The sequence below is a fragment of the Lacinutrix himadriensis genome, from assembly GCF_001418105.1.
In the GTDB taxonomy this organism is placed as follows: Bacteria; Bacteroidota; Bacteroidia; order Flavobacteriales; family Flavobacteriaceae; genus Oceanihabitans; species Oceanihabitans himadriense.
In genome coordinates, this window is record NZ_LIQI01000027.1 from 461372 (window position 1) to 519042 (window position 57671).

General features: G+C 32.8%; 41 protein-coding genes, 3 tRNA genes and 2 pseudogenes (2 of these 46 running past the window's edge). 22 read left to right on the plus strand and 24 right to left on the minus strand.

The genetic code is table 11. The features are described 5' to 3' along the window. The 3 genes from AMD28_RS15215 to AMD28_RS15225 form a co-directional block, all read right to left on the minus strand. On the minus strand, positions 1-807 hold the 5' portion of the coding sequence (locus AMD28_RS15215) for a PorP/SprF family type IX secretion system membrane protein (RefSeq protein WP_055444979.1). Its footprint begins 99 nt before the window's first position; 807 of the gene's 906 nt are visible here — the first part of the coding sequence; it begins with the start codon at positions 805-807; its stop codon lies off the left edge, out of view. Positions 808-824: 17 nt separating this feature from the next. After that, entirely contained in the window at positions 825-4841 is a 4017-nt protein-coding gene (locus AMD28_RS15220) for a choice-of-anchor L domain-containing protein (protein ID WP_055444980.1), read from the minus strand. 115 nt (positions 4842-4956) lie between these two features. Further along, positions 4957-8016 carry a T9SS-dependent choice-of-anchor J family protein gene (locus AMD28_RS15225; RefSeq protein WP_055444981.1) on the minus strand — a complete coding sequence of 1020 codons (3060 nt, stop codon included), beginning with the start codon at positions 8014-8016 and terminating at the stop codon, positions 4957-4959. A 602-nt stretch (positions 8017-8618) separates the two neighbouring features. On the opposite strand from AMD28_RS15225, the gene AMD28_RS15230 reads away from it, so the two are divergent. Further along, complete coding sequence (locus tag AMD28_RS15230) at positions 8619-10256, plus strand: hypothetical protein (protein ID WP_161804644.1); 1638 nt, start codon at positions 8619-8621, stop codon at positions 10254-10256. Between the two features lie 228 nt (positions 10257-10484). On the opposite strand, the gene AMD28_RS15235 is transcribed toward AMD28_RS15230, so the two are convergent. From AMD28_RS15235 to AMD28_RS15250, 4 genes are all read right to left on the minus strand, one after another. Beyond that, a tRNA-Arg gene (locus AMD28_RS15235) sits at positions 10485-10558 on the minus strand. A gap of 29 nt (positions 10559-10587) precedes the next feature. After that, positions 10588-10662, minus strand: a tRNA-Pro gene (locus AMD28_RS15240). Between the two features lie 31 nt (positions 10663-10693). Beyond that, positions 10694-10782: transfer RNA gene (locus AMD28_RS15245), tRNA-Ser, on the minus strand. Positions 10783-10885: 103 nt separating this feature from the next. After that, on the minus strand, positions 10886-12934 hold the full coding sequence (locus tag AMD28_RS15250; RefSeq protein WP_055444983.1) for an HD family phosphohydrolase: 2049 nt from the start codon (positions 12932-12934) through the stop codon (positions 10886-10888). 124 nt (positions 12935-13058) lie between these two features. On the opposite strand from AMD28_RS15250, the gene AMD28_RS15255 reads away from it, so the two are divergent. Beyond that, the gene (locus AMD28_RS15255) at positions 13059-14237 is read left to right on the plus strand and encodes an acetyl-CoA C-acyltransferase (RefSeq protein ID WP_055444984.1); all 1179 of its coding nucleotides are present in this window, start codon (positions 13059-13061) and stop codon (positions 14235-14237) included. Positions 14238-14299: 62 nt separating this feature from the next. Next, positions 14300-15049 carry a C40 family peptidase gene (locus AMD28_RS15260; RefSeq protein ID WP_055444985.1) on the plus strand — a complete coding sequence of 250 codons (750 nt, stop codon included), beginning with the start codon at positions 14300-14302 and terminating at the stop codon, positions 15047-15049. An 82-nt stretch (positions 15050-15131) separates the two neighbouring features. Here AMD28_RS15260 and AMD28_RS15265 read toward each other — a convergent pair whose 3' ends face one another. Further along, positions 15132-16376, minus strand: a complete 1245-nt coding sequence (locus AMD28_RS15265; protein WP_055444986.1) for a tetratricopeptide repeat protein — start codon at positions 16374-16376, stop codon at positions 15132-15134. A gap of 29 nt (positions 16377-16405) precedes the next feature. Next, entirely contained in the window at positions 16406-18958 is a 2553-nt protein-coding gene (gyrA, locus tag AMD28_RS15270; RefSeq protein ID WP_055444987.1) for a DNA gyrase subunit A, read from the minus strand. A 262-nt stretch (positions 18959-19220) separates the two neighbouring features. Between gyrA and AMD28_RS15275 the strand changes: the two genes are divergently transcribed. Both AMD28_RS15275 and AMD28_RS15280 read left to right on the plus strand, forming a co-directional pair. Further along, a complete protein-coding gene (locus AMD28_RS15275; RefSeq protein ID WP_055444988.1) occupies positions 19221-21767 on the plus strand; it encodes an ATP-dependent Clp protease ATP-binding subunit in 2547 nt (848 codons plus the stop codon). An 85-nt stretch (positions 21768-21852) separates the two neighbouring features. Beyond that, positions 21853-22239: a hypothetical protein gene (locus AMD28_RS15280; protein WP_055444989.1), complete on the plus strand. Its 387-nt coding sequence runs from the start codon at positions 21853-21855 to the stop codon at positions 22237-22239. Here AMD28_RS15280 and hutH read toward each other — a convergent pair. Then, the gene (gene hutH / locus AMD28_RS15285) at positions 22227-23753 is read right to left on the minus strand and encodes a histidine ammonia-lyase (RefSeq protein WP_055444990.1); all 1527 of its coding nucleotides are present in this window, start codon (positions 23751-23753) and stop codon (positions 22227-22229) included. The genes AMD28_RS15280 and hutH overlap by 13 nt on opposite strands. A gap of 118 nt (positions 23754-23871) precedes the next feature. Here hutH and AMD28_RS15290 point away from each other — a divergent pair, with 118 nt between their 5' ends. After that, positions 23872-24921 carry a redoxin family protein gene (locus AMD28_RS15290; RefSeq protein WP_055444991.1) on the plus strand — a complete coding sequence of 350 codons (1050 nt, stop codon included), beginning with the start codon at positions 23872-23874 and terminating at the stop codon, positions 24919-24921. Positions 24922-25007: 86 nt separating this feature from the next. Here AMD28_RS15290 and AMD28_RS15295 read toward each other — a convergent pair whose 3' ends face one another. After that, positions 25008-26567 carry a bifunctional ADP-dependent NAD(P)H-hydrate dehydratase/NAD(P)H-hydrate epimerase gene (locus AMD28_RS15295; protein ID WP_055444992.1) on the minus strand — a complete coding sequence of 520 codons (1560 nt, stop codon included), beginning with the start codon at positions 26565-26567 and terminating at the stop codon, positions 25008-25010. Positions 26568-26689: 122 nt separating this feature from the next. Between AMD28_RS15295 and thrA the strand changes: the two genes are divergently transcribed. The 3 genes from thrA to thrC all read left to right on the plus strand — a co-directional run bounded on the left by thrA (position 26690) and on the right by thrC (position 31597). After that, positions 26690-29134, plus strand: coding sequence for a bifunctional aspartate kinase/homoserine dehydrogenase I (thrA, locus tag AMD28_RS15300; RefSeq protein ID WP_055444993.1), 2445 nt, complete (start codon positions 26690-26692; stop codon positions 29132-29134). A 137-nt stretch (positions 29135-29271) separates the two neighbouring features. Continuing rightward, positions 29272-30192, plus strand: a complete 921-nt coding sequence (locus tag AMD28_RS15305) for a homoserine kinase (RefSeq protein WP_055444994.1) — start codon at positions 29272-29274, stop codon at positions 30190-30192. Between the two features lie 109 nt (positions 30193-30301). Continuing rightward, positions 30302-31597 (plus strand): threonine synthase, encoded by a 1296-nt coding sequence (gene thrC, locus AMD28_RS15310; protein WP_055444995.1) that lies wholly within the window; start codon positions 30302-30304, stop codon positions 31595-31597. On the opposite strand, the gene AMD28_RS15315 is transcribed toward thrC, so the two are convergent. Then, positions 31598-32248, minus strand: a complete 651-nt coding sequence (locus AMD28_RS15315) for an SDR family oxidoreductase (RefSeq protein WP_055444996.1) — start codon at positions 32246-32248, stop codon at positions 31598-31600. It lies immediately after the preceding gene. Positions 32249-32485: 237 nt separating this feature from the next. Between AMD28_RS15315 and AMD28_RS15320 the strand changes: the two genes are divergently transcribed. The 11 genes and pseudogenes from AMD28_RS15320 to AMD28_RS15370 all read left to right on the plus strand — a co-directional run bounded on the left by AMD28_RS15320 (position 32486) and on the right by AMD28_RS15370 (position 43899). After that, entirely contained in the window at positions 32486-33286 is an 801-nt protein-coding gene (locus AMD28_RS15320) for a DUF1853 family protein (protein WP_055444997.1), read from the plus strand. Positions 33287-33420: 134 nt separating this feature from the next. Continuing rightward, a complete protein-coding gene (locus AMD28_RS15325) occupies positions 33421-34881 on the plus strand; it encodes a potassium/proton antiporter (RefSeq protein WP_055444998.1) in 1461 nt (486 codons plus the stop codon). Positions 34882-35205: 324 nt separating this feature from the next. Then, positions 35206-36396 (plus strand): dipeptidase, encoded by a 1191-nt coding sequence (locus tag AMD28_RS15330; protein ID WP_055444999.1) that lies wholly within the window; start codon positions 35206-35208, stop codon positions 36394-36396. A gap of 74 nt (positions 36397-36470) precedes the next feature. Continuing rightward, complete coding sequence (locus AMD28_RS15335; RefSeq protein WP_055445000.1) at positions 36471-37124, plus strand: YdcF family protein; 654 nt, start codon at positions 36471-36473, stop codon at positions 37122-37124. A gap of 197 nt (positions 37125-37321) precedes the next feature. Further along, positions 37322-37573: a hypothetical protein gene (locus AMD28_RS15340; protein ID WP_055445001.1), complete on the plus strand. Its 252-nt coding sequence runs from the start codon at positions 37322-37324 to the stop codon at positions 37571-37573. A gap of 505 nt (positions 37574-38078) precedes the next feature. Further along, a pseudogene (gene gcvT, locus AMD28_RS15345) lies at positions 38079-39148 on the plus strand (glycine cleavage system aminomethyltransferase GcvT). A gap of 1 nt (position 39149) precedes the next feature. Further along, positions 39150-40064, plus strand: a complete 915-nt coding sequence (locus AMD28_RS15350) for a glutaminase (RefSeq protein ID WP_055445002.1) — start codon at positions 39150-39152, stop codon at positions 40062-40064. A gap of 17 nt (positions 40065-40081) precedes the next feature. Further along, the gene (locus AMD28_RS15355) at positions 40082-40909 is read left to right on the plus strand and encodes a sugar nucleotide-binding protein (RefSeq protein WP_055445003.1); all 828 of its coding nucleotides are present in this window, start codon (positions 40082-40084) and stop codon (positions 40907-40909) included. A gap of 23 nt (positions 40910-40932) precedes the next feature. Then, on the plus strand, positions 40933-41229 hold the full coding sequence (locus AMD28_RS15360; RefSeq protein ID WP_055445004.1) for a 4a-hydroxytetrahydrobiopterin dehydratase: 297 nt from the start codon (positions 40933-40935) through the stop codon (positions 41227-41229). Positions 41230-41499: 270 nt separating this feature from the next. Next, positions 41500-42222: a YebC/PmpR family DNA-binding transcriptional regulator gene (locus AMD28_RS15365; RefSeq protein ID WP_055445005.1), complete on the plus strand. Its 723-nt coding sequence runs from the start codon at positions 41500-41502 to the stop codon at positions 42220-42222. Positions 42223-42408: 186 nt separating this feature from the next. Further along, positions 42409-43899 (plus strand): carboxypeptidase-like regulatory domain-containing protein, encoded by a 1491-nt coding sequence (locus AMD28_RS15370; protein WP_055445006.1) that lies wholly within the window; start codon positions 42409-42411, stop codon positions 43897-43899. A 123-nt stretch (positions 43900-44022) separates the two neighbouring features. On the opposite strand, the gene AMD28_RS15375 is transcribed toward AMD28_RS15370, so the two are convergent. The 12 genes and pseudogenes from AMD28_RS15375 to AMD28_RS15430 form a co-directional block, all read right to left on the minus strand. After that, positions 44023-44472: a hypothetical protein gene (locus AMD28_RS15375; protein WP_055445007.1), complete on the minus strand. Its 450-nt coding sequence runs from the start codon at positions 44470-44472 to the stop codon at positions 44023-44025. 49 nt (positions 44473-44521) lie between these two features. Continuing rightward, the gene (locus tag AMD28_RS15380) at positions 44522-45610 is read right to left on the minus strand and encodes a beta-ketoacyl-[acyl-carrier-protein] synthase family protein (protein ID WP_055445008.1); all 1089 of its coding nucleotides are present in this window, start codon (positions 45608-45610) and stop codon (positions 44522-44524) included. Further along, complete coding sequence (locus AMD28_RS15385; RefSeq protein ID WP_055445009.1) at positions 45597-45833, minus strand: acyl carrier protein; 237 nt, start codon at positions 45831-45833, stop codon at positions 45597-45599. Before AMD28_RS15385 ends, AMD28_RS15380 begins: the two co-directional genes overlap by 14 nt. After that, complete coding sequence (locus AMD28_RS15390; protein ID WP_055445010.1) at positions 45830-46774, minus strand: C25 family cysteine peptidase; 945 nt, start codon at positions 46772-46774, stop codon at positions 45830-45832. Before AMD28_RS15390 ends, AMD28_RS15385 begins: the two co-directional genes overlap by 4 nt. Further along, positions 46755-49808 carry a phage tail family protein gene (locus AMD28_RS15395; protein ID WP_055445011.1) on the minus strand — a complete coding sequence of 1018 codons (3054 nt, stop codon included), beginning with the start codon at positions 49806-49808 and terminating at the stop codon, positions 46755-46757. Before AMD28_RS15395 ends, AMD28_RS15390 begins: the two co-directional genes overlap by 20 nt. Before the next feature lie 497 nt (positions 49809-50305). Beyond that, positions 50306-50812 (minus strand): 1-acyl-sn-glycerol-3-phosphate acyltransferase, encoded by a 507-nt coding sequence (locus AMD28_RS15400; RefSeq protein ID WP_241492531.1) that lies wholly within the window; start codon positions 50810-50812, stop codon positions 50306-50308. A 45-nt stretch (positions 50813-50857) separates the two neighbouring features. Further along, positions 50858-51940 (minus strand): iron-containing alcohol dehydrogenase family protein, encoded by a 1083-nt coding sequence (locus tag AMD28_RS15405; RefSeq protein WP_055445013.1) that lies wholly within the window; start codon positions 51938-51940, stop codon positions 50858-50860. Between the two features lie 46 nt (positions 51941-51986). Further along, on the minus strand, positions 51987-52604 hold the full coding sequence (locus tag AMD28_RS15410; protein WP_055445014.1) for a CatA-like O-acetyltransferase: 618 nt from the start codon (positions 52602-52604) through the stop codon (positions 51987-51989). Between the two features lie 4 nt (positions 52605-52608). Beyond that, the gene (locus tag AMD28_RS15415; RefSeq protein ID WP_055445015.1) at positions 52609-53310 is read right to left on the minus strand and encodes an HAD family hydrolase; all 702 of its coding nucleotides are present in this window, start codon (positions 53308-53310) and stop codon (positions 52609-52611) included. A gap of 60 nt (positions 53311-53370) precedes the next feature. Beyond that, positions 53371-54098, minus strand: a pseudogene (kdsB, locus tag AMD28_RS15420) (3-deoxy-manno-octulosonate cytidylyltransferase). Positions 54099-54310: 212 nt separating this feature from the next. Next, entirely contained in the window at positions 54311-54877 is a 567-nt protein-coding gene (locus AMD28_RS15425) for a DUF4126 domain-containing protein (RefSeq protein ID WP_055445067.1), read from the minus strand. 65 nt (positions 54878-54942) lie between these two features. Further along, the gene (locus AMD28_RS15430) at positions 54943-56373 is read right to left on the minus strand and encodes an ATP-dependent DNA helicase (RefSeq protein ID WP_055445016.1); all 1431 of its coding nucleotides are present in this window, start codon (positions 56371-56373) and stop codon (positions 54943-54945) included. Between the two features lie 125 nt (positions 56374-56498). Here AMD28_RS15430 and AMD28_RS15435 point away from each other — a divergent pair, with 125 nt between their 5' ends. Beyond that, positions 56499-57236 (plus strand): hypothetical protein, encoded by a 738-nt coding sequence (locus AMD28_RS15435; protein WP_193787286.1) that lies wholly within the window; start codon positions 56499-56501, stop codon positions 57234-57236. Next, positions 57220-57671 carry the 5' portion of a DUF3822 family protein gene (locus AMD28_RS15440; RefSeq protein WP_055445017.1) on the plus strand. The gene runs 370 nt beyond the window's last position, so the window shows 452 of its 822 coding nt (coding positions 1-452); it begins with the start codon at positions 57220-57222; its stop codon lies beyond the right edge, outside the window. Before AMD28_RS15435 ends, AMD28_RS15440 begins: the two co-directional genes overlap by 17 nt.

Here is a 57671-nt window from a genome sequence, read left to right on the forward strand (position 1 = left end):
TTGAATAGCATCATAAGCATACCCAATTCTTAAACGCGGTGTTATCATAAAGTTGATCATACCACTAAAAGAATCTTCTAAACGATATCCTACTCCTACCTCAACAATATCATACATAAATACATTGGCATTGACATCGAAACTAGAAGGCGCATCAAATGCTGTTTTTAGTAAAGCATGTGGCTTTAGTTTAAAGTTTTCCGATAAATTAAACACATAACCAGCAGCTGCAAATAAATGCTGTGTTTCTGATCCTATATTTAAACCGTTAGCATCTAAATGTGTTGCATTTAAAATATTTGGCATAGATGCAGAGATATAATACTTGTTTGGTTTATAATAATATAGTCCAACTCCGATATTAGGTGTTACTTCATTAATATCTTGAAAAAGGTCATCATCTGCATCGGTTAATTCTAAATCATTTAAGCCTATATCATGAAATGTGGCTCCTGCTTTTATACCAAAGGCTAATTTATTTTCTGCTCCCATTGGTAACGTATAGGAGAAATCTGCATAGGCATTTGTTTCTCTTACTGGCCCAACCTCATCACTAATTAGAGACAAACCTAAACCAACATTTTTACCAACTGGAGAATGAATTGCAAAGGTTCCTGTTTTAGGAGCTCCGTCTAATCCAACCCATTGGCTTCGATAAAGCATACCAATGGCAACTCCTTCATAAGAACCTGCATATGCTGGATTAACAACATTCATGTTATACATATACTGCGTGTACTGCGGATCTTGTTGTGCTTGCATTTGAAGCACAAACAAGAATGCGAGAATTATATATAATTTTTTCATTTTAATTAATTAGTTAATTAGTTTTCTCTATTTAAATATATCCAAGATGTTCTGGTTTTATTTCCTTGGTATTCCATTACGTAGAAATACGTTCCTACTGGAAGTTCATCGCCATTATTGGATTGACCAAACCATTCCTTCGTATAACTTGTTTTTGAATATACTTTTGCTCCGTTTCTATTATAAATTTCTAAACGACTTACATCATATGCTGTTAAATCGAAATAATCATTTTTACCATCATTATTAGGTGAGATACCTTGTGAAATTGCACAGTTGGTTAATTCTATAATCGTTTGTTCACTAATACCAATACATCCAGTATCGTTAAACATAACTTCAATTTCATATAATCCTGCCTCTAATACAGATACACTTAAATCATTTTCTCCTTCTATAACACCGCCATCTCGATACCAAAGAATAGATACTTCCGATAGCGAAAAGTTTTCAGGAATTGCTTCCAAAATTATAGGACTAGATGTATTAGAACAAATTTGATAATCTATAGCTGTAGAAAAATGAGTAACAGGATCATTTCCTATTATTAAATCAAAACTATTAATAACATAACAATCGGATAAGCCAACAGATTCTACACGTACAAATATGGTTTCTCCAGAACTATCATAAATATTTGGAAGTGCTCCTGTTCCAGCTATAGCTTCTGATTCAGAAGTATAATACGAAACATTAAACTCGGAAGCATCTTGACCATTAAGCACATTCTCATTATGGGCTTCTAAATCGAAACTAACCACAGTACTATTATTAAAGTTACATTCTATAATATCTATACTTTCTGCCGTATGCGAAGGTGTGGAAGTTGCAATAGTAAATGAACCAACACTATAGCATCCGGTACTATTATCTTCTATTCTAGCATGCATAGTTTGAGGGTTTGATGTATTAATATAGGAAGTTGCTAATGCATTAAAACCATCTATAGCATCCAGTTCAGATATATAATATGTAATGCTATAATCGGATGCATTTTGAGATCCTAAAATAGTAGCATCATTATCTGAAAGATTAAATACTGCTGTATTGCTAGTTGCGCATGTTGTTAAATTTTCGGCAGGATTAAACGTTGGTTTGGATAAAAACTCAATGGTTATTTCATCACTAATTATACACTGATTTGTTATTATTACTTGCGCCGTGTACACTGCAGCTTCTGTTACAGTTAAGATCGAAGTTATTTCTCCAGTAATAGGAATTCCATCTTTGTACCATACATGTTCAAGACCTGGTGCTTGTGTATTTAAAATTACAGGTTCATTTGAACAGCTTGCTGTACCAGCAGTAATAGTAATATCATCTCCTAGACTTAGCTCACCAATATCAAAACTTCCAGCTTTAAGAAAAATACCAGTATCATATTGTGAATCCCTATCATCTGCAACTACTAATTTTATATGGTAAGATGCTCCTATAATAACTTCTGATTGTGCAGTAAAAACGGTAGTTCTTCCGTTATAATTCATTGGAGGCAAATTCTCTGTTATGTACTCTCCAAAATATTCCTCATTAATTGCGGAACAGGCTAAATTTTGAGGATGAATATTTGTTGTTAAAATTGGTGTTGTTGTACCAGGAAGAACAGCAAGATTCGTTGTGTTATCTTCTGAATCTGTCAAGAAAAAAGCAAAAGCATCCGAATAGTTACATTCATCATTAGCACCAGTATTTCCCGTATATTCCTCTGATGCCATTAAAAAATCGAAACTCATATTAGAAGCTAATGGCACAAAATCAAACTCGATTATCGTAGCATTTCTTGAAGACACTCCTAAATTATCATTTAAATCGGTATCTCCAGGCCATGAAGATCCTCCTGAACTGATGAACAAACTATTTGGGCCAGTAGCCTCGATTGCATGTCCTGTACTCAATAAAAGACCTTCGGCAAAAGGAAAACCTTCACCTTCCATGGTAAAGTAACCAATACCGTTTGGTTGCGTATCATTAAAACTAATACCTGTTGAAAAAGTAATGTTAGATACTTGCGCACATTCACTACCAAATAAAACATTCTGTACTAATTCTTCTACGGTATGTGAATCATCACTTACTTGTATATTATTAAAACCAGGTTTAATACATAAATCGAAAGTTACATCTTCATCATTTAAACCTTCTGAAAATATTCTAATAAAGTACGTATCTCCAATAACTAATTGTGGTGTTATACTAGCTGCAGAATCAGAACAATATAACTCATTAAGACTACCACAATCTCCTTCATAAACCGAATGATTAAGACCAGATGAAATATCATTTTCAACAATATTCACCAACTCTATTATTTGGGTGTCCTGTATCGCTATAAACTGAAACCAAACATCATCATCGGAATCCCCATCACAAGAAGCAGCAGGAACATTAGAAGGTGTTGCAGATAAAATGGTACCATAAGCCAACTCGGTACACGTTTGGTCTGTATTTACAGTTACTATTGTCGCATTGTCGCATTCATCATTCTCTGGAAGGCAATCTCTAATAAATAGTGGTAAACTATTAAAAACACAATTAGCATCTTGGTTGTTATTTAATGTATATACCACATCTGTAAAGAAAGGAAATGGACCAATTTGATAGGTACCAATAGTGTTAATTGTCGTTGTATTTGAATCTATATTATTAGATAATGTTAGCGATGTAGCACTACCTAAGGATGTTACATGCACATCTACTAAAAACTGGCTACCATTATCACAATCATCAATAATGGTATGTGTCGCTTCTGAATTGGTACACGTTGCACAAGCAACCGTATAAGTAATACCACCAGACATAGGCGCATCTCCATTAGCGCAACTACTAGGTGTAAAATCATCTGAAGCAACATAAAAAGATATGGTGTCTCCTGTAGATGTATAAGAAAACCCGGAAAGATCACCTTCATTCCCGAAAAAATAATCTTCATAAGCTACAATATAAGTTCCATCTGTATCTATAACAACTAGTGGATCCCAACCATAATCTATATTTCCAGAATAAAAATTCAATGTTAATGGCGTACCATCTGTACTAGTAAATGTAAATATTTCTGGATCTACAACTCCATCATCACCATAACACATGGTTTCGCTTAATGGACCTGCACTACAATCAATTATATAATCGGTTTTTGCTGGTGTTGTAAAAAACAAAGGGCCTCCCCAAATACTATTCCCATTGGTACAATTTGCTCTTACATATACTTCATAGTTTTCACCAAATAGCAATCCGCTTTCTGTAATGTTTTGTACCAAAGATGTTGTACCAGATATTGGAATACCGGTTCCTTCTGGTTGCACTACATACTCCCAAGAACTTTCGGTATCATTTGCAATCCAAGAAAAATCTACAGATGCACTAGCGTCATCAGCATCTACTCCATCCACAGATATTGTAGGAGAAATACAAAATGTACCACAAGTCTCCACACGTACTAAGTCAATAGACATGTCGCCTCTATAATTATCTGTTCTTGTATGTTTAAATTCCAAATAAATGGATTGACCTAAATAAGCATTTAAATTAACACCTACAGGCACCCAATCTTCAGCACCAGAAGTTTGTAATTGACCTGTCCATCTAAACAAATTTGTAAATGGACCAGAAACGGTATTAGAAATTCCAACCTCAAAAGTCCCCATACCTTCTCCATAGGCATGCATATAAAAAGAAAGCTCTGCTTCATCTGTTGCAGTAGTAAGATCAATAACTGGAGTTACTGCTGAAGCAAATAAAAGATGTGCATTACCAGAAGCTTCATAATTCATATAATTACCACCACTATATGCCGCATCTGGTCCTGTACCCGAACTATTTGCATTACCTGGCACTTCCCAATGCCCACCATCATTTGTATTTGTTAAATCTCCTGTCCAACCATTAAAATCATCAAACTCTGCTGTAAAAACAAAAGAGCTGTTATTAGAAGGACAAGTGACACCTACTGGAGGGTTTATTGTTTGACTTAAAGCTGTTGTGTTATATAGTAAGCACACAAGTATTAAGTTACATGTTAGGATTAAATTTTTCATTTCATTTTTTTATTAATTGAACAGAAATAACATCATTTATCATATTTTAAAGGTTGATTAAAAGATAAGCCACCAATAAAATCAGTGACTTTCTTTTATCCATTTTCAATGACATTTAATGTTTAATTACTCTTATAGTTTTAATACTATTTCCAATAGTCACTTTTACAAAATAAGGCCCCGTTTGTAAAGTAGATAAATCTAATTCACTAGTAACGGTGTTTGGTTTCGCATGCATTACCTGTTGTCCTAGCATGTTAAATACATCGACGTTTTCAATCGTTTGCTTCGCGTTTAAGGTTAGTTTATTTTTAACAGGGTTAGGATAGTAAGTGAATGGAATTTCATTTACCACGTCATCAATACTTAAAGCAGAACACGTTATGGAAGCTTCCCATCCGCCATATTCAACGCCTCCATCAGAACTAAACTCAATAGTTAGTGCACCTGAAGCATCTGTAGAAGTATAAGCGTCACCTACATGAAGTTCGCTTGTAGAAACAGAAGGCATTGTTCCCTCACCACTTTCTTGACCACATAATGTTTGCGCCAATACTGGGTATGTATTATCTGGACCATTATAAATAGTTAAGTAATCATAACAACCACCTTGTTCACCAGAATCTAAATCATCTGCTTCTAAATCAACGAAAGAAAACGTAATAGTAACTGCATCACCAGCAGCATCTGGAAGTATGGTTGTTGTTGTGAACTCTGAGCTTGAATAGAAACCTGTACTTCCTCCTGTATCTAAAAAGTTACCACCGCAAGATGGCGGTATAATTGTTGTAGCAAACGGATATGGACCAACCCACATAGAAGCGCCATCTACACCACAATCTGTTTGTAGATAAAACTCATAATTATTATCATCTGTTAAACCTGTAAGGTTATAAGGAGTTGAAGCTCCTGTTATTGTAGCCACTCCAGTAGCCGTTTCTCCTGCAGTAATATCTATAACTTCCAAGTTCCAAGACGCAGCATTACTAACCCAACTTAAATCGGCAGTTGTAGTAGTAATATTTGTTGCAGCAAGTGTTGTTGGTGGTATACATGCAGGAGCCTCTTCAAAAGTAACATCATCAATTGCTAAATCATCATCATAATCACCTGGAGCAATAACTTCAGAAAACGTAAATCGAGCTTGAGCAGCTCCTGTAAAAGTTAAGCCACTAATGTCTATTATCTTTAATTGCCAACCAGTTGTATCCGTATTATACATAGCCATAAGATTCCAAGTTGCTCCATCCCAAACTTCTACATCTAATTGTGCGTTTTCAGAATCTTCAGAATTACTTAATTCATAAAAACTTAATACTGGTGTTGCAAGTGTACTTACATCTACCAATGGACTTACTAAATATCTAGGTCCATGATCTCCTGATGCATCACAAGCGGCATAATAGCCATTTGAGGAAGTACTTCCCGTTATTGTACCACCATCACCAACATGTCCTAATCCTGACGTTTCAAAGAACCATTCTTCCTCTCCAGAATCACTTGACATACTCCAACAATCTGGTATAGCTCCACCATTATCAAAACCTTCTGTATAAGGAGCAGTAAAAGCATCACAATTTGTAGTAAATAGCATTGGCCCTAACCAAAAAGAAGTTCCATCAGTAACACCACAATCTGCCTGTACGTAAAATCCGTATTCATTATTAGGTAATAGCCCGGTTAACATATAGGGGTTTGAAACACCTGTAGTTGTTGCAGTACCTGTTACAGATCCTCCTGCTGTTACATCTACAATTTCAATATTCCAAGAGGTAGCTGCCCCATTCTCCGTCCATGTTAAATCTGCTGTTGTATTAGAAATGTTTATTATATTTAATGCAGTAGGTGTTGGACATGCTATAGTGTTATCAAAAGTTACATCATCAATAGCGATATCATCATCTCCACCTCCTAAAGGTTCCGAAAATGTAAATCTAGCTTGTGCTGCTCCTGTAAATGTTAAACCACTTATATCAATTATTTTTAACTCCCAACCTATTGTATTGGTATTATACGTTGCCATTAGATTCCATGTAGTACCATCCCAAACTTCCACATCTAATTGTGCGTTATCTGAATCTTCTGCATCACTTATCTCGTAAAATCGTAATTCTGGAGCGGTAAGTATACTTACATCAACAAAAGGACTTAGTAAATATCTAGGACCATGGTCACTTGTAGCATCACAAGCAGCATAGTAACCATTTGATAATGTACTTCCTGATATTGTTCCATCAGTTCCAACATGACTTGGTCCAGAGTCACTAAAAAACCAATCTTCTTCTCCTGAATCACTAGAGACCAACCAACAGTTTGGTATTGTACCAGCATTATCGAAATTTTCTAAATAAGGTGCTATAAAAGCATCACATGCAGTAGTAACAGAAGCTGGTCCTACCCAAACAGATGGTCCGTCAACGCCACAGTCTGCTTGTACATAAAATTCATAATCGTTATTAGGAGTTAAACCAGTTACTGTATATGGATTAGTAACCGCACTAAGAGTAGCAACACCTGTTACGGCTTCGCCAGCAGTTACATCCACTATTTCTATACTCCAAGAAGTAGCTGTACCATCTTCCGTCCATTCTAAACCTGCTGTTGTATTAGAAATATTTGTTACTGCAAAATCTAAAGGCTCTCTACATGCAGGAAATGTATCGTTTACAAAATTATCCACATACAATTCCCATTCGCTATATGATTTAGCTCTTACCGCTACATAAACAGACTGACCAATATATGCTGTTAAATTGAAAGTAAGTTTAGTCCATTCTCCAGGAGCTTCGCTTTCTACCTGTAACACCGTAGAGAAATCTACCGCTGTTGCTGTTGTTGTTGACAACAATACTTCATAAGATTCTAAAAAACCACCACTTCTTGAACGTACATAAAAGGATAGTCTATCATTTAATTCCGCACTTACTATAATTGGAGGTGTAATTAAATAATCATCGTTAGCACTATCACTATTAGATCCAATACTTGCAATAGCAGCACCATCTTGTGCACCATCACCAGATGGAGAATCATCCCACACCCAAGCAGAACTACTTGCCTCATCTAATATAGTCCAAGTCGCAGGTATTCCTGCTTCAAAGCTTTCTGTAAACTGCGCATTAGATTGCCAACAATAAGCAATTAGCAGTACTAATAATAAAGTATTTTTTTTCATAAAGTTTGGAATTAAAAAAGTTAGTATTTAAATAGTTTCAAAAAAATCCGCTTTTTAATTAAAGTGGATTAATTATTAAACTTATTGTGCTTATAAAATTGAACATTATCTTTAATTCCACCTATATTTAGGGGTTATCAAAAGGTAATCAAGCACATAAAAAACAAGTAAGTTGCTGATTAATAGACTTAATAACATTTAGCATTAAAAATAAATAAGAGTAGAAAAGACAAAAAAAAAAAAAAAAAGAGGCTTTAAATGCTAACATCTATCTAAATAATGGTCGCTATTTTTAGTAAATTCTAAAAAATATAACAAGGTTTGGTGAAAATACAGACTGCAATTAATCCTCAAAAGAATCGTTTATAAGCACAAATATTCTTAGGTAAAATCACAAATAAATTAAGAATACTTATATATATTGTAGGTTTTCTTCTTTAAGCAGAAGGGAATTTATATCCGATAATTAATAAAGTTTTGAATACATCATGTTTTTAAATATCATAAAAAGTCTAAGTACGTTTTTTCTAATTATATTTTTTTGCAATACATGTTATGGGCAAAACAAAGAAGGCCTAATCTCTATAAAAGAATTAGATAGTTTGCAAAAAGCATATTATGGAAAAAGCTCGCGAGAATCGTATATAATATATCACAAAACACTTAGGCAATCTCTTAATACTAATTATGATAAAGGAATAGCCTTTGCCTATAAGTCATTAATGTGGTATCACGGTACAAGCACAAAATCGGAATTAGATAGTGTTTTATATTACGCCGATCTTTTTGAGACAAAAATAGAAAGGATTAACCAACAAAATGATACCTTAGTAATTAAAGCTTTACAACTTCCTCAATATTACTTAAACAAAGGTCAACTCTTGGCTAATGCTTTTGGTTTACCAGAACAAGGCTTAGAAAGTTATTTTAAAGTTTTTCCTTTAATTCCTAAAGGAGATATTAAATTATCTATGGGGTACTACATCTCCATTTCTGAAATTTATTATCAAAAACTCCAATATGATAAAGCGTTAGAAGTACTAACTCCGCTTTTAAAGGATACAACAAATATTGGGTATTTCACAAAAGATAGGCTCCTTAGTAATATATCTTCAAATTATGTGCATAAAAAAATGCCTGAGAAAAGTTTTCCCATACATCAAGAAATTTTAAAATTAACGATAAAGAATAAAGACACTGCTAATTTTTGGTGGACTAAAAACAAACTAGCTAATGACTATTTTCGACTAGGTGATAAACAAAAGGCTATTGACTCTGCTTTAGTGGTTAGAGAATATTGTATTAAAAACAAGCCTCATCAATTAATTTTTAATAATACGGCAAATTTAAGTACTTACTATCATGCAATTGGTGACATCCAAAAAGCTATAGCTTATAGAAAAGAAGCTTTGCCATATTCTAAAGGCTTAGAAACTAGAAAGGATACGTATGAAAGACTCGCATTGTATTATACAGAAAACAAACAATACCTAGATGCAATTGAGATGCATGAGAAAAAAAACGAGTTACTAGATAGCATACGTGCAAATGAAAAAAAAGCAGTAACCAACTATGTAGATTCTAATGTAAAATTGTTAAATGAAAAACAAAAGAGTCAAGAAATACTTTTTAATGTAAAGTTATTAGAAGAAAAAAATAAAAAACAAAAACTTTATCTTTATAGTATTAGTGCAACTTTAATTAGTATTATTTTATTACTTGGTAGTGTACTTATTTTTAGAAAATATAAAAAAGGAGAAAAAGTAATAGAAGTTTTAAAAAGTAACGAAAAAAAATTACTTGAAGAAAGAATTACACTTCGTGAAAATGAACTGGAAGCTTCTGCCATTGCATTATCACAGCGACTAGAAACCCTAACTTCTATAAAGAATGAACTAGACGAAATTAAGAAACCCAATATTCCTAAACTGGAAAAAGCAAAACATAAAATAAATGATCTCATTAGGTCTGCTTCGGATATGTCTATTATTACAAAAAGAATTGAATCTGAATATCCTACCATGACACAGACATTAATTAGTAAATATCCTAATCTCTCCGATACGCAAATAAGGTATTGCCTACTAACCAAATTAAATTTATCCATAAAAGAAACCGCTATTATCTTAAATGTAACCCCTGATACTGTAAAAGTTGCTAGAAGTAGATTAAAAAAGAAACTAGGAATACCTGCAGAAGTTTCTATTAAAATCTTCTTAGATGAACTATCCGAAGAGTAATTTTAATTCGTTTAACTAATCTATATATGATACGGTATTCCTCATTTTTATTAATAAATGCAGAAATAAAGTTTTTGTTTCATGATTTTATGAATAGTGTATCTATAATGGCATACATTATAGTATACAATGAATCCTTTTGAAGCATTGGTTTCCCTTTAAAACCTCTGTGAGATATTACAAACGGTATAAAAACAAAAAAGCCTCACATTTCTGTGAAGCTTTAAGTGAGCCCTTCAGGATTCGAACCTGAGACCGCCTCCTTAGAAGGGAGGTGCTCTATCCAGCTGAGCTAAGAGCCCGTAGATTTTATGTTTCTACGAAAACAGTGTCGGGGTGGCAGGATTCGAACCTGCGGCCTCCACGTCCCAAACGTGGCGCGATAACCGGGCTACGCTACACCCCGAGTGATTATCAATTTACAATAAAAAAAATTGCGGAGAGACAGGGATTCGAACCCTGGGTAAGTGTTGCCACCTACGACGATTTAGCAAACCGTTCCTTTCGGCCACTCAGGCACCTCTCCGTTAATTTTGTTTAAGAACTATTGCGTTTGTATTTCAACGCGGATGCAAATGTAAGACATCATCTTAAACAACACAAGCATTTTTTTTACTTTTTTTAAAAAATTATTCGGGATATTCTATCCGTAGATGATAAATGTTTGCAAGCTTGTGTTTTAGCACTTTTTTTATCGATTGAATTTCTTTAAAAGTAATATTCGCATTTAGGAATTGCCCCCCTTCCATTTGCTTATTTATAATGTTTTCTACAAATTTATCAATCTTTGTAGAAGTAGGTTCCTTTAAACTTTTAGAAGCCGCCTCTACACTATCACACATCATTAATATTGCCGTTTCTTTACTAAATGGCTTAGGACCAGGGTACATAAAGTCTTCTATGTTTAAATCTTCGTTAATCGCTTTTTCTTTTTTATAGAAGTAATATACTAAACTGGTTCCATGATGCGTCCTAATAAAGTCTATTACACGATCTGGAAGGTTATTTTTCCTTGCAATCTCAATTCCATCTAAAACATGATCTATAATAATATTCGCACTTTCATTTGAAGATAATTCATCATGTGGATTAATTCCTGTAGATTGGTTTTCTGTAAAGAAGGTTGGATTCTTCATTTTACCAATATCATGATACAATGCTCCTACTCTAATTAACATCGCATTTGCTCCTATTTCATTCGCTGCAGCTTCCGCTAAATTTGCTACGTTTAAAGAATGATGAAATGTTCCTGGTGCCTTGTTAGATAATTCTTTTAAAAGCTTCGAATTGGTGTCTGATAATTCCAATAGCGATACATCAGAAACTAATCCGAATAATTTTTCATACGCATAGATAAGTGGTTGCACAAATAGCGTTGCTAATCCACATAAAACGAATAAACCAAAAGTTTCCCAATGGATTGCATCTACACTTCCTTCATGGATTACAAAAAAAGCAAAATAGGCAATGATATAAATAAGTGTTATTTGTCCGACTGAAATAAATAAGTTCGCACGTTTATATAATTCGGAAACCGTAAGAATGGTTACAATTCCGGCTATAATTTGCAGGAACATATACTCGTAACTATTCGGAACAATCAAACCTAATAACACAACCGTTATTACGTGTGTAAACAAACCTAGTCTTGCATCAAAAAAAGCTTTTAAAACTAAAGGAAGAATACAAATGGGCACTACATATAAATACTTCGAATTATAACTAATCACCAAAGTAGTTAGCAATACCATTAAAATAACATTAAAGAATATAAAAGTTACTTTGGTATTATTATTAAAAACGTCTAATCTATATTTTCTTAAAAAAAGCAGTAGCATCAATAATGCTAATGACACTAATAAGGTATAGGCAAAAATAACCCAGTTATAATTGGACGCGGTCCATACTTGCGACTTGTATTCGTTTTTTAAAGATTCTAAAGTTTGGTATTTCTCTCCTTCCACCACTTCTCCTTTAGAAATAATTAAGGTCTCTTTTTTTATACTTCCTCTGGTGTAGGCTATTCTATTTAAATCTTCCAATAAAGCGCCATCGGTTAACGATTTATTATAGGTGAGATTTGGTTCTACAATATCAAAAAACAAGGCAAGAAATTGCGTTTGAAAAACCTCTTGCGCATTAGAAACCAATACATTATTCACTATAGAAGTTAAGTCTTTTTGCTGTACTAGATTAGAAAATTGCGTTTGTTTAATAGTTGTTTGCCCATTAAGAATGACACTTTTTTTATCTTCGGAAAACGTATAATTTTCATTTAAAACACCATTATCATATAGCTTATCAAGCACAAACGCTCCTGTTTCAAACAAGGTATTTCGTTTTACATCGGAAAGAGAATCTGGAAAAATTTCATGAAATTCTTCTTTATAATGTATTCTTACCTTGTCTTCTACCGCATCATCAATGTTAAAATACAAGCTAGCCTGCTTTTCTAAGAGCCGTTTTTCTTGATTTATTTCTTCGGAAGTCTTCTTAATTGCAAAATCAAAAGGAGCATACAAGTTTTCAGATTGCCAAGGTTTACCTTGTTCAAAATTGTATTTAAACTTTCCTTGTTTCGGAAACAAATACACGATCAATACTGTGGCACTTATAAAAAGTAGCACCTTGTAAATTAATGCATGATTTTTATATAAATTGTTTATAACGTCTTTCATAGGGATAATACTATTTTCAAATGTAATAAAATATACTTTTTAAATACTTATAAAATGTTAATCGTATTAATTTATGCCAAAAAATGATTAATTTCGCAACAATTAAAATTAAAAGCACATTATTATGAGTAAAGAAGTAGTTATAGTATCTGCAGCAAGAACACCAATTGGTAGTTTTTTAGGCGCATTATCTACAATTCCTGCACCTAGATTAGGAGCAATTGCAATTAAAGGAGCTTTAGATAAAATAAATTTGAAACCAGAAATGGTGGATGAAGTTTTAATGGGAAATGTTGTTCAAGCTGGAACAGGTCAAGCACCAGCAAGACAAGCGGCTATTTATGCTGGTATTCCTAATACTGTACCTTGTACTACGATTAATAAAGTTTGTGCTTCTGGTATGAAAACGGTTATGCAAGCTGCGCAAGCTATTGCTTTAGGAGATGCAGAAATTGTAGTTGCTGGAGGAATGGAAAACATGAGTTTAATACCGCATTATTTTCATGCAAGAACGGCTACAAAGTTTGGTCCTGCAAAAATGGAAGATGGTATGCAACGTGACGGATTAGTAGATGCTTACGACCAAAATGCAATGGGAGTTTGTGCAGATGCTTGTGCAACAGAATATGGTTTTTCTAGAGAAGATCAAGATGCGTACGCTATACAATCTTATACACGTTCTGCTGCTGCTTGGGAAGCTGGAAAATTTGATAATGAAGTTGTTCCTGTAGAAGTACCTCAAAGACGTGGTGAACCAGTAATTGTAAATAAAGACGAAGAATTTACCAATGTAAAAATGGATAAAATTCCTGCTTTACGTCCTGCCTTTACTAAAGACGGAACCGTAACTGCTGCAAATGCTTCTACCATAAATGATGGAGCTGGCGCAATGGTTTTAATGAGTAGAGAAAAAGCAGACGCTTTAGGTTTAAAACCTTTAGCAATTATAAAAAGTTATGCAGATGCTGCACAAGAACCTAATAAATTTACAACTACTCCTTCTAAAGCATTACCTAAAGCTTTAGATAAAGCTGGAATAGCTTTAAGTGATGTAGATTATTTTGAGTTTAACGAAGCATTTTCTATTGTTGGTTTAGCCAATATGAAAATTTTAGGATTAAACGATAGTAATGTAAACGTAAATGGTGGAGCGGTTTCTTTAGGACACCCTTTAGGATGTTCTGGAGTTAGAATTATTATAACACTATTAAATGTTTTAGAACAAAACAATGCTAAAATTGGTGCTGCAACTATTTGTAATGGTGGTGGTGGTGCTTCTGCAATTGTTATAGAACGTGCTTAAATAAGTAGATACTATTAAAAAAAACAATTACCCTAAATTTAATCTAAATTCAATTCTAATTAATGCAGTACGGAATTTGTAACTTAAGCATTGTTCCTTTAAGATTTGAGCCATCAGACAAAACCGAACTCGTTTCGCAAGTTTTGTATGGCGATTATTTTAAGGTTTTGGAGCAGCGCAAATCTTGGAGCAAAATTCGGTTAGCATTTGATAGTTATGAAGGCTGGATTGATAATAAACAGTATGTTGAAATAACCGAAGAACAATACCACGTTCTTCATCAAGAAACCCCTATTCTTTCTAATGATTTAATTGAATTTATAGAGGATAAAAACCAACAGTTATATCCGGTTACATTGGGAGCTTCTTTAAACGGATTACAACTTTTAGAACATACATTTGATGGTACAACAACTACTGGTATTAACGCCAAAGAACATATAATAAAAACAGCTTTTTCGTTTTTAAATGCACCATATCTTTGGGGAGGAAAAACACCTTTAGGAATAGATTGTTCGGGTTTTACACAAATGGTGTATAAACTTAATGGTTATAAATTATTACGCGATGCGTCACAACAAGCATCCCAAGGAGAAGCTTTAAGTTTTATTGAAGAAAGCGAACCTGGTGATTTAGCATTTTTTGATAATAGCGAGGGCGTAATTATACATGTTGGTATTATCATGGAAGATAATTATATTATTCATGCACATGGTAAAGTAAGAATTGACCGATTAGATCATTCTGGAATATACAATGCAGATAAAAGAATGCATACCCATAAATTGAGAGTAATTAAAAAGATTATATAATATCTTTTTAACTTTTGAAATTACTGTATAAAAAATGCCACTTCAATGAAGTGGCATTTTTTATTACTTTAAAAACTTAAACTTAATTCGCTAAAGAATCAATTAAAGCTTTAATTGATTTTTCTTTTGTTGTATCACCAATCGCACCATAAATATTTAATAGTGTTTTAGCTACTTCCGTATTTTTAGGTTGTACTTTTAAAACAGCTTCTAAATAAGGTACAGCATTATTATAAAGACCTGTACGTTTTGCTTTTAATTCATCGTAACGTAAATTATCTGCGTTAGACGTACCTAAACCATTCATCTCTTCAATTAATGCATTTTCTTCACCTAATATTAATGCCGCCATATTGGTTTGTGCATTTACATTTTCTGGGTCTAAAGAAATCACTTTCGTATAGTATTCTTTTGCTTTATCCATTTCTCCATTATCTGCAGCAACAACTCCTAAATTAAATATTAAATCGGTGTTATTTGGATCTAACTGAATTGCTTCTTCAATTAATGCTTTGTACTTCACCTTATCTCCATTTTTGTAATGCAAATTAGCTTCAGATAAAATTAAATCTGAATCTGTAGGATCCATTTCTCTTGCAGCTTTAACAGCAGTTAATGCTTTTTCAGATTCTCCATTGTTTAAGTAAATAAAAGCAAGATTTTTTACTATTTCTCCTCTTTTAGATTCCGAAACTTTTTCTGCAGGCTTAATATAAGCTCCAGATTTAACATACAAATCTCTTTGTGTTTCTGAAAACACTTCAACTTCTCCAGTTTCTACATTAGTTGCAACATATTGTTTTGTGATTCCTGTATATCCTAAGTTTAATAATGTCTCATAGTTTTTTACAGCAGAATCAAAATCTTTTCCTGTAATCGCGCTAGAAGCAGCATAATATAAATAGGTAGTATCTGTAGGAATAAGTTTGTACAGTTTTTCAAATCCTTTTACAGCATCTAAATATTTACCAGAAGTATACTGGCTATTAGAGTTTGTTAAAAGTGTATTGATTAAATCTTGTTTTACATCTCCTATTTCTACTTTATAAGCATTATTTACTTTGTCAAAATTCTCAATTGCCAAGTCTAAATCTGCATCACTTCCTGTTCCATTAGCATAAAGCGCTTTACCTTTTAGGTAATAAAACTTGTCTTTAGATTTATCATCCATACCAGAAAGCATAGATTCGGCTTGATCTAAAATAGATTTTGCTACAGAGAAATCATTATTTTTGATTGCTTTCTCAGCAGTTTTAAGCTCTTTTTTCTGTCCAAAAGAAAACGCACTGATAGATAGTGCTAAAGCTATAATTACTTGTTTTTTCATTTTTAAGTTTGTTTAATTAATTGTATTGTTTATTCTTCTTCTTCACTAATATCAATAGTTGTGCCATCTTCATCATCACCAATAGTTTCGGTAGCTTCCGGAATAATTACATTTCCATCTTCATCCAATTCTACTTCATCTTCATCTTGCATTACTTTTGCTACTGCTGCAATAGAGTCTTTTCCTTTTAAATTAATAAGTTTTACTCCTTGTGTCGCTCTACCCATTACTCTTAAATCTTTTACTGCCATTCTAATAGCAATACCCGATTTATTAATAATCATTAGATCATCTGTATCTGTTACATTCTTGATTGCTACTAAGTTACCTGTTTTTTCTGTAATTGAAATAGTTTTTACACCTTTTCCACCACGATTGGTAATTCTATAGTCTTCTAAACTAGAACGTTTCCCATATCCATTTTCTGAAACCACAAGAATATTACTTTCCATATCATCTACGGCAATCATACCAATAACTTCGTCTGTTTTTTCGTCTTGCAAACGAATACCACGAACACCAGAAGCATTTCTTCCCATTGGTCTTGTTTTCGCTTCTTCAAAACGAATTGCTTTACCAGATTTTAACGCTAACATTACTTGACTTTCCCCTGTTGTAAGTTTCGCTTCTAGTAACTCATCCCCATCTTTAATAGTAATTGCATTAATACCATTTGTTCTCGGACGAGAATATTGCTCTAAAGAAGTCTTTTTAACTTGTCCTTTTTTAGTAGCCATGATTACATAATTACTATTTATGTATTCTTCGTCTTTTAAATCTTGTGTACAAATAAATGCCATTACCTTATCATCTTGCTCGATATTTATAAGGTTTTGAATTGCTCTACCTTTAGACGTTTTACTTCCTTCTGGTATTTCATAAACACGCATCCAGAAACATTTTCCTTTTTGAGTAAAGAATAACATGTATTGGTGATTGGTACCCACAAATAAATGTTCTAAGAAATCTTCATTTCTTGTAGTGGATGCTTTTTGACCAACACCCCCTCTATTTTGTGTTTTATATTCGCTAAGTGATGTACGTTTAATATAACCAGCATGCGAAATAGTAATAACTACCTTCGCATCAGGAATCATATCTTCAATACTTAAATCTCCTCCTGCATATTCAATTACAGAACGACGGTCATCACCATATTTATCTTTAACAACTGCTAACTCTTCTTTAATGATTTCCATACGACGTTCTTTTTTGTCTAGGATATCTTTTAAGTCGATAATTGTTTTCATTATTTCGTCATACTCTGCTCTTAGCTTGTCTTGCTCTAGTCCTGTTAATTGACGTAGACGCATTTCAACAATTGCTTTTGCTTGTATTTCTGAAAGTTGAAAACGTTCAATTAATTTAGCTCTTGCCTCATCTGCATTAGAAGATGCACGAATAATTGCAATTACTTCATCGATATTATCCGATGCAATAATTAAACCTTCTAATATATGTGCTCTTTCTTCCGCTTTGCGTAACTCATAAGTAGTTCTTCTTACCACTACTTCATGTCTATGCTCTACAAAATAATGAATTAACTCTTTTAAGTTTAACATTTGAGGTCTTCCATTTACTAGTGCAATATTATTTACACTAAAAGAAGATTGTAATGCGGTGTACTTAAATAATTTGTTAAGTACAATGTTTGGAATGGCATCGCGTTTTAAAACGTATACAATTCGCATTCCGTTTCTATCCGATTCATCTCTAATGGTAGAGATTCCTTCTAATTTTTTCTCGTTAACAAGATCGGCAGTCTTCTTAATCATATCTGCCTTATTCACTTGATAAGGAATTTCAGTTACAATTACACATTCTCTACCTTGAACTTCTTCAATATTCGCTTTAGCACGCATAACAATACGTCCTCTTCCTGTATGAAAAGCTTCTTTAACACCATCATAACCATAAATAGTTCCTCCTGTAGGAAAATCTGGCGCTTTAATGTGTTGCATTAACTCATCAATTTCGATGTCTTTATTATCAATATAAGCCATGATACCATCTACAACTTCAGTTAAGTTGTGTGGTGGCATATTCGTTGCCATACCTACTGCAATACCTGAAGCACCATTGACTAAAAGTCCTGGAATACGCGTTGGTAAAACGGTTGGTTCTTCTAAAGTATCATCAAAATTTAATTTATGATCTACAGTTTCTTTGTCAATATCTGCCAACATGTCCTCAGATATTTTACGCATACGTGCTTCTGTATAACGCATTGCTGCCGGACTATCCCCATCTACAGAACCAAAGTTACCTTGACCATCTACTAGCATGTAACGTAAACTCCATTCTTGAGCCATACGTACCATTGCATCATATACCGAAGTATCTCCATGCGGATGATACTTTCCTAAAACCTCACCAACTATTCTTGCAGATTTCTTGTGTGCACCTGTAGCTCGAACACCTAGTTCGTGCATACCATAAAGTACACGTCTATGTACTGGCTTTAAACCATCTCTTACGTCTGGTAAAGCACGTGACACAATGACTGACATTGAATAGTCAATGTAAGCCGATTTCATTTCATCTTCAATGTTAATAGGAATGAGTTTTTCTCCTTCTGCCATATATATAAAATATTAAATTATTCTGTTATTTTCAAAACACGCTAATATAATACTTCCATTAGTCATAGTAAGCCTTTCAAATGTTTTTTTTGAGACTTTTTATTAACAATTTTAGATACTTTATTAGTTAATAAGTATGCTGTTAATTATTTTGATTTTATAAACTTTTTTTCGTCTATTAGCATATATCCTATAATTTAAGGTACAGTTTTTGATTTTAGTAATAGGATTTTAGTATTTTTAATGAAGAAAGTAACAATTTATGGATGATAATTTTTCACCAAGAGTAAAAGATGTAATTGCATTTAGTAAAGAGGAAGCATTACGCTTAGGCCATGATTTTATTGGTACTGAGCACTTAATGCTTGGCTTATTAAGAGATGGAAATGGCAAAGCTATAAACATATTAAACGCTTTAGATATTGACTTAAATCATTTAAGGCGTAAAGTTGAAATTTTAAGTCCTGCAAATCCAAATGTTGCAGTGGCTTCTAACGAAAAGAAAAACCTACATCTTACTAGACAAGCAGAACGTGCTTTAAAAACCACTTTTTTAGAGGCTAAATTATTTCAAAGTACGTCGATTAACACCGCACATTTATTATTGTGCATTCTTAGAAATGAAAACGATCCTACTACTAAACTTTTAAATAAGTTGAAAGTGGATTATGATAACGTTAAAGAACAATTTAAATTTATGATTACAAACGATGATAATTATATAGAACCAAAAGCAGAATTTCCGGATGATGACACTTCTTCGGAAGATGCTTCAAAAGATATTTTTAATACGCCTCCTACTGGCGGAAAAGCTAACAAGAAATCTAAAACTCCAGTTTTAGATAACTTTGGTCGCGATTTAACAGCTATGGCAGAAGAAGGAAAACTAGATCCTGTTGTTGGTAGAGAAAAAGAAATTGAAAGAGTTTCACAGATTTTAAGTCGTAGAAAAAAGAATAACCCATTACTTATTGGAGAACCTGGAGTTGGTAAATCTGCAATCGCAGAAGGATTAGCTAACAGAATTGTAAGCAAAAAAGTGTCTCGTATTCTTTTTAACAAACGTGTAGTTACTTTGGATTTGGCTAGCTTGGTTGCTGGAACAAAATACAGAGGACAGTTTGAAGAACGCATGAAAGCGGTAATGAATGAGCTAGAAAAGAATGATGATATTATTCTTTTTATTGACGAAATTCATACCATTGTTGGAGCTGGTGGAGCAACTGGAAGCTTAGATGCTTCCAACATGTTTAAACCTGCTTTAGCAAGAGGAGAAATACAATGTGTTGGTGCAACCACTTTAGATGAATACAGACAATACATTGAAAAAGATGGCGCTTTAGAACGTCGTTTTCAAAAAGTAATTGTGGAGCCTACAACGGTAGAAGAAACGATTGAAATTCTTAACAATATTAAAAGTAAATACGAAGAACATCACAACGTAGAATATACAGACGAAGCGATTGCTGCTTGTGTAAAGCTTACCAATAGATACATGACAGAACGCTTTTTACCAGACAAAGCAATTGATGCTTTGGATGAAGCTGGATCTCGTGTTCACATAACAAATATAGAAGTACCTAAACAAATTCTAGAGTTAGAAAAACAACTAGAAGAAGTAAAGAAAACAAAATCTTCAGTAGTTAAAAAGCAAAAATACGAAGAAGCTGCAAAGCTTCGTGATGACGAAAAACGTATCGAAAAAGACCTTGCTATTGCTCAAGAAAAATGGGAAGAAGACACCAAATTACATCGTGAAATTGTTAGCGAAGATAACGTTGCAGATGTAGTTTCTATGATGACAGGAATTCCTGTAAACAGGATTGCGCAAAAAGAAAGCAATAAGCTTGCAGAATTACCACAACTTATAAAAGGGAAAGTAATTGGTCAAGACGAAGCGGTTGCAAAGGTTGTTAAAGCAATTCAACGTAATCGTGCTGGACTTAAAGATCCGAATAAGCCAATTGGTTCGTTTATATTTTTAGGACAAACAGGTGTTGGTAAAACACAATTAGCAAAAGTTTTGGCTAGAGAATTATTTGATTCTGAAGATTCTTTAATTAGAATCGACATGAGTGAATACATGGAAAAATTTGCCATATCGAGACTTGTTGGAGCACCTCCAGGATACGTAGGTTATGAAGAAGGCGGACAACTTACCGAAAAAGTAAGACGCAAACCGTACTCGGTAATTTTATTAGATGAAATCGAAAAAGCGCATCCAGATGTTTTTAACATGATGCTACAGGTACTCGACGACGGATACCTAACAGATAGTCTTGGTAGAAAAATTGATTTTAGAAATTCAATTATCATCATGACTTCTAATATTGGTTCTAGAAAATTGAAAGATTTTGGAACTGGAGTTGGTTTTGGGACTGCTTCTCAAAAATCTCAAGAAGATGCTAATGCAAGAAGCGTTATTGAAAACGCTCTTAAAAAAGCATTTGCTCCAGAGTTTTTAAATAGAATTGATGATGTAGTTGTATTTAATGCTTTAGAAAAAGAAGACATTAATAAAATTATTGATATTGAATTAGAAAAACTGCTTGTAAGAATAAAAGACCTTGGCTATACTTTAAAATTAAGCAAAGCTGCCAAAGATTATATTGCAGATAAAGGGTTCGATAAACAATATGGAGCAAGACCTTTAAAACGTGCTATTCAAAAGTATGTAGAAGACACTTTAGCGGAAGAAATTATTAATTCACAATTAGTAGAAGGTGATAAAATAATGATGGATTTAGATAAAGAAAGTAATGAATTGAAAATTGTAATTGAAAAAGCTGAAAAGCCAGCCGAATCATAACAAAATTTCAATCTAACAAAAAAGACCGTTAAATAATTAACGGTCTTTTTTTTGATTAAACATCTTATTAACCTAACTTTAGTAAATGATAAAGCTAGAATACTTCTTTGGCGAAATTTTTATACATGACAATTATATTATTGCTGTTATGAAAGAAGGTATTACGGTTACTCCTGATTTAAACGATATTTTATTCGATATTGTAACCACTTATTTTCACTCCAAACCATTTGTTTATATAACCAATAGAATAAACTCTTATGCGGTAGATCCAGCTACTTATACTGAAACTGCAAAAATATTTAACCTAATAGGTTTTGCTATTGTTTCTAAAAATAACTTAGCATTTAGTAATTCGGATATTGAAAAATTATTTTTCAAAAAACCATTTCTTCATTTTGATACGCTTCCAGAAGCCATTACATGGTCTGAAGATTTAGTGTTAAAATATAACAAAAATCAAACCCCATAATTATTCAGAAACAACTCCTCTATCTCAATATCTACATCTTCTAAAAACTGGATAGATGCAGTAATATCATCATGTAATACGCGATCTTTTTCCACAAAAGAAACTTCTTTTCTATATAATTCTAAAAAGGATTCTAAAAAAGGTGACGTTTTTAACGGATTTCTAAACGCTAATGCTTGACTTGCATTCATCAATTCAATAGCAATTACACGTTCTACATTTCTAATTAATCGGTATGCTTGTGTTGCTGCATTTGCTCCCATACTCACATGATCTTCTTGTCCGTTACTAGAAACAATACTATCTACACTCGCAGGAGTTGCCAACTGTTTATTTGCACTAACAATACTTGCTGCTGTGTATTGCGGAATCATAAAACCAGAATTTAAACCTGGATTGTCTACTAAAAATGCTGGTAATCCTCTTAATCCGGATACCAATTGAAAGACACGTCTTTCCGAAATATTACCAATTTCAGCCATAGCTATTTTTAAATAATCTAATGCTAACGCCAATGGTTGACCGTGAAAATTTCCACCAGAAATAATTAAATCTTCCTCCGGAAATATATTAGGGTTATCGGTAACCGAATTAATTTCGGTCAAAATAACGCGCTCCACAAAATCTAAAGTATCCTTTGTTGCTCCATGCACTTGCGGAATACAACGAAAAGAATATGGATCTTGTACATGTTGCTTTTCTCTTACTATAATTTCACTTCCTTTTAAAAACTCATTAAAACGTCGTGCCACTTTTAATTGTCCAGGATGCGGACGAACTTGATGTACTAAATCATGAAATGGTTCTATTCGTCCATCAAAAGCATCTAATGAAATACTAGCAATAACATCTGCTAAATAGGATGTTTTGTGTGACATTAATAAAAGATACACTCCGTAAGAACTCATAAATTGCGTTCCGTTTAAAAGTGCTAATCCTTCTTTTGCTTCTAATTTTATAGGCTCCCAACCAAATTTTTCAAGAATGGTATTTGCATCCACTTCTTTATTGTCATGGACCACTTTTCCCTTTCCTAATAAAGGTAAAGCCAAATGAGCCAAAGGAGCTAAATCACCAGAAGCACCTAAAGATCCTTGTGTAAAAACAAACGGAAAAACATCGTTATTAAAAAAATCAATCAAACGGTTTACCGTTTCTAACTGCACACCAGAATGACCGTAACTTAAAGACTGGATTTTTAAAAGCAACATCACTTTAACCACACTTTCTGGAACACGTTCTCCGGTTCCACAAGCGTGAGACATTACCAAGTTTTCCTGTAATTGGGTTAAATCATTTTTAGAAATCTCTACATTATATAAAGACCCAAAACCAGTATTAATTCCATAAAAAGGCTTTTCTGCCTCGCTTAATTTTTTGTCTAAATATTTTTTACACGCAACTATTTTTTTAGAAGATTCTTCAGACAATTTTAATTTTTTATTGTCTTTAAAAATATTGTAAATAGTTACAATGTCTAATTTTTCGGAAGATATATAATGAAATGTGCTCATGTTATTTTTTAAGTCTTTCAAAAATGATAATTCAAATCAAGTTATGCAACTATTGTTAATAATTAAATACGTGAATTAATTATTATTCCTATTTTTGAAGAAACCTAAATACAAATAAATGAAAAAAGTACTAATTGCATTATGTGCATTAAGCATTGTTGCTTGTAAAGAAGAAGCTAAAGACTATGTAACCTTTTCTGGAACTATTACAGATAAAAATAGTGACTCTGTTGTTTTAAGAACCCAAACCTATTCTAAAACAATTAAGGTAAACCAAGATGGTACCTTTAGCGATACGTTAAAAGTAACAACAGGAATATATAATTTTTATGATGGCGGAGAAAGTTCTAATGTCTACTTACAAAATGGATATGATCTTCATATGACATTAGACACTAAAATGTTTGATGAAACCATTAGCTATACTGGAACTGGAGATAAAACAAATAACTATTTAGCTAAAAAAGCATTATTAGAAGAAACACTTTTCCCTCCTAGTCTTTTTGATTTTGAAGAAGTAGATTTTAAAAAGAATATTTCTGAAATAAACACAAAACAGATTGCTTTTTTAGAAGAAAATAAAGATATCGATGCAGCCTTTTATGCTACCGAAAAAGAGGAAGTAAATGGATTTGAAAAGAAAATGCTAGGTTATTTTACTGAAAGTAAAGATAGAGCAAAAGCTAGAGCAGCACAATTTGCTAGCTATATTGGACAACCTTCTGCTAGTTTTGATAATTATGAAAACGTAAAAGGAGGAACTACTTCTTTAGCAGATTTAAAAGGAAACTATGTGTATATAGATATCTGGGCAACTTGGTGCGGACCATGTTTAGCAGAACTTCCTGCATTAAAAATAGCAGAGAAAAAATATGAAGACAAAAAAGTTGCCTTTGTAAGTATTTCTGTGGATGAAGGAAGAGGGTATAAAGACAGATCTTTTGAAGCTTCAAAAGAAGGTTGGAAAAAAATGATTGCAGAAAAAGAAATGGGTGGTATTCAATTGTTTTCAGATAAAAACTGGAAATCAGATTTCATTGCTGCTTATAAAGTAAATAGTATTCCTAGATTTATTTTAATAGATCCTAATGGGGTTGTTGTAGATGCAGATGCACCAAGACCTTCTAGTCCTAAATTTGATAGATTATTTACTTCTTTAAGTTTATAATATAAAAAAAGCCACATTATAAATAACATAGTTAAGTCATTCTTTAGAGTGGCTTTTTTTTATTTCTGTTTTTACTTATTTAACTCCTATTTCTCTTGAGGTTCTTCACCTTCTTCTTCTACTTTTGGAGCTTCTGGTTGCTTAAATAAATCAATATATGCTTCGCCTAAAGTTTCAATCACATGGCTAGCAATTAAGCTTTGGTATCCTAAATCTTCAATAGCGATATCTGCAGATTTTCCGTGTAAATAAACTCCGAAAAGTGTTGCAGTCAACGGTTCGTAACCCTGTGCAACTAATCCTGTAATAATACCAGTAAGCACATCTCCTGTTCCTGCTGTTGCTAATCCGGGGTTTCCTGTTGTATTTACATATCCTTTATCTTGAAAGATAGTTATAGTATTCGCTCCTTTAATTACAATAATTAGATTGTACTTTTTAGATAAGGCTTTTGTCTTCTTTAACTTATCAAAATCATCTTTCCATTTTCCAACCAAACGTTCCAACTCCTTAGGATGTGGTGTTAAAATAGTTTGTTCTGGTAACAACTTTAATAATGCTTTCTTTTTTGAAAGAATATTTATGCCGTCCGCATCAATTACTAAAGGGGCTTTATTGGTTTTCAAAAAGTTTTCAAAAGCAGAAATGGTTTTAGTTGCTGTTCCCACTCCAACTCCAAAAGCAATTACGCTAGGTTCTATATCGAACTTTATATTGGTAAGTATTTCTTCATTGGTATCTGTAATTACCATGGCTTCGGGAAAGGAAGCTTGTAAAGGAATGTAACCACATTTTGGAATATACGCAGTTACTAAACCAGCTCCAGAAGATAATGCAGCTCTACTTGCTAAAGTAACCGATCCTATTTTTCCATAGCTTCCACCTATTATAAGCGCATGACCATACGTACCTTTATTAGAATATTTTTTACGTGGCTTATATATAGGAAGCATTTCGTTTTTTCCAATTAGCTCATACGCTGTATTTGTAGTATGCATATATTCTGGATCGATTCCAATATCTAAAACTTCCCATTGCACCGTATACTTTTCTGTTTCTGGTAAAAAGAAAATTAATTTCGGAGTTTGAAAACTCAAGGTATAATGAGACCAAACCACATCATCTTCCTTTTCTGGCACTTGATCTGGATACATACCAGAAGGTAAATCGATAGACAAAGTAAATGCCTTGGATGCTCTAAGATGCTGAAATAATGCTTTAACCCAATCTACAACTGGTCTGTTTAAACCAATTCCAAAAATAGCATCTACTATAATATCGTCCGGATTAATAACAGGCAGTTCTTCTGCATCTGTCATTAATAAAGGCCAAATTTTACTAACATTTTTAATTCTGTCGTAATTAATTAAAAAATCTTTAGATCGTGTATCGCTATAATTAATAACATACATTTTCACATTATATCCATGCGTAATTAAATGCCTAGCCAAAACTAAACCATCACCTCCATTATTTCCTATACCACAAAAAACATGAATTGGCACTTGTGCACCTTGCATACGCATGTGCATCCAATTAAATATTTGGGTAGCTGCACGTTCCATAAGATCTGTAGATGTAATCTTTTGTTTTTCAGCCGTTAATTTGTCTCCTTCGTAGATTTGCTCTTTCGAAAATATTTTCATATTACTAATTATCTATTGCTTATTTTACTAATTCCTCAAAAATAGCGTTTTAATATTTTTTTAGAAGTAAATGTAATACTTTTGATACGTATATTAAAACTTATATAACGAAGTAAAACCTAATGAAAGTACTAAAATTTGGAGGAACCTCTGTAGGAAGTTCAAAAAACATAAACAAAGTAATTAGCATTTTAGAAGACTATTCTAAAAATGACTCAATAATATGTGTAGTTTCTGCGGTTGGTGGTATTACCGATAAGTTATTAAAAGCTGGAGCATTAGCTAATAATAAAGATCAAGCATATACTAAGGAATTTGAAGCGATTCAAAAAGCACATTTCAGTATTATTTCTGAATTAATTCCGAAGCAAAACAAAGCGGTTTTAAGTCAAGCTGAAAAAACGCTAGAAGATTTAAAAAGCCTATTAGATGGTATTTATTTAATTAACGAATTATCCCCTAAAACATCCGATAAATTGGTGAGTTTTGGGGAGTTATTATCTTCTTTTATTATTGCCGAAACTTTAAAAAGTAGAAGTATTAATGCCGAATTAAAAAATAGTCAAGAGTTAGTGGTTACCAATTCTAATTTCACAAAAGCGGAAGTAGAATACGAAACAACAAACAAAAACATTAAAGATTATTTTAATAAAGCAAATCAGAAAATAACCATACTTCCTGGTTTTGTTTCTAAATCCAAATTAGGAGAAATCACAACACTTGGTCGTGGTGGTTCCGACTTTACAGCAGCTATAATTGCTGCCGCTTTACAAGTAAAACAGTTAGAAATCTGGACAGACGTTAGTGGTATGTATACTGCAAATCCAAAGTTGGTAAAACAAGCGTTTCCAATTGATCAAATTTCATATCAAGAAGCTATGGAATTATCCCATTTTGGTGCAAAAGTTTTATATCCTCCAACGGTGCAGCCTGTTTTAAACTTAGACATTCCAATTCATATTAAAAATACCTTAAAACCAGAAGAAACTGGTACTGTTATTTCTAAAGCAGCATCTACTGGAAAATCGCCAATTAAAGGAATAAGCCATATTAGTAATATTGCTTTACTAACCCTGGAAGGAAGTGGAATGATTGGTATTCCTGGTTTTTCTAAACGTTTATTTGAAACACTATCACAAGAAAAAATAAACATCATATTAAGTACACAAGCATCCTCAGAACATTCTATATGTTTAGGTATCGATACTAAAGATGCAGATCTTGCAAAAGAAACTATTGACGCAGCTTTTGAAAACGAAATTTCACTGCATAAAATTGAACCCTTAATTGTCGAAAAAGATTTATCTATTATCGCTCTTGTTGGAGACAATATGAAAAATCATCAAGGTATTAGCGGAAAAATGTTTAGTACACTTGGTAAAAATAATATCAATATTAGAGCAATCGCGCAAGGTGCTTCCGAAAAAAACATCTCTGCTGTAATTGCAGATAAAGATGTAAAAAAAGCATTAAACACATTACATGAACGCTTTTTTGAAGAAAACACAAAACAACTAAATGTGTTTATTACCGGTGTTGGTAATGTTGGCGAAAAGTTAATTGATCAAATACTACAACAACGTACGTATTTAAAAAAGAATCTTAAAATTGATGTAAGAATTGTTGGAATGGCAAATTCCAAAAAAATGATCTTTAACGAAAAAGGTATCGATTTAAACAATTGGACTTCGCAGTTTCATCATGCAGAAACTTCTAGTTTACAAGGTTTTTTAAACAAAGTAATTGCACTTAATTTACGTAACAGTATTTTTGTGGATATAACTGCAAACGAAGCGGTTTCTAAACTTTATGCCGACTATTTAAAAAATAGTATTGCGGTAGTTGCATGTAATAAAATTGCATGTTCTAGCACCTATGAAAGCTATAAAAACCTTCAAGATTTATCTCTTAAATATAATGCTCCTTTTTTATATGAGACAAATGTTGGTGCAGGATTACCAATAATCAATACCTTAAAAAACCTAGTAGCTTCGGGAGATAAAGTAACCAGTATTCAAGCGGTTTTATCTGGAAGTTTAAATTTTGTCTTTAATAATTTTAGCGACAAAAGAAACTTTCATGACACGGTAAAGCAAGCGCAATTTGAAGGCTATACAGAACCAGATCCTAGAATCGATTTAAGCGGAATTGATGTAGCCAGAAAAATATTAATTCTTGCTCGTGAGAATGGCGGAGAAATGGAAATTGAAGATATTAAAAACGATTCCTTTTTAACCAAAGAAAACTTAGAAAGCGGATCTGTTGACGATTTTTACGAAACACTAATAAAAGACGAAGCACATTTTCAAAAACTATATGCTTCCGCGAAAGCGAATGACTGTCAGTTAAAATATGTTGCAGAATTTAAAAATGGAAAAGCAAAAGTTGGTTTAAAGGAAATTCCAGAAGGCCATCCTTTTTATAACTTAGAAGGAAAAGATAATATTGTAATGTTTTATACAGAACGCTATCCAGAACAACCTTTAATCGTTAAAGGTGCTGGAGCTGGAGCAGATGTTACTGCCTCTGGTCTATTTGCAGATATTATTCAAATTGCTAATAAATAAGTGAACTGTGTTCAGTAGCAGTAAACAGTGCTTACGCAAACGTAAAATAAATGCTTTCCTGGAAGGTTTTAAAAACCTGGTTGGTATCAATTAAAAGATTTCCGCTTTCGCGGAAATGAAAAAATAATGTTTTTTTAATGAATCAAATAAAAATATTTTCACCTGCAACAGTAGCAAACGTTTCTTGCGGATTTGATGTACTAGGCTTTTGCTTAGATACCGTTGGCGATGAAATGATTATAAAAAAAACGGTAGAAAAAGGAATCAAAATAACCAAAATTGAAGGTTTTGATTTACCATTAGAAACTAAAAAAAATGTTGCAGGAGTTGCTGCATTAGCGATATATAATGATGCCAATCCAGATTGCGGATTTGAAATAGAAATCTACAAAAAAATCAAACCTGGAAGTGGTATTGGTAGTAGTTCTGCTAGTGCTTCTGGAGCTGTTTTTGCTATTAATGAATTATTAGGAAATCCATATAATAAAACACAACTTTCTAACTTTGCCATGAAAGGTGAAGCGGTTGCAAGTGGTAGCGAACATGCAGATAATATTGCTCCTGGAATTTTTGGTGGTTTTACTTTAGTAAAGAGTAATCAACCTTTACAAATACTAGAATTACCTACGCCATCTAACTTATATGCGACTTTAATTCATCCGCAAATAGAAGTTAAAACTTCTGAAGCTAGAAGTATTTTACCTAAAAACGTACCCATGCAAGATGCCATTACACAATGGTCTAATGTTGGTAGTTTGGTACATGCTTTACATACCAACGACTATAATTTATTAGGAGATTCTTTACAAGATGTTATTGTAGAACCTTATAGAAGTAAACTCATTCCGCATTATGATGAAGTTAAAGAAGCTGCTATTAATAATGGCGCTTTAGGTTGTGGAATTTCTGGTTCCGGACCTTCTATTTTTTCCTTATCGGAAGGCATAGAAACTGCGAAAAAAGTAGAAAAAGCAATACAAGAAGTATATGGTACAACAGGAATTGAATTTTATACATTCACTTCTAAAATTAATGCAGAAGGAATAAGAATACTTTAGACGGAAGGATAAAAGAAAACGAATAAAACAAGATTAGTCTTCGACAAGCTCAGACTGACAATAAATTAAAACATTGCAAAGTTGCAATGACATTATAAATAATAAACAAATGAACTATTATAGTCTAAACCATAAAGCACCAAACACATCTTTTAAAGATGCAGTTATAAAAGGATTAGCTCCAGATAGAGGATTATATTTTCCAGAAAGCATTACCCCTTTACCAAAGTCTTTTTTTGATAATATAGATAACTTATCCAATTCTGAAATAGCATTTACAGCAATAAAGCAATTTGTATCTCCAGAAATTCCGGAGGACGTTTTAAAAACAATAGTGGAAGAAACACTTTCTTTTGATTTTCCTGTAGTACAATTAAACGATCATATTTCTACTTTAGAATTATTTCATGGCCCAACCATGGCTTTTAAAGATGTTGGCGCACGATTTATGGCTAGATGTCTAGGTTATTTCAACCAAGATAACACGAACGAAGTAACTGTTTTAGTAGCCACTTCTGGAGATACTGGAGGTGCTGTTGCAAACGGTTTTTTAGGTGTTAAAGGTGTGAATGTAGTCATTTTATATCCTTCCGGAAAAGTAAGTGATATACAAGAAATGCAACTTACAACCCTTGGACAAAACATAAGAGCTTTAGAAGTGGATGGTGTTTTCGACGATTGTCAAGACATGGTAAAACGTGCTTTTTTAGATGAAGAACTAACTAGTAAAATGCAGTTAACTTCAGCAAATTCGATTAATGTTGCCCGTTGGTTGCCGCAATTATTCTACTTTATGTTTGCCTATAAGCAATTGCATAAAACACATAAAGACATTGTTTTTTCGGTACCTAGTGGAAACTTCGGAAATGTTTGCGCAGGAATGATGGCACAACAATTAGGTTTACCTATAAAACATTTTGTAGCTTCTAATAATGAAAATAACGTTGTTACCAATTATCTTAAAACCGAAGAATACAACCCGAAAGCATCTGTACAAACTATCAGTAATGCGATGGATGTTGGTAACCCAAGTAACTTTATTCGTATTCAAGAAATCTATAAAAACAACTTCGATAGCTTAAAAGACAATCTTTCTTCTTACAGTTTTTCTGATGCAGCAACTAAAGAAGCGATGTTAGAAATTTATAACAATTATAACTATGTTGCAGATCCGCATGGCGCTGTTGGTTATTTAGGTTGTAAAGCATATTTAAAGGAAAACCCGAATGCACATACTGTATTTTTAGAAACAGCACATCCAACTAAATTTTTAGATGTTGTAGAAGAAGTTATACCTCAAAAGCAAGAATTACCAGAACAAATTCAGGCGGTAATGGGTAAAACAAAAGTAGCCACCAAAATTGGCAGCTACGAAGGTTTAAAATCTTTCTTATTAAAAGGCTAATTACGCTTTAACAGAAGACATTTTATTTAAGGCTTCACCAATTTGTGTGTGGCCTTTTATGATTTCAAAAGTGACATTATTTGCAACGTCGTCATTAAGTGTTTCTACTAATGTTTGTGCAACATCATTTCTACTTATTTCTCCTCTGGTATGTAATTTTTCTTCCAGCGTTATTGCGTTCGTTAATTCGCCATTTGTTAATGATCCTGGTCTAACAATTGCATAATTTAATCCGCTAGATTTTAGATATACATCGGCATTATGTTTTGCTTTCAAATAGTCTTGAAGCTGTTCTACTTTTTCTGGTTGGTCTGCTCCCATAGAACTAAGCATCACAAACTTTTTTACTCCGTTTTTATTAGAAGCATCTATTAATCGCTTTGCTCCTTCTTGATCTACTTCAACTACTTTCTTACCACCAGAACCAGCAGCAAATAATACTTTATCTATTCTTTTAGAATCCTTAAATACATGAGAAACATCTTCTTCCAAATCCCCTAAAACCGTATCTATATTTTTTGCTTTAAAATACGCTTGTTGTTCCTCTTTTCTAACCATTGCTATCGGGTTAAAATATTGAGATTCATTTAAAAAATCAACTATTTTCTTTCCTGTAGTGCCATTTGCACCTGCTACTAAAATATTTTCCATACTTTAACTTATCCATAAAAAGAACATAAACCAAGAAAATTAGCTCCTTTAACTTAAGTTTAATATCCTTTAATAAAATTTTTATATTTGGTAAAATTCGATTCGATATAACTTCTGCATTATTTACATCTCTATTACATTTGAAACGCATATTCTTTTATTTCAACAAAACATCTACTTCTTTTTCAATACTTTTGCTAGACAAGAAATAAGATTCAAAAAGCATTTTTAATATAGATGAAAGACATAACATTACAATATTTAGGTTTTCTTAATACACCAAATTTGTGGTTAAATACTTCCGATTTAAAAATGCAACAATGGAACCTTTCTAATACCGTTACTAATTTTATCCCTTCCGAAAATCATAAATTAAGACTTGGTAAATTAGTAGAACGTTTTGTTAGTCGGCAATTAAAACAAGACGATACCGTTTCTATTTTAGTCGAAAATATTCAGATACAAAAAGATAAAATTACTATTGGTGAAATAGATTGTCTTCTTAAAAAGGATGAAAAACCCATTCATTTAGAAATAGTTTATAAGTTTTATTTGTATGATGCAACCGTCGGAACTACCGAAATAGACCATTGGATTGGTCCGAATAGAAAAGATAGTCTTGTACAAAAATTAGCCAAGCTAGAAGAAAAGCAATTACCACTACTCTATCATAATTGCACAAAGCCTGTACTAGAAAAATTAGATGTACAAGTAGAAGAAATCCAACAACAAGTATGTTTTAAAGCACAATTATTTGTTCCTTTTCATAACCAAAACATTCCTTTTAAAGCTATTAATTCCTCTTGCGTTAAAGGTTTTTATATGTCCCAAAAGGAACTTCAACAATTTGAAGATTGTACCTTCTTTATTCCTGAAAAACGAGATTGGCTAATCGATATTCCAACACATAATCTGTGGCAATCTTACCTCTCTTTTTTAGAAGCATTAAAACCACTTTTAAATCAAGAAAAAGCACCGTTATGTTGGATGAAAAAACCAAATGGAGAAACCACAAAATGCTTTGTTGTTTGGTGGTAAAATTATAGTGTTTTATACGTCTATTCAATAAATTGAAATTACATCGAAAATTAGCAGAAGTTAAGTGCTCCTTTTTTATGGATTTTTAGAGAACTAACAGTATCTTTATTTTTTGATTTAAAAAAGAAAAATGCATGAATTTAACGATTGAAAATATACTATTAGTTGGCTCTTTATTACTCCTTATCAGCATTTTTGCAGGTAAAACTTCCTATAAGTTTGGTGTTCCTACTTTATTACTGTTTTTAGGAATAGGAATGCTAGCAGGATCCGACGGTATTGGAGGGATTCGTTTTGACGATCCTAAACTTGCGCAATTTATTGGTATTGTATCGCTAAATTTTATACTATTTTCTGGAGGACTCGACACCAATTGGAAAGCTGTAAAACCTATTCTTCGAGAAGGAATTGCATTATCCACATTAGGGGTTTTTTTAACCGCAATTTCTCTTGGTACTTTTGTATATTTTGTTACCGATTTTACCATTTATGAAAGTCTATTATTAGGTTCCATTGTATCTTCTACAGATGCAGCAGCTGTATTTTCCATTCTTCGTTCTAAAAGTCTTGCGTTAAGAACCAATTTAAGACCCACTTTAGAGTTAGAAAGCGGAAGTAATGACCCAATGGCTTATGTACTTACTTTAGCCTTTTTAACCTTAGTTATTAATCAAGACAAAAGTTTTCTATCTATTATTCCTTTGTTTTTACAACAAATGATTTTTGGTGGTATTTTAGGAATAGCCTTTGGTGTTATTAGTAAATATATAATCAACAAAATAAAACTAGACTTTGAAGGGCTCTATCCTGTTTTAGTAATTGCCTTAATGTTTATCACTTTTTCTGCTACCGATTTTGTAGGAGGAAATGGATTTCTCTCCATTTATATCTGTGCTGTTTATTTAGGAAACCAAGACCTAATCCACAAAAAAACAATCTTAAAAATGTTTGATGGATTAGCTTGGCTAATGCAAATTGTGCTATTCCTTACGCTTGGATTACTCGTTTTCCCTTCTGAAATCATTCCATATATGGGGATCGGCTTACTTATTTCCATTTTCTTAATCCTTGTTGCTAGACCTATAGGAGTATTTATAAGTCTTATGTTTTTTAAAATGAAAATGAAAAGAAGGTTTTACATTTCGTGGGTTGGTTTACGTGGAGCGGTTCCAATTGTGTTTGCTACCTATCCCCTTTTGGCGGGAATTGACAAAGCACACATGATTTTTAATATTGTATTTTTCATTTCGGTTACTTCTATTTTAATTCAAGGAACCACACTTTCTATCGTTGCAAAATGGCTAGGTGTAGGATTACCAGAAACACAAAAGAAATTTACAGATACCGATTTGCTCCTTACGGAAAACCCTAAAGCCGAAATGAAAGAACTTATCATTACTAAAGAATGCTTTGCGGTAGATAAGAAAATTATAGAATTGGGCTTTCCTAAAAATGCAATAATAGCTATGATTAAAAGAGGTGAAAGTTATATCATTCCAAACGGCTTAACTACAGTAGAAGTTAATGACACCTTAATTGTATTAGCAGACAGACCTGAAGTTTTTGACGAAGTCCACAAAACACTTACCAAATAAAAAACGCTAACAGCCTTTTATAAAACACTTAGACAATATATTTTTTTGAAGAAACCTGTTTAAGGTCTAATTCTTCTTGTTAGACCTTTTTTTTACTTCTTCCATATAAATGGAATTAGAAGGCGATTTGCTTTGCGGAAAAATAAAAACTTGTCTTTATCAAAAAAAATAACGAACTTCAAACTTAATTGAATGGATGCTAGTTAATTACGCTGTCACAATTAAAATATTTCCTAGTATAAATTGTCTGCTGTATTTACATCAACCTTGCCAATCGTAATAATTCGTTTGGAATAAAGATTACATCCTTCTAAATGTAAAACTATGAGATATTTTATTATTCTATTACTTGTTTTATCCGCTTGTAAATCTAAGCCAGATAAAGAATTAGAAACCAAAACATTTGAAGAAATCCATAAGGAAGCTATTCTAGTAGACACCCACAATGATATCTTAATGAAAACAGTAGATCTAGGAATGATCATGGATCAAGATTTAACCGGAAAAGCACATTCCGATTTGAACCGTTGGAAAAAAGGAGGTTTGGATGTGCAATTATTTTCTGTCTATAGCGACGGAGCTATTGAAAACGCATACGCTTTAGCCAATAGGCAAATGGATAGTCTAGATGCAGTAATAGCGCGTAATCCAAATAAGATTACTAAAGCGGCCAATACAAATGCCATTTTAAAAGCTGTAAATGAAAATAAAATTGCAGCAATGTTTGGTGTAGAAGGTGGTCATATGATGGAAGATGATCTTAATAAATTAGAAGCACTCTATAAACGTGGTGCTCGATATCTAACTTTAACCCATAACGTTGCACCTTCTTGGGCAACCAGTGCTGCAGATGAAACAAGCAATCCAAATCTCAGCCCAAAAGGTCTAACCGATTTTGGTATTCAAGTTGTAAAAAAAATGAATGCATTAGGAATGCTAATAGATGTGAGTCACGCTGGCGATCAGACATTTTGGGATGTAATAGAAAACACGAGCAAACCAATTATAGCGTCACATAGTTCGGTGTATAGCCTGGTGCCTAATCGTCGAAATTTAAAGGACGATCAAATAAAGGCCATTGCTAAAAATGGAGGTGTCATACAGGTAAATTTTCATCCTGGTTTTATTGACCCTAGTTTTGGTGAAAAGGATATGGCATTTTTTAAGAAACACACTATAGAAAAAGATTCCCTTGTAAAAAGTGGTATGAATGCATGGTATATGATGGATTATATGTACAAAAAATATCCAGCAGAAGCGAACTTATTAAGACCACCATTATCTACGTTGATAGATCATATCGATTATATTGTTAAACTGGTAGGTGCAGATTATGTAGGTTTAGGATCGGACTTTGATGGCATCAATCTTACTCCACTTCCATTAGATGATGTTACAACCTATCCTTTAATAACAAAGGCATTAGTAGAAAAAGGGTATAGTGAAAAAGATATTGTAAAAATTCTTGGAGGTAATTTTTTAAGAGTTCTAAAAGCAAATGAATCCAATAACTAATGAGGACAAGTTTAAAAGTTGCATAATTAATTCCACAAACCATTCTATTAAATTAGGAAGCAAAAAAACAACTCATGATAATCACTCCTATACCTCCAAATTTATATGCATATGCAAATCCTAATGCCGCACATGAAGGTAATGTTGCCATCAATATTACAACCGAAAACAAAGAGGTAAGTCTTGCAATTCAAAATAATATAGACCACATTCAAAAGTTAAAATACCAAATGATTATTGTTCCAGGCTTCACTCCTAGAGATATCACAAAACCAGAAGGCACCAATAAAAAAGAACTTAAACGATTAGAACGCGCAATAAAAGCAATGCGTAAATTTAATGTGCCTTTCATTATGGTTTCTGGAGGAAATGTAAGACCACCACAAACACCTAACAATGAAGCCTACGGATTGAAACAAGCTTTAATGACAAAGTTTAATCTTAACGAAAGCCAAATTGCTATAGATCCGTATGCAAGAACTTCGGTAACAAACATGCGTAATTGCGGTCGCTTTATGCTCAAACATGATTTAGATAGAGCTTTAATTATTACCTCTTTCGGACAAAACTTTTATTTTGGAGCCCAGGCTATTTCTACCTACCAAAATGCTAGTAAAAAGACTTTAGGTTATAAGGTTGGTAAATTTCGTTTTTTATCGCTTTACAGAACTAGTTTTATACCTAGTCTAGATGTACTGCAGCGATCCGATAGTCTATTAGATCCTTAAAAAATAGAAATTTGTCATTGTGAGGTGCGAAGCAATCTCACCAAGAAATCAATCCCTTTTTGTAGAATAATAAAACTTGACTTTGTCAAAAAAATTAGCGAACTTCGAATTTAAACTAACTGATGATATAAAACATACTAACGATTTCATATCATCGAATTGGCATTCATTGAGGCAGAACTTTAAAAACGAGACTTATGAGTAATTTATCGAACATAAAATCGGAAATTGAAAAATATGCGAATGACTCAAATTTGACTGAATTGCAAATAGTTGAGAAACTCGAAAAACACTACTTTGATAAAAATGTAACCGAGAATTTAAAGCTGTATAAAAAAGGAAAGAAAAAAGTTAGCGATATAACTAAAGACTTGAAAATTTCGCCACGAAAATTTTATGCAATTTTAGAAAAGAAGAAAATAGGGCATAAAAAATATAAAAAAGAGTAATTTAAAATAGCGTCTGACTATTAGCTCGTTTGCGGAATCGGAAACTGAACGTGGAATTTAGCAAGTTGCGGAATTGCTCACTCCATCGGAATTGAAAAAGTTTGCGGAATAAATCGCTGACCGAATTTACTCAAACGCTGGAAAAAAGGAAAACGGAATTAAGCCGAATAAAAACAACGAAATGCCAACACCGTGTATAATTAATTGCTTTGGCAAGTGCTTATTTGGAAAATTCCTTCGGAATTTTCTTGCGTTCGTTTTTGTTTACTAAATTAGTTGCTGAAACACGCAACTAACCATACACAAAACCGTTAGTTTAAATTCGAAATCCAAAATCCCTACTAAAAAAAACGCTTCAAACACCAACCCTTCCAAACAAAAAATAATTTTAAGACAACATTATTCCCAATCCTAAAAGCATTTCCATATTTTTCAATACTTTTGTTATTGAACAATTAAATTATAAGGTTCCCACTTTCACGGGAATCAAAAACATATATTTCTTATGAAAAATACTGCATTATCTGCTACTCACGAAGCTCTAGGCGCAAAAATGGTTCCTTTTGCTGGTTACAACATGCCTGTTCAATACGAAGGGGTGAATATAGAACACGAAACGGTTAGAAAAAGCGTTGGTGTTTTTGATGTTTCGCACATGGGAGAATTTTTAATTACTGGTCCTAATGCACTTGCTTTAATACAAAAAACGTGTAGTAATGATGCGAGTAAACTTACTATTGGTAAAGCACAATACAGCTGTATACCTAATGATGACGGCGGAATTGTAGACGATTTAATTATCTATAAACTAAAAGAAGAACAATATTTATTAGTGGTTAATGCTAGTAATATTGAAAAGGATTGGAACTGGATTAGTTCTAAAAATACGGTAGATGCAGATATGCGTGATTTAAGTGAAGACTATTCACTACTTGCTATTCAAGGTCCAAAAGCTATTGAAGCTATGCAAACTTTAACAAGTCATGATTTATCTGCTATTAAATTCTACAACTTTGAAGTTGGTGATTTTGCAGGAGTCGAAAACGTGATTATTTCTGCAACTGGTTATACAGGAAGTGGCGGATTTGAAATTTATTGTAAAAATACCGAAGTAAAACAAATTTGGGATAAAGTTACCGAAGCTGGGGCAACACCAATTGGACTTGCTGCTAGAGATACACTACGTTTAGAAATGGGATATTGTCTTTACGGAAATGATATCGACGATACTACTTCTCCTATTGAAGCTGGTTTAGGATGGGTTACTAAATTCACTAAAGAATTTACAAACTCCGAAGCATTAGCAGACGAGAAACGTCGTGGTGCCGAACGTAAACTTGTTGCTTTTGAGTAGACGATAGAGGAATCCCTAGACATGGTTATGATATTGTGGATGGTCAAGGTAAAAAAATAGGTGTAGTGACTTCTGGAACTATGAGTCCGATGCTTGGTAAAGGAATCGGTCTTGGTTATGTACCAACTGTTTTTGCTGGTGTAGATAGCAAAATAAATATACAAATTAGAAAAAACGCTATTCCTGCAACGGTGGTAAAATTACCATTCTACAAAGGATAATATGATAGACTTTCAGCAAGTAATTAATTCCATTCACAACGATTTAAAACAAGAAATTGACCGTGGATTGGTTGCTAATTATATTCCAGAATTATCACATATCGATGCCAATAATTTTGGGATCCATTTAAAACTACTTTCTGGAGAAAGTTTTTCGGTAGGCCAAGCACAAGCGCCATTTTCTATTCAAAGTATTTCTAAAGTATTTGCGCTTTCAAAAGCGTTTCAATTACAAGGAAATGATCTTTGGCAACGCATGGACGTGGAGCCTTCTGGCGATCCTTTTAATCAGTTATCGTTACTAGAACTTGAAAATGGGATTCCTAGAAATCCGTTTATAAATTCTGGTGCCATTGTTATTGCAGATATATTAGTATCGGGATTAGAAAATCCGAAAGAAGATTTTTTACATTTTGTTCGCGCTTTAGCAAACGACCAAACCATACAGTATAATGAAGCAGTTGCTGCATCTGAAAAAGCCACAGGTTATAATAATTATGCAGCAGCCAATCTTCTAAAATCCTTTGGTAATTTACAGAATGATGTCGCAGATGTTTTAGACTTCTACTTTTATCAATGCGCTTTAGAAATGACTTGTGAGCAATTAACAAATGCATTCTATTTATTCGCGAATCATGGCGTTTGTTTGCAAAATAAAGAATGGTTAACGGCTAGCCAAATAAAACGTATTAATGCCATTATGCTTACATGCGGATTTTATGATGAAGCTGGGGAGTTTGCATTCGAGGTAGGTTTACCTGGAAAAAGTGGTGTTGGTGGTGGTATTGTAGCGTTATTACCAAATCAATTAGTAATTTCTACCTGGTCGCCAGGACTAAACCCAAAAGGAAATTCTAAAATTGGCATGCAAGCTTTAGAGGCTTTTACGACCAAAACGAAACTTTCCATTTTTTAAAAAAGTACTCCTAATTCATGCTGGATAAAAAAAAACATAAAATACTAGTTCTTGGTGTTAATGGCTTTATTGGTAATGCCATTTACAAAGAGCTATACCCCTATTTTAGAGTTTTTGGAACGTACAGCACACCAAATAAAGCTTCCGAAAAAAACAAGCAATTTTTTCATTATAACCATGAAGAAGATGATGTAGTAGAAATACTAGAAGCTACAAAACCGAGTATCATTATTTCTTCGCTTCGCGGAAACTTTGCCACACAAACTATAGCACATCGGCATATCACGGAATATGTGAAACACCATAATTGTAAGATTATTTTCATATCGTCTGCCAATGTATTTGATGCCTATAAAAACTATCCAAGTTACGAGTTAGACAAAACCTTAAGTTCTAGTATTTATGGGCATTTTAAAATAAAAATTGAAAATATGCTCATGCGTTTACCTAAAAGCAAATGGGCAATTTTAAGATTACCAATGGTTTTTGGAACAGGTTCGCCAAGAATAGAAGAAATTAGGACTCAATTAAAAGAAAAAACGCCAATAGAGGTTTTTCCTAACTTAATAATTAATGTCACTACAGACTATAAACTATCGCAACAAATACATTATATTATTAATAGAAATAAAACAGGTATTTTTCATTTAGGAAGTACCGATTTAATTCATCATGATGAGTTTATAAAAGAAATTGTAGGTTCTCTTGTATTATACAATCCGGTTTACAAACAGGTGTATACCACAAATGATGATCGCTATTTGGCTGTTTTACCAAAAGATAATTTATTACCAAAAAACCTACAAATACAAAGCAAAGATGTTTTAAAAATGAGTATTTTGTAGGGTATAAAAAAAACATAAAAATGATGGAAAAACTTTCCGAAGATAACATAGAACAACGCTTATTACATTTTCCAGATTGGGATTATATTGAGAATGCCCTTCACGCAGAATTTGAATTCGATAATTTTAAAGATTGCTTTAGTGCCATGAGCAGAATTGCCTTTGAATGCGAAGCGCAAAACCACCATCCAAATTGGAGTAATGTGTATAATGTATTAAAAATTAGCGTAAGTACGCACGACGTAAATGGCGTTACCAAAAAAGATTTTAAACTTGTAGAAGCTATTGATGCTATAGTTGTTCCGGAAGACGAGGATTAGTATTTAGTTTTCAGTCTCAGTATGCAATGCTTACTCGAGTTTTGAAAAAAGTATGCAATAGGAAGTCTACAGTTTTCAGTCGCAGTATACAGACGTACTCGAACTTTAAAATTAGGATACATTCTTATTTTGCGGTGCGCAATGAAGTGCTAAAATTTATAAACTTCGCTTCTTGCAGTTTGCAGTACTTATTTTTATATTTGTAATTCGAACAAATTTTTTAATTAATAAGTTTCCCACTTTCGTGGAAACAAAAAACATATATTTTTAATGGGAAGAGCTTTTGAATTTCGTAAAGCACGCAAAATGAAACGTTGGTCTGCTATGAGCAAAGCCTTTACACGTATTGGTAAAGACATTGTAATGGCTGTTAAAGAAGGTGGCCCAGATCCAGGTAGTAATTCGCGTTTAAGAGCAGTTATTCAAAATGCAAAGGCTGTGAACATGCCTAAAGACAATGTAGAGCGTGCTATTAAAAAAGCTAGTGATAAAAGTCTTGGCGATTATAAAGAAGTGATTTTTGAAGGATATGCTCCTCACGGAATTGCAGTTTTAGTAGAAACAGCAACCGATAATAATACACGTACCGTTGCCGATGTAAGAAGTTATTTTAATAAATGTGATGGTAGTTTAGGTACTTCAGGTTCTGTTGTATTTATGTTTGATCATACTTGTAATTTTAGAATTGAAGCCGAAGGTTTAGATCCAGAAGATCTAGAATTAGAGTTTATTGACTTTGGTGCAGAAGAAGTTTTTGCAGACGATGATGGTATTTTAATCTATGCTCCTTTTGAAAGTTTTGGTGCTATACAAGCAGAATTAGAATCTCGTGATATTGAAATTCTTTCTTCTGGTTTTGAACGTATTCCTCAAGTAACTAAAAAACTAACTCCGGAAGAAGCGGCAGATGTAGAAAAACTTCTAGAGAAATTAGACGATAATGATGATGTACAAAACGTATATCATACCATGGAAGAATCTACGGAAGAATAAATGAATAAGAGGTTTTGACCTCTTAACTAGATTTAACAATCTACAATTTTATTATTCTATATTATTTAGAACCTGAAACGATTTCAGGTAAGTAAAAAATAAACTTTAAGAAAACCTAAACACCATTGTTTAGGTTTTTTTTTGTAACATTATATAATGTAATTCGTTATTATAAAAATCAAGTCTATGAAATTTAAATATCTACTCTCCTTTCTTTTCGTAATCCTATTTCAAATTACAACACAAGCACAAACCGTTTCTGGTAAAGTTTTATCTTCTACAAATGAAGAAATCCCTTTTGCAACCATTCAAATAGGGTCCGATTATGGTGTTATATCTAATGAAGAAGGTAGCTTTTCTATAGAAACAAAAGGTTTTACAGCAACAGATTCTGTTACTATTTCTTGTTTAGGTTTCGAAAAAAACGCATTTATTCTTGAAAATTTCACTTCTAAAGAATATGTGTTAATCGAAAAGCTGAATGAACTTTCAGAAGTTTTTTTAAACCACACCGCTTTATCTTCAGATTCTATTATGTTTTATGTAAATAAGAATCTAAAAACGAATTATAAATTAGACTTAAATGAATTTAAAGTTTTTAGCCGAAAAACAGATTATGTTATAGGGGATTTAGCCGATTTTGAAATTAAAAAATCTACTGGTTTTAAACGAAAACAACTACAAGATTTTAATGATGATTTTGATAAACTAGAAACTTCTTTAGTAAATAATAAATCGAAACAATACACCGATTTTGTCGGCTCGCTGAAGGTTTTAGATAAAGACAATGCAAAACTGGATGTAGAAAAAGCAATTAGTTTACGGGATGAAAAAAACGATCAATCGATGGAAAGTTTAGCAGAACGCGGACAAGAAATTGTAATGAAACATCTAGATAAAGATAAAATCTATACCATAAAATCTGGTTTTTTTAAAGTAACAGATTCTGCAAGTTTAAATAAGGAAAAAATAAAAGAAAGCCAAGACACTATTAATACACTTCGTCATGCCAAAAACGAAACTTTTAACTTGATTAAGAATAGTAGTTTTTCTAATCCGGATACAAACTTAGACTTTGTTACAAACATAAATAAATATGAATATACGCTTAATGATGTTACTTTTTTAGATAGTGAAATGGTTTATATCATTGATTTTAAACCTAGAAAATCTTCCGCATTATATACAGGAAGCCTATATGTTTCTAATGATACATTTGCTGTAATTAGAGCAGATTATGATTTTTATGAAAACCGAGTTGGCGAAAAATTAAACCTTAGACTTCTATTAGGAATAAAATATATTGAAAAAAACAAGAAAGGTATTGTTGTGTATAAAAAAGGAGACGATAATTTCTACTATCCTAGTTATATAAATACACAAATTGATAGATATTTTTATATCAATAGACCCATTAAATTTATTGAAAATGAAAACTCTAGAAATAAAGTAGCTTTTAACTTTAAAATTGAAGGAACTTTTAAAGGTAAATCTGAATTGTTAATTATTTCTAGAAGTGATTTGGAAACTACTGATTTTACTAACTATACAGAAAAAACTAGAATAGATTATGAAAACCCTAAAGCCTACGATGCCACCATTTGGGGAGATTATAATGTTTTAGAACCTTTAAATGATATGAAAAACTTTAAAGTAGAATCTGAAGAAGCAAACTAAAAAAAAGCTACATCAACCGGAGTTAAAATAGCTTTTGTTAGTAGTATGCTAATGTTTCTTTTTAGGGACGTATCGTTTACTTTATGTTTCACTAGTTTCCTACTAGTTTATTAATTTCAAATATTATGCCAAAATAATACACCATTGGGCAACCACTGAAAGTTGGTGGTTTTCTACTTTTAATTCCCAATGCACACAGATGGCATTTTTTAAAGCATATTTTAATCCATCGGTTTTAAAATTAGAAACTAATTGTGCTTCATCCACTGTATTATCTATAATTGTATAATTAGGTCCCGTGATAGAAAACCTTCTGGCTATATATCCAGAAGTTGCATTGGCTAGCGTCCATGGAAAGATTCCAGGGTTTGCAAATCGCGGACTATGTTCTAAAGCGTTTTCCCAAAAAGCAATAGAAGAAAAAGTTCCTGCATTAGATGATATAAAGTAAACCGCAGATTGATTTCCGTAAAATTCAAAACCTTGTTCCGCACAAATAGCGTCGACAAATTGGGTTGCTAAATCTGCTTCCGTTTTTCCTGTAGTTTGGTATGTATTCCAATTTAATTCCATGATGAAAATAAGGTTATAGAATTTAATCCTCCAAAAGCATAACCACAATTTAGTCTTTATTGACTTTGGTTAAAACGGGTTTCTTCGGAATGCGAATATCAAATTCGGCATTGGTATAATTAAGTGTATGCGGAATGGTTTGATGCTGAATAGAAAGTACCGAAACGATTGCTTCAATAGCTGTTGCTGCTCCTAATGTATGTCCGATTTTAGGTTTAATACTAGAAACATAAGGTGGATGTGTATCAAACACTTTGGCTATGGCGTGGGCTTCCGATTGATCGGAAAGTTTGGTTCCTGTTCCATGCGCAGAAATCCAATCGATTTCAGAATGCTTCAGATTATTTGTTTCTAAAAGTTGCTGAAAGCAATTGATAATTCCGGAAGAATCCGGTTTTGGAGCTGTAGGATGATAGGCATCACAAGACAAAGCACAATCGTCTAAAACAGCAAGGATATTCGCCTTTCTCTTGGTTGCATTTTCTGCTTTTTCTAAAACTAAAAAACCAGCGCCTTCCCCTAAAATCATTCCATCTCGATTGGTATCAAAAGGTTTGCAAATCCCAGAAGGACTCATCGCTCTACTCCTACTAAAACCGCACATTGCAATTTTAGAAAAAGGGTCTACGCCACCAACTATAGCAATAGAAATCTCACCTTTTTGTAAAGCATCCATTCCTGCTTTAAGCGCATAATTTCCAGCTGCACAAGCGGTCGCAAAACATTGAAACTTATGCATTGCAGGATATTTTTTCATCAAGCGTTTACAAATTCCGAAACCGGTATATGCTTCCGGAATTAGTGTTTGGTTCTTTTCTGCAATAGCTTCAAAAGCAGCAGATTCTCCCATGGTAGTTCCTAGAAATAATCCCCATTTTTCTGTATTGGAACAACCTGATTGTTTTATAGCTTGTTCTATTGCAGAAACGGCAAATTGAAAACCTCGTTGTAAAGGATCACATTCTATATTTTCTACACGACTAGCATGGATATATTTAAAATCTAAGTGTTTTAAATCCTCCCAGTTTTTAATACCAGAACTATCGTTTAATAGTGCATTCCAGAAATCCGTGATCGTATTTCCTAAGGAACAAACAATACCTAATCCGGTAACTGCTATTTTATTAGTGTTGTACATTATGAATGTATTCTGCCATTAGATTTACAGTCGCAATTTGTGACCAATCTGTATCTGGAATTTCTATTCTATACTCCTGTTCTATTCGGGCAACAAACTCTGCCATATCTAAAGAATCGACACCTAATTCTTCTTTAAAATTAGAATCGTTAGAATCTATTTCCAATTTGGGTTTTACATCTCTAAAATGTGTTAAAATGGTGTTTATAATAATATTTTTCATGGATATGTTTTTATAGTATTAGCAAATAATGCGGTTTCTTTGGAAGAATAAATTGGTGCTAACGGATCTCCAATTAATCTATAATGCGTGTATGACGAAAGATTTTTTGGTGTTGCTTGAATAATTAATTCTGCAATAGTACTCGCGCCACTTAATAATGCTTTTGTAATACCAACAGACCATCTGGTATTGTCTGTATGTAAAGTACTATCTACAGCACCAAATGTAACCGCCGTTTTTCCATCTAAAACCAATTGCTCACAAAAGGAAATTTTGGTATTTTTTCTACTTGCAGTTTTACAACATAAGGATAGTAAAGCACCAACAGGTTTTGATTTTTTATTTTCAAAATGATGCGAACGCAAACCATAATATCCCACCCAACCAATGGGTCTTCCATGTCCGAAATAGGTTGCTAATCCAATTCCGCTTTCCAAACCTGCAATCATACTTTCTCGAAATAGTAAATCACTACTCCATTTGTATGGTAGTAAACTTGGCGTTTCTAAAATAGTAGCCATACGATCTACAATTCTGACAAACCTAGGATGCTTTTGTGAAAGTAAAGCGATAGCACATTGTTCTTGTTTTCTACTATGAACTTCATGAATCGTTTTAGAAAAGGTAAAGAGATCTTCACTATTTCTAATGGGCAACCAAGCAATCGGTATTTTTTTATTTTCCATGGTTTTAATAAATGGAAACTTTAATGCGTTTTTTGGAAAGCATTTCGCATCACCAATTAATAATACAGCATCTTGATTTTTAACTTGACTTTGAATTTGATTATAACTTGGTCTTACATCATAATCAATAACATGCACATCAATATCATGCTTTATATATGTATTTTTAAGCAACGTAAAATTTTCTTCCGATTTGGCATCGGAAGAAAATTGTGGTTTTACAATTAAAATGGTTTTATGCTGCTTTAGCTTCATCTACAAAAGGTTGAAATCTGTTAATATCGGTTCCTGTTTGTCTTAATAAACGTGCTCGAACAAAGTATTGCATTAAAATTTGACCTTGTTGTTCTTCGTTAAAATCATGAATAGAATTTGCATTATCTAAAACTGTTTCTCCTCCCGCTCCAGTAAAAGCTCCTTGAGAAGCACCTTGTAACGTTGTAGATGGTGGCGTTCCAACTGGTGTGAAAAATGCATTTGGAATATTAATACCTACATCCACCGGACCTTCATTATATCCGTAATTATAACCTGCTCCTACTAATTGTGCGCTAACTGCATGTGCTAAATAAACTGGTCCCACATTTTGATTCTGCCAAACATGCGTTAATTCATGTACTAGTGTTGCTCTACTAAAATCATCATCTATATCAAAATTGATTAGATTACCCGTTACAAAAGCACGAGAGTCTGGGTTTCTAGTCACAAAATCTTGAACACCAAAAACAATATCATTTAGTGCACCTTCTTTTGCTATAAAGGTATTATTCCAATCCACGGCATCTCCAAAAACAAAACGACCATCTGCTTCTTCATCCGCAGTTAAATTTCTATAACTACCAAGCATTTCGAAAAGAACGGATATAGTAGCACCAAGCATCCCTGCACTAACCTCAAAGGCTGCCTCTAGCATATCATCAATAGATTCGCCTAATTCTCTAAGCGTTTCTGTTACTTCTTCTATAAATGCTTCGCCGGTATCTAAAACGGACTGATAAATATCCTGAATAGAATTTCCTACATCTCTAGCTGCTGCAATAAAGAGATCGAGTGTTTGATCTGGATGCAGCATCACTTCGGTTAATAAAGTAGCTAGCCCAATTCCGGCAGCTAAAGCACCAATAACCACTTCTCGCATAATTTCGAAGGTTTTATTGGCAACCCAAGCGATTAATCCTGCTATGGCACTTGCTGCCCTTAAAGCACCTTCTACAAATTTTCGAATACCAGGAATAAAGTCATTTTCTAGATAGTTAAGAACATAACTAATAGAGTTTCCTATTCGTTCTGTAGCTTCTCCTAACAATTCTAAGGCGGCATCACCAACAGCGATTGCCCAATCGATAACTTCGGAAATTCTACTTCCAATATCTTCGACTAATTCTAAAAGTCTATCGAAAATAGCATCGGCTTGCTCTAAAGCCCAATCCATAACTTCTGTAATCGATTCTTTTACAAAACGAATTGCTAAAACTGCTTGTCTCCAAATTTCGGAAGCTAGATCTTCGCCTCTAGCAACTAGCCATTCAAATATATCTGCAACAGGACCTAAAGCTTGTAATACGCCGTTCACTATTTTTCTAAATACAAAATAAGTATCTTCAATTACAGATTCTAAAATATCTGCAATAGTAGCTCCGGCAGCAAGCGCAGCTTCAATAAGTCTAGCAGCATTTCGGTATGTAAATTCTACCATCGCTTTTGTGAATTCGGCAATTTTTCTACCAATTTCTAGCATGGCTTTTATAGTCTCTTTTAGTAAATCTACGGCTAAATCAAACACATCTTTTAGAATATTCACCATGGTTTTACCAAGCTCAAAAGCGGCTTCAACAATTTTTTTAATTGCAGCAATACTTTTGTTTGCGATAGTGGAAATTAGTTCGACTAAAGTTCTTCCAGCAGCTAATAAACCATCTACCACTTTGGTAGCCAATTCTTTTGTAGTTTGAATGACAAAGTCGGTAAATTCAACTAATGCAGTACCAATTGCTGCAGCTGCTCTAACAACATCACGAACAAAATCTGCTGCAACATTTACCGTTTCTTGAATAATATCTGCTAAGGTATTTCCTAGTTCTCCAAAAGCTCTAACCACTTCATTTAGTAAATCTCTAGGACGCGTAACTAAGGTTACTAATATAGAACCTATAGTTTGCCCAATTTCTAGGAGTGCTCTAACGGTATTTCGAACTAGTTCCAAACTCGCTTTAAAGGCTTGAAATAATATATTACCAATGGTTTTACCTATGCTGACTAATGCTTCGATTCCAGCTTTAATAAATTCGTACGTTTTTGTGGCTAGCCATTTTAATAAATCTGCAAAAATCTCCCCTAATTTATCAATGGCATCAATTACGGCTTCAATGATTTCTTTTGCAAAAGCAAAAACATCTTCTAAAATTTCTATAAATGATTTCCCGATAAGTTTAATTGCTTCCACAAACTTTTTCACTTGATTGATGGCAATTTCTGCGGCAGCTTTTAAGATCTCCCAAATTTGTTTCCCAGCTTCTACCAATGCTCTTGCAAGACTTGCAACTTCATCCACAACCCAATTAATAGCATCTGAAATAGCTTCTACTAAATCTTCAAAAAATTCGGTTAATCCATCTACAATAGAAGTTACAGCATCGGAAATTGCATCAGCAACATCTTCAAAAAATTCTACTACAGCATCATCTGTTTCACCATCTGGAAAAACAGGAGTGTATCCTTCAATTTTTCGCATTTGTGCTCCAGCATCTCGAAGCCAAAAAAGAACTTCTTTAACACCTTTTTCGTCTTTTTTGCCTTTCTCGTCAAATACAAAATCTTGCATTATAGTTCTGCATTGTTGCCTTGGCAATTGGCTCATAGCATGTACAACACCTCTTGCTTGGTTTGCATTACGATAGCCTTTAATAACAGCACATCGTTCTTTTTTTTCCATTTGAGCAACACCTTGAAAAAACTCTCTGTGTTCTTTGGGGTCTTTAATGGTTTTCGCGTAAGATTCGGATAGTTTTACTGCTTTATTTTCGCTTTCTTTAAAAAGCATTCGTACTGCAGGAGCAAGTTCTACTGCTTTGTATTTACAATTTTTTACAGCATCTGTTACCGATTTTTTACTTCTAAAGGAAGCAGATTCTAGTGCTGTTAAAATGGCGTTTTTACCAGTTACGAACTTGGTTTTACTATGGTTTTTTTTACGTATTTCAACTTTTTCTAATGCTGCTTTAGTAACCTTTTTTGAAACTGTCTTTTTTTTCGGAGCAGATTTTCCCGATGTGGATTTTTTCTTTCCCATGGTTTATGGTTTTAAAAATTAATGCCACTAAAAGAATAATAGTAATTGTCAGTATGTGTATTTTAGGAAATACAGCTATAAAAGTTAGGAAGAAAGCACAAATGTAATAAAAGTTACGAATATTACAAATATAATTAACTAATAATCAAACTGTTAATTATCGCAATTAATCATAATCAGCTATAAATCAGTAATTTAAAACAATTTATTTAAAGTGAAAAAGAAATACAAAAAATACCAATAAATAACTAAAAATCAAATAGTTAGACGATTTTATGTTTGTTTTTATGACTTCGTTAATGTTTCTTTTTATGGACAATTTGCATTGTTTACTTTATGTTTCATTACGTAGTCTGAAACTTAATAGAAAACTGTTGTAGAAGGTTAACCTTTGGTTTGAAAAATTATAGGATAAAATGCGATTCCTTCCTCTATAATCTTCTTTAAAAGAAAACGATAGATAAACTGTTTTGTTTTAGAAGAGGTATGCTTAAACTTTAAAAAGACTTTTCAGGAACTTTACCTTTTACCCCTTTGAAGAAGTTTTTCATAAAGGCAAAATCTTCTTCCATATTATCTGTAGGATAAAAAGGTTTCGAAATTTTGTTTTGTTTCTTTCCAAAGTCAAAAGTAACCATTACTATTGGCACATTTGCAGCTTTCGCTATATGATAAAAACCAGTTTTCCATTCGGATACTTTATCTCTAGTACCTTCTGGAGCTAATGTTAATCGTAATTCGTCATTGGTTTCAAAAAGTTTCGCAATAGCTTCCACTTTATTCTGACCAGGAGTTCTATCTAATGACCTTCCTCCTACAGCTCGAAAATAATAACCAAAAGGGAAGATGAATATTTCCTTTTTACCAAGAAAATTAATTTTTGTATTTGCTATTTTTCGGATTAACAATCCGATATAAAAATCATGCCAACTCGTATGTGGTACCGCTATTATAACGTACTTCTTCAATTCTTTTGGAAACTCACCCACGAGTTTCCATTTCATGATTTTGAAGTATATAAATTTATATATAATTGTTAGCATAAAAAATTACATTTTTAGATATAAAGCTTTAAGCTTTTCTCTGGTAATTGTTTTTTTCCAATTTTTCCCAATAGCATTTTCCCAAAGCGGTTCTAAGCTTAATGCAACATCTATCATGATATCAAACTCTTTGTCACTTAAATCTGCACAAATACCTTGAGGAATGGTAATGTTATGTTTTTCGCGCATGGCTTTGTACATGGCTACTCCTTCTGGATAATATTCTTCTAGATGTTCAAAAACGATACAGTTACCAACCCCATGTTTTACGCCTAATAAATAGCCTAAACCATAACTCATGGCATGTGCAACACCTACTTGAGAGTATGCAATGCTCATTCCTCCATGCCAAGAAGCCATCATTAATTTATCTGCAGCATCTTCTTCACTTAATGTATCTTCTAGGAAAATTTCTTTACAAAGTTCTAACGCTTTTTCGCCATAACTTTGACTAAAGGCATTTAGGTACGTTCCTTTTAAAGATTCTATACAATGTACAAAACAGTCCATTCCTGTATAAAACCATTGGTCTTTTGGTACGTCTTTAGTTAATTCTGGATCTAGTATCACTTGATCAAAAGGCGTGTAATCGCTATTGATTCCTAATTTTCTAACAGGTCCTGTTAAAATGGTAGTTCTTGAAACTTCTGCTCCTGTTCCTGAAATGGTAGGAATACCAACATGGTAAATTGCTGGGTTTTTAATTAAATCCCAACCTTGATAATCTTTAGATTCCCCTTTATTAGTTAACATTAAAGCTACTGCTTTTGCTAAATCTAAAACGGTTCCTCCTCCTATTCCAATAATTCCAGAAGGTCTTTCTTTATAGTCTAGAATTATTTGTTCCACCAATGCATCTACTTGCGAAGTTTTTGGTTCTTCTTCTGCAGAGATGTACAATAATTTATCATCATAAGACAGTGGTATTCTAGAGGTTAACCAAGATTTACCTTTAAATACGTCGTCTACTAAAAATATGAATGGCGCTTTAACGTTTTGTCGTTTAGGCGATAGAATTTCATTTAACTGATTAAAACTTCCACGTCCGTAAACTACTCTGGACACCATTGGGTAATTTTTATAACTCATTTATTATAATTGTTTAACAAAAATAGAAATACTATTGCTTTAATTCCTATTGATTTAAAAAATATTGAAACTTTTCAGAAAATAAACCAACATGATAGCCATCCACCAATGCGTGATTTACGGATATTGCTACATTCATGCTTAAGGTATTTTTCTCTCTATTTACTTTACTAAATGCTATTTTAGGTACCGAATCTTTTTCTCCAAAAAACGGTTCTTTATGCCCTGAAAAATTCACCCAAGGCAATGCCGAACAATGTATGCAATCTAATCCATTTCTTTCTGGAAACAAATTACTGGAGGATTGAATCCTTGTTTTTTCAGATTCTAAATGCTTTAAAAATACATCTAAATTCTCATCAAAATCGACAAATGAAAATCCGAAGGTTTTATCCTCTCTCATTATGGTTGGCGATGCATGAATAATATCATAAGCAACTACTTCATTGTTAATAATTCGGTATTTCAAATTATCTACACTATTAATTGCTTGCATGCAAGCGTGTAAATATTTACCAAAAAAACTAATTTCATTCTCCTTAGAAAATTGATATGCTTTTGTAACATCCAACGGAATAGTAACCCCAAAATAAGGATCAAACATTTTATTAAAATGCTGAAACTGCTCTGCTCTATTCCATGTTTCTAAATTAATCTTTTTCAAATTTCTATAATAGATTTAAAATTTCTTTTAAACTTTTTACGGTTCTATATGCTTTACCATTGGTTTCTTTTTCGGTTACTTGTTCATGAGCCCAAGTAGTATGAAAAGGAACGTGAATAGCCTTTGCTTGAATATTTACTAATGGTAATATATCGGATTTTAATGAGTTTCCAATCATTAAAAATTCTGACGGATTGATATCTAAATGTTTTAATAATTTAGAATAATTTTCTTCTTTTTTATCGCTTAAGACTTCAATATGATGAAAATAATCCAGTAAACCTGATTTTTCCAACTTTCGTTCTTGGTCTAATAAATCCCCTTTTGTGGCAACGATTAATTTAAATTTTCCAGATAAACCTTTTAGTGTTTCTTCTACGCCATCTAATAATTCTACTGGCTCCTTAAGCATTTGTTTCCCAATGTCTAAAATCTTTTCTATGGTTTTATTAGAAATGGTATAATTAGATAATTCTAAAGCCATTTCTACCATAGATAAAACAAAACCTTTCACGCCATAACCATATAAAGGTAAATTCTTCATTTCCATTTTAAAGAGCTCTTGATCTACTTTATTAGCAGTTTCAAAACCTCCTAAAAGCTTGGCAAATTCTAATTCAGCATCCCGAAAATACGTTTCGTTTACCCAAAGCGTATCATCTGCATCAAAGCCTATTACTTTTATATTTTGGTATTCTGTATTCAATTCTTTTACAAATTTTTAATTTGAATTTATAAGATTCCCTTTTTCAAGGGAATGACTTCGTCATTTCCAGAGTTTTTTTGCTCTTTCTAAATCTTCAGGAGTATCAATTTCTACACCTTGCACATTGGTTTCTACCATTTTGATACGTTTTCCATATTCTAAATAGCGAATGCATTCAATTTTTTCTGAAGCTTCTAATGGTAACATTGGTAATCTATAAAAATCTAATAATGCTTCTTTTCTAAACGCATAAACCCCTTTGTGTTTGTAATACTTTGCGCCAACATCTGTTGCTCTTGGAAACGGAATTGGGCTTCGTGAAAAATACAAAGCAAAGTTGTTTTGATCTACGATTACTTTTACTGTATTGGAATTTTTAATTTCTTCGTCGTCGGTAATATGTACCATTAAAGATGCTAAATCGACTTGTTTTCTGTATCTTCTTTAAAAACTTGGATTAACTTTTTTAAGGAAGCTACTTCGGTAAATGGTTCATCTCCTTGCACATTTACAACAATATCTATATCTAGATTCTCTACAGCTTCGGCAATTCTATCACTTCCACATTCATGTTCTTTGATGCTCATGATTGCTTTACCTCCATGACTTGTAATTTCTTTAAAGATAATTTCGCTATCGGTTACCACAAAAACATCATCAAATAGATTGGTTGCCTTTGTCGCTTCGTAGGTACGAAGAATAACTGTTTTACCATTAAGGTCTTGCATGAGCTTACCTGGAAAACGAGAAGCACTATAACGTGCAGGAATCATGGAAATTATTTTCATATATGCTATTAATGTTCTTACAAAAATATAACTTTTTAAATTGAAATAAAGATTTTTTGAAACCAAATATACTCCTGACAAAGCTTTAGAAATATTTAATTGCTTTTCGTTTTATATTAAAAATCGAAAATCTGTATTTTAGATTCCGCATTCGCGAGAATGACAATTTTAATAGAAATCTCAAGGCTATACCTAGAGAAATATTTTTTTGATTATGCCTTACTAGATTTAAACTTTTTATAAAGTCTGAAAATAATAAACAGTACTATTACAACCAGAACAACAGCTAAAACAGGAAGAAATACAGAGATAATAGACATTACAATTGCGGTTCCTGTTTCTAAAGTAGAGATTACAGGATTTGCTAAACCTGCGGTTGTGGTTGTAGATGCTAATCGCGTAACACTGGAAGTTCCTGCTACTGCAGCTGCTGTTCCTCCTCCAGCAATGATTGCTAGAGCCCAAGTGATTACCGGACTTAAATCTACAACTGTAGAAACCATTACTGCCGTTCCTGCAATTGCTGCTAAAGGCACTGCAATAGTGTCTAATACATTATCTACAAACGGAATGTAATAGGCAAATATTTCAACAATAGTAGCAACACCAAGTGTTACCACAGCTGTTAAACTACCAATCCACAGCCATGAATCATTAAGTTCCCAAACATTAAAATGTGCTGCAAGACTTAATGCAAATAATGGCACAAAGACGCGAAAACCAACAGATGCCGCGAGTCCGATTCCTAAAAAAATACTTAATATAGCTTCTGGTGTCATTCCCATCTGTCCCTTTGTGACATCTTCCCAAAGGGAAGAAATCTTATTTTTAAAATATGTTTACGTTATTGCTTTTCTACAAAAAACTCCTCTTTAAAACCAATAAGGTACAATTTTTCTTTGGCTCTTGTAACTGCTGTGTATAGCCAACGTAAGTAATCTCTATCGATGCCATTTGGTAGATATGGTTGTTCTACAAAAACGGTATTCCATTGTCCACCTTGCGATTTATGACAAGTAATGGCATACGAGAATTTTACTTGTAAAGCGTTAAAGTGTTTGTTTCCTTTAATCTTTAAAAACTTTTTATAATTACTGGTTTCGTCTTCAAAATCTTTTTGCACTTCTTGGTATAATCGGTTGGAATCTTCATAGGCTAAAGAAGGCGTTTCGGCAGAAATAGTATCTAAAAGTAAGACGGTTTCAAAAGGAATCATATTCGGATAATCTACCATACGAATTTTTACTTCCGCGAAGCGAAAACCATATAATTCTTGAATAGAGAATATTTCTAACACTTCAATAATATCACCATTTGCAATAAAACCAGCTTCGGTTGTTGGTTTAAGCCAGAAGTAATTATTTTTAACCACCATCAAATAATCTCCTGCAGAAAGTTCATTTTCATTAAATAAAATGCGCTCTCTAATTTGCTGATTATACATATTTGCACGTTTGTTACTTCTAACAATAATGGCAGTTTCTTCGTTTCCAAGGTTGCTATACGAATCGTTTATAGCATCCATAATTTCGTAACCATCCACAAGACGCACAATATCTGTAAAGGCTTTTAAATCAAATTTAAATGTTTCGGCAAAAGAACTCGCAATAGCTTCTCTTAAAATGGTCGCATTCTCTAAGATTCCAGAATCTTGTCCTTGACGCACAACTTCGTCTAACTCCATTCTAGTGACATCTTTATCATAGTTTAGTGTTAACGTATTTTCGTCTAAGGCTGGGCTTAAATCTAATTTTACAGGAGGTAATTGTGCCGTATCTCCAATTAATAATAATTTACAATTATGTCCAGAATATACGTATTTCATTAAATCGTCTAACAAAGAACCATTTTCAAAGAGTTTAGAATCTCCTGGAGTATCTGGAATCATAGAAGCTTCATCGACAATAAAAATGGTGTTTTTATGCTTATTAGGTTGTAAAACAAAATTGACACCTCCCCCTTTATTCTTTTTGGGGAAATATATTTTTTTATGAATAGTAAATGCTGTTTTTTTAGAATAACCAGAGATCACTTTTGCAGCTCTACCAGTTGGTGCCATTAGCACAGCACTTTTTTTAGCTTGCCACAAATGGGTAACAATAGTACCAATAATAGTAGTTTTTCCTGTACCTGCATATCCTTTTAATAAATAAAGCGCATTGGGTCTATCCGAAAAAATAAACTCAGAAAGTTGCAATAAAACAATATCTTGTTTTGGTGTTGGTTTAAACGGAAACTGTTGTTTTATAAGGGAATAAAATTGGGATGCGTTCATTAATTGTGGCTGTGAGATAAAATTTCATCAAATATAGTGATGATTTTTATGCTGTTTGGTTTTAACGATTAAAAAAAAATTGTAGATTTGCGAAAGACCTTTAATAAAATTTAATTAATCATACTATGAAATTAATACTAATTGCAATTGCAGTAATTCTTGTAACTATTGGTTTGGTTTGGCTTATTGACAAGTTCATTCCATCTAAGTTAAGACCAGTTTTAATGATCGCTCTTTGGGCTTTAATCGCCTTTTTAGGATACCAAACATTTAATTCTATCTATGAGCCTATTAAATTTAATAAAGTAAAAGAAAAGCGTTACGCTGCTGTTATTGAAAAAATGGTAGATGTTAGAGATGCGCAATTAGCACACAGACAAGTTATTGGTAATTTTGCTCCTAACTTTGAAAACTTAATCAAATTTATTGATACTGCAAAGTTTACTATTACACAACGTAGAATTGAAACGGTTCTAGATGAAGAAAGAACGAAACTTTTTGGTGGTGTTGAAACGATGAAAGATATTACTGTAATTGATACATTAGGATATGTTTCTGTTAAAGATTCTTTATTTAAGAATTCAGATAGATATAAAACTATGATGAATGTTCCAAGTATTGAAGGTGCCAAAATAGAAATGAAAGCTGGTGTACTTGGTGAAGAAGGAGAAAATAAGATTCCTGTTTTTGAAGCAAAACTATTAAAGAAAGTAATTTTAGCAGATCAAAATAAAGATTTATTAGCACAAGAAAACGAAACAATTTCTGTGGACGGTGTTAATGGAGATGCAATTAGAGTTGGATCTTTAGAAGAAATAAATACTAGTGGTAACTGGCCAAAAACTTATGGCGACAGCGAATAATAAAACAACCATACTAATTAACCAAGAATTGTCCATTCAAATAAGTTTGAATGGACTTTCTTTTTGTATACTTCAACCAGATACAAATACCATTTGTTATTTAAAACATTTTGCTTTTAATCAAAAACAAACACCATTTCAAGTATTAGACGATTTAAAGAAAATATTTAAAACGACAGAGGCGCTACAAACCAATTTTAGCACCATACACGTTACTTATATTAATGATCTCTCTACACTGGTACCAAAACCTTTATTTAAGGAAGATGCTATTGCAGACTACTTAAAATTCAATTCTAAGATTTTGCAATCCGATTTTATTGCACATGATATTCTTGAAATAAATGATAGTGTAAATGTTTATGTACCCTACATGAATATTAATAATTATTTATACGAAAGGTTTGGAACCTTTGCATACAAGCATTTTTCAAC

What these genes read in the sequence shown, in the direction of transcription:
- AMD28_RS15220 (WP_055444980.1), bottom strand. Translation starts at nt 4,841, where the DNA reads ATGAAAAATTTAATCCTAACATGTAACTTAATACTTGTGTGCTTACTA.
- AMD28_RS15225 (WP_055444981.1), bottom strand. Translation starts at nt 8,016, where the DNA reads ATGAAAAAAAATACTTTATTATTAGTACTGCTAATTGCTTATTGTTGG.
- AMD28_RS15250 (WP_055444983.1), bottom strand. Translation starts at nt 12,934, where the DNA reads ATGAAAGACGTTATAAACAATTTATATAAAAATCATGCATTAATTTAC.
- AMD28_RS15255 (WP_055444984.1), top strand. Translation starts at nt 13,059, where the DNA reads ATGAGTAAAGAAGTAGTTATAGTATCTGCAGCAAGAACACCAATTGGT.
- AMD28_RS15260 (WP_055444985.1), top strand. Translation starts at nt 14,300, where the DNA reads ATGCAGTACGGAATTTGTAACTTAAGCATTGTTCCTTTAAGATTTGAG.
- AMD28_RS15265 (WP_055444986.1), bottom strand. Translation starts at nt 16,376, where the DNA reads ATGAAAAAACAAGTAATTATAGCTTTAGCACTATCTATCAGTGCGTTT.
- gyrA (WP_055444987.1), bottom strand. Translation starts at nt 18,958, where the DNA reads ATGGCAGAAGGAGAAAAACTCATTCCTATTAACATTGAAGATGAAATG.
- AMD28_RS15275 (WP_055444988.1), top strand. Translation starts at nt 19,221, where the DNA reads ATGGATGATAATTTTTCACCAAGAGTAAAAGATGTAATTGCATTTAGT.
- AMD28_RS15280 (WP_055444989.1), top strand. Translation starts at nt 21,853, where the DNA reads ATGATAAAGCTAGAATACTTCTTTGGCGAAATTTTTATACATGACAAT.
- hutH (WP_055444990.1), bottom strand. Translation starts at nt 23,753, where the DNA reads ATGAGCACATTTCATTATATATCTTCCGAAAAATTAGACATTGTAACT.
- AMD28_RS15290 (WP_055444991.1), top strand. Translation starts at nt 23,872, where the DNA reads ATGAAAAAAGTACTAATTGCATTATGTGCATTAAGCATTGTTGCTTGT.
- AMD28_RS15295 (WP_055444992.1), bottom strand. Translation starts at nt 26,567, where the DNA reads ATGAAAATATTTTCGAAAGAGCAAATCTACGAAGGAGACAAATTAACG.
- thrA (WP_055444993.1), top strand. Translation starts at nt 26,690, where the DNA reads ATGAAAGTACTAAAATTTGGAGGAACCTCTGTAGGAAGTTCAAAAAAC.
- AMD28_RS15305 (WP_055444994.1), top strand. Translation starts at nt 29,272, where the DNA reads ATGAATCAAATAAAAATATTTTCACCTGCAACAGTAGCAAACGTTTCT.
- thrC (WP_055444995.1), top strand. Translation starts at nt 30,302, where the DNA reads ATGAACTATTATAGTCTAAACCATAAAGCACCAAACACATCTTTTAAA.
- AMD28_RS15315 (WP_055444996.1), bottom strand. Translation starts at nt 32,248, where the DNA reads ATGGAAAATATTTTAGTAGCAGGTGCAAATGGCACTACAGGAAAGAAA.
- AMD28_RS15320 (WP_055444997.1), top strand. Translation starts at nt 32,486, where the DNA reads ATGAAAGACATAACATTACAATATTTAGGTTTTCTTAATACACCAAAT.
- AMD28_RS15325 (WP_055444998.1), top strand. Translation starts at nt 33,421, where the DNA reads ATGAATTTAACGATTGAAAATATACTATTAGTTGGCTCTTTATTACTC.
- AMD28_RS15330 (WP_055444999.1), top strand. Translation starts at nt 35,206, where the DNA reads ATGAGATATTTTATTATTCTATTACTTGTTTTATCCGCTTGTAAATCT.
- AMD28_RS15335 (WP_055445000.1), top strand. Translation starts at nt 36,471, where the DNA reads ATGATAATCACTCCTATACCTCCAAATTTATATGCATATGCAAATCCT.
- AMD28_RS15340 (WP_055445001.1), top strand. Translation starts at nt 37,322, where the DNA reads ATGAGTAATTTATCGAACATAAAATCGGAAATTGAAAAATATGCGAAT.
- AMD28_RS15350 (WP_055445002.1), top strand. Translation starts at nt 39,150, where the DNA reads ATGATAGACTTTCAGCAAGTAATTAATTCCATTCACAACGATTTAAAA.
- AMD28_RS15355 (WP_055445003.1), top strand. Translation starts at nt 40,082, where the DNA reads ATGCTGGATAAAAAAAAACATAAAATACTAGTTCTTGGTGTTAATGGC.
- AMD28_RS15360 (WP_055445004.1), top strand. Translation starts at nt 40,933, where the DNA reads ATGGAAAAACTTTCCGAAGATAACATAGAACAACGCTTATTACATTTT.
- AMD28_RS15365 (WP_055445005.1), top strand. Translation starts at nt 41,500, where the DNA reads ATGGGAAGAGCTTTTGAATTTCGTAAAGCACGCAAAATGAAACGTTGG.
- AMD28_RS15370 (WP_055445006.1), top strand. Translation starts at nt 42,409, where the DNA reads ATGAAATTTAAATATCTACTCTCCTTTCTTTTCGTAATCCTATTTCAA.
- AMD28_RS15375 (WP_055445007.1), bottom strand. Translation starts at nt 44,472, where the DNA reads ATGGAATTAAATTGGAATACATACCAAACTACAGGAAAAACGGAAGCA.
- AMD28_RS15380 (WP_055445008.1), bottom strand. Translation starts at nt 45,610, where the DNA reads ATGTACAACACTAATAAAATAGCAGTTACCGGATTAGGTATTGTTTGT.
- AMD28_RS15385 (WP_055445009.1), bottom strand. Translation starts at nt 45,833, where the DNA reads ATGAAAAATATTATTATAAACACCATTTTAACACATTTTAGAGATGTA.
- AMD28_RS15390 (WP_055445010.1), bottom strand. Translation starts at nt 46,774, where the DNA reads ATGAAGCTAAAGCAGCATAAAACCATTTTAATTGTAAAACCACAATTT.
- AMD28_RS15395 (WP_055445011.1), bottom strand. Translation starts at nt 49,808, where the DNA reads ATGGGAAAGAAAAAATCCACATCGGGAAAATCTGCTCCGAAAAAAAAG.
- AMD28_RS15400 (WP_241492531.1), bottom strand. Translation starts at nt 50,812, where the DNA reads ATGAAATGGAAACTCGTGGGTGAGTTTCCAAAAGAATTGAAGAAGTAC.
- AMD28_RS15405 (WP_055445013.1), bottom strand. Translation starts at nt 51,940, where the DNA reads ATGAGTTATAAAAATTACCCAATGGTGTCCAGAGTAGTTTACGGACGT.
- AMD28_RS15425 (WP_055445067.1), bottom strand. Translation starts at nt 54,877, where the DNA reads ATGACACCAGAAGCTATATTAAGTATTTTTTTAGGAATCGGACTCGCG.
- AMD28_RS15430 (WP_055445016.1), bottom strand. Translation starts at nt 56,373, where the DNA reads ATGAACGCATCCCAATTTTATTCCCTTATAAAACAACAGTTTCCGTTT.
- AMD28_RS15435 (WP_193787286.1), top strand. Translation starts at nt 56,499, where the DNA reads ATGAAATTAATACTAATTGCAATTGCAGTAATTCTTGTAACTATTGGT.